The sequence below is a fragment of the Maricaulis sp. ABE4_448 genome (genome assembly GCF_056160825.1).
On sequence record NZ_JBSWXX010000001.1, the window covers coordinates 440,665 to 497,118 of the forward strand.

General features: G+C 66.3%; 50 protein-coding genes and 1 tRNA gene (2 of these 51 cut by a window edge). 31 read left to right on the forward strand and 20 right to left on the reverse strand.

Translation table 11 applies throughout. The annotated features are described in order from the left end of the window. Window positions 1-187: the beginning of a hypothetical protein gene (locus tag ACXAJV_RS02235; protein WP_475081437.1), read on the reverse strand. 206 nt of this gene lie to the left of the window's left edge; the window shows 187 of its 393 coding nt (coding positions 1-187); it begins with the start codon at window positions 185-187; its stop codon lies off the left edge, out of view. 108 nt (window positions 188-295) lie between these two features. On the opposite strand from ACXAJV_RS02235, the gene ACXAJV_RS02240 reads away from it, so the two are divergent. From ACXAJV_RS02240 to ACXAJV_RS02260, 5 genes are read left to right on the forward strand one after another with little or no spacing between them, the layout of a single operon-like run. Then, the gene (locus ACXAJV_RS02240; protein WP_475081438.1) at window positions 296-997 is read left to right on the forward strand and encodes a glutathione S-transferase family protein; all 702 of its coding nucleotides are present in this window, start codon (window positions 296-298) and stop codon (window positions 995-997) included. A 1-nt stretch (window position 998) separates the two neighbouring features. After that, window positions 999-2,642 (forward strand): sulfatase-like hydrolase/transferase, encoded by a 1,644-nt coding sequence (locus ACXAJV_RS02245; RefSeq protein ID WP_475081441.1) that lies wholly within the window; start codon window positions 999-1,001, stop codon window positions 2,640-2,642. Window positions 2,643-2,650: 8 nt separating this feature from the next. Continuing rightward, window positions 2,651-3,916 (forward strand): DsbA family protein, encoded by a 1,266-nt coding sequence (locus tag ACXAJV_RS02250; protein ID WP_475081443.1) that lies wholly within the window; start codon window positions 2,651-2,653, stop codon window positions 3,914-3,916. Beyond that, the gene (locus tag ACXAJV_RS02255; RefSeq protein WP_475081445.1) at window positions 3,913-5,001 is read left to right on the forward strand and encodes an MBL fold metallo-hydrolase; all 1,089 of its coding nucleotides are present in this window, start codon (window positions 3,913-3,915) and stop codon (window positions 4,999-5,001) included. The genes ACXAJV_RS02250 and ACXAJV_RS02255 overlap by 4 nt, the downstream gene beginning before the upstream one ends. Further along, window positions 4,998-5,945: a formylglycine-generating enzyme family protein gene (locus ACXAJV_RS02260; RefSeq protein WP_475083273.1), complete on the forward strand. Its 948-nt coding sequence runs from the start codon at window positions 4,998-5,000 to the stop codon at window positions 5,943-5,945. The genes ACXAJV_RS02255 and ACXAJV_RS02260 overlap by 4 nt, the downstream gene beginning before the upstream one ends. Here the strand turns inward: ACXAJV_RS02260 and ACXAJV_RS02265 are convergent. Both ACXAJV_RS02265 and ACXAJV_RS02270 read right to left on the reverse strand, forming a co-directional pair. After that, window positions 5,942-6,130, reverse strand: a complete 189-nt coding sequence (locus tag ACXAJV_RS02265; RefSeq protein WP_475081447.1) for a hypothetical protein — start codon at window positions 6,128-6,130, stop codon at window positions 5,942-5,944. The two genes, ACXAJV_RS02260 and ACXAJV_RS02265, sit on opposite strands and share 4 nt — an antisense overlap. A 17-nt stretch (window positions 6,131-6,147) precedes the next feature. Further along, window positions 6,148-7,281, reverse strand: a complete 1,134-nt coding sequence (locus ACXAJV_RS02270; protein ID WP_475081450.1) for a hypothetical protein — start codon at window positions 7,279-7,281, stop codon at window positions 6,148-6,150. Between the two features lie 138 nt (window positions 7,282-7,419). Between ACXAJV_RS02270 and ACXAJV_RS02275 the strand changes: the two genes are divergently transcribed. The 9 genes from ACXAJV_RS02275 to ACXAJV_RS02315 all read left to right on the forward strand — a co-directional run bounded on the left by ACXAJV_RS02275 (window position 7,420) and on the right by ACXAJV_RS02315 (window position 18,190). Then, entirely contained in the window at window positions 7,420-8,571 is a 1,152-nt protein-coding gene (locus tag ACXAJV_RS02275; RefSeq protein ID WP_475081452.1) for a helix-turn-helix domain-containing protein, read from the forward strand. A gap of 116 nt (window positions 8,572-8,687) precedes the next feature. After that, entirely contained in the window at window positions 8,688-9,197 is a 510-nt protein-coding gene (locus ACXAJV_RS02280; protein WP_475081454.1) for a hypothetical protein, read from the forward strand. A gap of 124 nt (window positions 9,198-9,321) precedes the next feature. Further along, complete coding sequence (locus ACXAJV_RS02285) at window positions 9,322-9,597, forward strand: hypothetical protein (RefSeq protein WP_475081457.1); 276 nt, start codon at window positions 9,322-9,324, stop codon at window positions 9,595-9,597. A 148-nt stretch (window positions 9,598-9,745) separates the two neighbouring features. Beyond that, entirely contained in the window at window positions 9,746-10,258 is a 513-nt protein-coding gene (locus ACXAJV_RS02290) for an RNA polymerase sigma factor (RefSeq protein WP_475081460.1), read from the forward strand. Beyond that, window positions 10,255-11,298: a FecR family protein gene (locus ACXAJV_RS02295; RefSeq protein ID WP_475081462.1), complete on the forward strand. Its 1,044-nt coding sequence runs from the start codon at window positions 10,255-10,257 to the stop codon at window positions 11,296-11,298. The genes ACXAJV_RS02290 and ACXAJV_RS02295 overlap by 4 nt, the downstream gene beginning before the upstream one ends. Window positions 11,299-11,436: 138 nt before the next feature. Beyond that, complete coding sequence (locus tag ACXAJV_RS02300; protein WP_475081463.1) at window positions 11,437-14,130, forward strand: TonB-dependent siderophore receptor; 2,694 nt, start codon at window positions 11,437-11,439, stop codon at window positions 14,128-14,130. A gap of 71 nt (window positions 14,131-14,201) precedes the next feature. Then, the gene (locus ACXAJV_RS02305) at window positions 14,202-15,914 is read left to right on the forward strand and encodes an alkaline phosphatase D family protein (protein ID WP_475081464.1); all 1,713 of its coding nucleotides are present in this window, start codon (window positions 14,202-14,204) and stop codon (window positions 15,912-15,914) included. A gap of 108 nt (window positions 15,915-16,022) precedes the next feature. Further along, a complete protein-coding gene (locus tag ACXAJV_RS02310; RefSeq protein ID WP_475081466.1) occupies window positions 16,023-17,738 on the forward strand; it encodes an aldehyde dehydrogenase family protein in 1,716 nt (571 codons plus the stop codon). Continuing rightward, window positions 17,735-18,190 carry a PaaI family thioesterase gene (locus ACXAJV_RS02315; protein WP_475081468.1) on the forward strand — a complete coding sequence of 152 codons (456 nt, stop codon included), beginning with the start codon at window positions 17,735-17,737 and terminating at the stop codon, window positions 18,188-18,190. The genes ACXAJV_RS02310 and ACXAJV_RS02315 overlap by 4 nt, the downstream gene beginning before the upstream one ends. On the opposite strand, the gene ACXAJV_RS02320 is transcribed toward ACXAJV_RS02315, so the two are convergent. The 3 genes from ACXAJV_RS02320 to ACXAJV_RS02330 are packed head-to-tail and all read right to left on the reverse strand — an operon-like array spanning window position 18,171 to window position 22,554. Beyond that, complete coding sequence (locus tag ACXAJV_RS02320; RefSeq protein WP_475081470.1) at window positions 18,171-19,643, reverse strand: class I adenylate-forming enzyme family protein; 1,473 nt, start codon at window positions 19,641-19,643, stop codon at window positions 18,171-18,173. The two genes, ACXAJV_RS02315 and ACXAJV_RS02320, sit on opposite strands and share 20 nt — an antisense overlap. After that, entirely contained in the window at window positions 19,640-20,884 is a 1,245-nt protein-coding gene (locus ACXAJV_RS02325) for a thiolase family protein (RefSeq protein WP_475081472.1), read from the reverse strand. The genes ACXAJV_RS02320 and ACXAJV_RS02325 overlap by 4 nt, the downstream gene beginning before the upstream one ends. Further along, window positions 20,881-22,554: a class I adenylate-forming enzyme family protein gene (locus ACXAJV_RS02330; protein ID WP_475081473.1), complete on the reverse strand. Its 1,674-nt coding sequence runs from the start codon at window positions 22,552-22,554 to the stop codon at window positions 20,881-20,883. Before ACXAJV_RS02330 ends, ACXAJV_RS02325 begins: the two co-directional genes overlap by 4 nt. Window positions 22,555-22,713: 159 nt before the next feature. On the opposite strand from ACXAJV_RS02330, the gene ACXAJV_RS02335 reads away from it, so the two are divergent. After that, window positions 22,714-23,691 carry a winged helix-turn-helix transcriptional regulator gene (locus ACXAJV_RS02335; RefSeq protein ID WP_475081476.1) on the forward strand — a complete coding sequence of 326 codons (978 nt, stop codon included), beginning with the start codon at window positions 22,714-22,716 and terminating at the stop codon, window positions 23,689-23,691. A gap of 15 nt (window positions 23,692-23,706) precedes the next feature. Here ACXAJV_RS02335 and ACXAJV_RS02340 read toward each other — a convergent pair whose 3' ends face one another. Then, window positions 23,707-25,158, reverse strand: a complete 1,452-nt coding sequence (locus ACXAJV_RS02340; protein ID WP_475081478.1) for a carotenoid oxygenase family protein — start codon at window positions 25,156-25,158, stop codon at window positions 23,707-23,709. 17 nt (window positions 25,159-25,175) lie between these two features. Continuing rightward, window positions 25,176-26,144 (reverse strand): NAD(P)H-dependent flavin oxidoreductase, encoded by a 969-nt coding sequence (locus ACXAJV_RS02345; RefSeq protein WP_475081480.1) that lies wholly within the window; start codon window positions 26,142-26,144, stop codon window positions 25,176-25,178. A gap of 143 nt (window positions 26,145-26,287) precedes the next feature. On the opposite strand from ACXAJV_RS02345, the gene ACXAJV_RS02350 reads away from it, so the two are divergent. From ACXAJV_RS02350 to rfbA, 3 genes are all read left to right on the forward strand, one after another. Continuing rightward, window positions 26,288-27,235, forward strand: coding sequence for a dihydrodipicolinate synthase family protein (locus tag ACXAJV_RS02350; protein ID WP_475081482.1), 948 nt, complete (start codon window positions 26,288-26,290; stop codon window positions 27,233-27,235). After that, complete coding sequence (locus ACXAJV_RS02355; protein ID WP_475081483.1) at window positions 27,214-28,179, forward strand: proline racemase family protein; 966 nt, start codon at window positions 27,214-27,216, stop codon at window positions 28,177-28,179. The genes ACXAJV_RS02350 and ACXAJV_RS02355 overlap by 22 nt, the downstream gene beginning before the upstream one ends. 100 nt (window positions 28,180-28,279) lie before the next feature. Beyond that, window positions 28,280-29,146, forward strand: a complete 867-nt coding sequence (rfbA, locus tag ACXAJV_RS02360) for a glucose-1-phosphate thymidylyltransferase RfbA (protein WP_475081484.1) — start codon at window positions 28,280-28,282, stop codon at window positions 29,144-29,146. Here rfbA and ACXAJV_RS02365 read toward each other — a convergent pair. The 3 genes from ACXAJV_RS02365 to cydD are packed head-to-tail and all read right to left on the reverse strand — an operon-like array spanning window position 29,143 to window position 32,951. Continuing rightward, window positions 29,143-29,589: an Rrf2 family transcriptional regulator gene (locus tag ACXAJV_RS02365; protein ID WP_475081485.1), complete on the reverse strand. Its 447-nt coding sequence runs from the start codon at window positions 29,587-29,589 to the stop codon at window positions 29,143-29,145. The genes rfbA and ACXAJV_RS02365 overlap by 4 nt on opposite strands. A 48-nt stretch (window positions 29,590-29,637) precedes the next feature. Continuing rightward, window positions 29,638-31,296 (reverse strand): amino acid ABC transporter ATP-binding/permease protein, encoded by a 1,659-nt coding sequence (locus ACXAJV_RS02370; protein ID WP_475081487.1) that lies wholly within the window; start codon window positions 31,294-31,296, stop codon window positions 29,638-29,640. Further along, window positions 31,293-32,951 carry a thiol reductant ABC exporter subunit CydD gene (gene cydD / locus ACXAJV_RS02375; RefSeq protein ID WP_475081488.1) on the reverse strand — a complete coding sequence of 553 codons (1,659 nt, stop codon included), beginning with the start codon at window positions 32,949-32,951 and terminating at the stop codon, window positions 31,293-31,295. The genes ACXAJV_RS02370 and cydD overlap by 4 nt, the downstream gene beginning before the upstream one ends. A 101-nt stretch (window positions 32,952-33,052) precedes the next feature. On the opposite strand from cydD, the gene ACXAJV_RS02380 reads away from it, so the two are divergent. The 3 genes from ACXAJV_RS02380 to cydX are packed head-to-tail and all read left to right on the forward strand — an operon-like array spanning window position 33,053 to window position 35,928. After that, window positions 33,053-34,642, forward strand: a complete 1,590-nt coding sequence (locus ACXAJV_RS02380; RefSeq protein WP_475081490.1) for a cytochrome ubiquinol oxidase subunit I — start codon at window positions 33,053-33,055, stop codon at window positions 34,640-34,642. Between the two features lie 12 nt (window positions 34,643-34,654). Beyond that, window positions 34,655-35,800 carry a cytochrome d ubiquinol oxidase subunit II gene (gene cydB, locus ACXAJV_RS02385; RefSeq protein WP_475081492.1) on the forward strand — a complete coding sequence of 382 codons (1,146 nt, stop codon included), beginning with the start codon at window positions 34,655-34,657 and terminating at the stop codon, window positions 35,798-35,800. 17 nt (window positions 35,801-35,817) lie between these two features. Then, window positions 35,818-35,928 carry a cytochrome bd-I oxidase subunit CydX gene (cydX, locus tag ACXAJV_RS02390; protein WP_475081493.1) on the forward strand — a complete coding sequence of 37 codons (111 nt, stop codon included), beginning with the start codon at window positions 35,818-35,820 and terminating at the stop codon, window positions 35,926-35,928. Between the two features lie 15 nt (window positions 35,929-35,943). Here cydX and ACXAJV_RS02395 read toward each other — a convergent pair whose 3' ends face one another. Next, on the reverse strand, window positions 35,944-36,747 hold the full coding sequence (locus ACXAJV_RS02395; protein WP_475081495.1) for a LytR/AlgR family response regulator transcription factor: 804 nt from the start codon (window positions 36,745-36,747) through the stop codon (window positions 35,944-35,946). A 385-nt stretch (window positions 36,748-37,132) separates the two neighbouring features. Between ACXAJV_RS02395 and ACXAJV_RS02400 the strand changes: the two genes are divergently transcribed. Continuing rightward, window positions 37,133-37,939, forward strand: a complete 807-nt coding sequence (locus ACXAJV_RS02400) for a LytR/AlgR family response regulator transcription factor (protein WP_475081497.1) — start codon at window positions 37,133-37,135, stop codon at window positions 37,937-37,939. Between the two features lie 245 nt (window positions 37,940-38,184). On the opposite strand, the gene ACXAJV_RS02405 is transcribed toward ACXAJV_RS02400, so the two are convergent. Next, window positions 38,185-38,261: transfer RNA gene (locus ACXAJV_RS02405), tRNA-Arg, on the reverse strand. A 367-nt stretch (window positions 38,262-38,628) separates the two neighbouring features. On the opposite strand from ACXAJV_RS02405, the gene ACXAJV_RS02410 reads away from it, so the two are divergent. From ACXAJV_RS02410 to ACXAJV_RS02425, 4 genes are all read left to right on the forward strand, one after another. Continuing rightward, entirely contained in the window at window positions 38,629-39,258 is a 630-nt protein-coding gene (locus ACXAJV_RS02410) for a bifunctional 4-hydroxy-2-oxoglutarate aldolase/2-dehydro-3-deoxy-phosphogluconate aldolase (RefSeq protein WP_475081499.1), read from the forward strand. Between the two features lie 157 nt (window positions 39,259-39,415). Then, a complete protein-coding gene (locus ACXAJV_RS02415) occupies window positions 39,416-40,528 on the forward strand; it encodes an efflux RND transporter periplasmic adaptor subunit (RefSeq protein ID WP_475081502.1) in 1,113 nt (370 codons plus the stop codon). Continuing rightward, window positions 40,525-43,635 carry an efflux RND transporter permease subunit gene (locus ACXAJV_RS02420; protein ID WP_475081504.1) on the forward strand — a complete coding sequence of 1,037 codons (3,111 nt, stop codon included), beginning with the start codon at window positions 40,525-40,527 and terminating at the stop codon, window positions 43,633-43,635. Before ACXAJV_RS02415 ends, ACXAJV_RS02420 begins: the two co-directional genes overlap by 4 nt. Window positions 43,636-43,637: 2 nt before the next feature. Continuing rightward, window positions 43,638-45,029 carry an efflux transporter outer membrane subunit gene (locus ACXAJV_RS02425; protein ID WP_475081506.1) on the forward strand — a complete coding sequence of 464 codons (1,392 nt, stop codon included), beginning with the start codon at window positions 43,638-43,640 and terminating at the stop codon, window positions 45,027-45,029. Here the strand turns inward: ACXAJV_RS02425 and modC are convergent. The 7 genes from modC to ACXAJV_RS02460 all read right to left on the reverse strand — a co-directional run bounded on the left by modC (window position 45,026) and on the right by ACXAJV_RS02460 (window position 53,246). Then, on the reverse strand, window positions 45,026-46,117 hold the full coding sequence (modC, locus tag ACXAJV_RS02430) for a molybdenum ABC transporter ATP-binding protein (protein ID WP_475081507.1): 1,092 nt from the start codon (window positions 46,115-46,117) through the stop codon (window positions 45,026-45,028). The two genes, ACXAJV_RS02425 and modC, sit on opposite strands and share 4 nt — an antisense overlap. Beyond that, window positions 46,107-46,781 carry a molybdate ABC transporter permease subunit gene (gene modB / locus ACXAJV_RS02435; RefSeq protein WP_475081509.1) on the reverse strand — a complete coding sequence of 225 codons (675 nt, stop codon included), beginning with the start codon at window positions 46,779-46,781 and terminating at the stop codon, window positions 46,107-46,109. Before modB ends, modC begins: the two co-directional genes overlap by 11 nt. After that, window positions 46,778-47,557 carry a molybdate ABC transporter substrate-binding protein gene (gene modA, locus ACXAJV_RS02440; protein WP_475081511.1) on the reverse strand — a complete coding sequence of 260 codons (780 nt, stop codon included), beginning with the start codon at window positions 47,555-47,557 and terminating at the stop codon, window positions 46,778-46,780. Before modA ends, modB begins: the two co-directional genes overlap by 4 nt. Before the next feature lie 75 nt (window positions 47,558-47,632). Then, window positions 47,633-49,771 carry a putative bifunctional diguanylate cyclase/phosphodiesterase gene (locus ACXAJV_RS02445; RefSeq protein ID WP_475081513.1) on the reverse strand — a complete coding sequence of 713 codons (2,139 nt, stop codon included), beginning with the start codon at window positions 49,769-49,771 and terminating at the stop codon, window positions 47,633-47,635. Between the two features lie 126 nt (window positions 49,772-49,897). Then, a complete protein-coding gene (locus tag ACXAJV_RS02450; protein WP_475081516.1) occupies window positions 49,898-51,127 on the reverse strand; it encodes a class I SAM-dependent methyltransferase in 1,230 nt (409 codons plus the stop codon). After that, the gene (locus tag ACXAJV_RS02455; protein ID WP_475081519.1) at window positions 51,127-51,897 is read right to left on the reverse strand and encodes a DUF1365 domain-containing protein; all 771 of its coding nucleotides are present in this window, start codon (window positions 51,895-51,897) and stop codon (window positions 51,127-51,129) included. The genes ACXAJV_RS02450 and ACXAJV_RS02455 overlap by 1 nt, the downstream gene beginning before the upstream one ends. Continuing rightward, a complete protein-coding gene (locus tag ACXAJV_RS02460; RefSeq protein WP_475081522.1) occupies window positions 51,894-53,246 on the reverse strand; it encodes an NAD(P)/FAD-dependent oxidoreductase in 1,353 nt (450 codons plus the stop codon). Before ACXAJV_RS02460 ends, ACXAJV_RS02455 begins: the two co-directional genes overlap by 4 nt. Before the next feature lie 201 nt (window positions 53,247-53,447). Here ACXAJV_RS02460 and ACXAJV_RS02465 point away from each other — a divergent pair, with 201 nt between their 5' ends. From ACXAJV_RS02465 to ACXAJV_RS02485, 5 genes are all read left to right on the forward strand, one after another. After that, on the forward strand, window positions 53,448-54,032 hold the full coding sequence (locus tag ACXAJV_RS02465) for a sigma-70 family RNA polymerase sigma factor (protein WP_475081525.1): 585 nt from the start codon (window positions 53,448-53,450) through the stop codon (window positions 54,030-54,032). Further along, complete coding sequence (locus ACXAJV_RS02470) at window positions 54,029-54,703, forward strand: ChrR family anti-sigma-E factor (protein WP_475081527.1); 675 nt, start codon at window positions 54,029-54,031, stop codon at window positions 54,701-54,703. The genes ACXAJV_RS02465 and ACXAJV_RS02470 overlap by 4 nt, the downstream gene beginning before the upstream one ends. 156 nt (window positions 54,704-54,859) lie before the next feature. Next, on the forward strand, window positions 54,860-55,189 hold the full coding sequence (locus tag ACXAJV_RS02475; RefSeq protein ID WP_475081530.1) for an Hpt domain-containing protein: 330 nt from the start codon (window positions 54,860-54,862) through the stop codon (window positions 55,187-55,189). Between the two features lie 36 nt (window positions 55,190-55,225). Beyond that, window positions 55,226-55,528, forward strand: a complete 303-nt coding sequence (locus tag ACXAJV_RS02480; RefSeq protein ID WP_475081531.1) for an STAS domain-containing protein — start codon at window positions 55,226-55,228, stop codon at window positions 55,526-55,528. Between the two features lie 7 nt (window positions 55,529-55,535). Continuing rightward, window positions 55,536-56,454, forward strand: the 5' portion of a protein-coding gene (locus ACXAJV_RS02485; RefSeq protein ID WP_475081533.1) for a PP2C family protein-serine/threonine phosphatase. The gene runs 266 nt beyond the window's last position; 919 of the gene's 1,185 nt are visible here — the first part of the coding sequence; it begins with the start codon at window positions 55,536-55,538; its stop codon lies beyond the right edge, outside the window.

The following is a 56,454-nucleotide window of genomic DNA, read 5'->3' on the forward strand; positions in this document are numbered from 1 at the left end:
CGAGAAGCCCGATCAGGCCCAGCGAGGCGGCGACATCGCCGCGCATGAAGTTGAGGCCCAGCGCCTCAGGGCTTTCCAGCCCGACATGGGGCATCAGCCGCATCGGCACCAGCAGGGCCAGAAGGCCGAGAAAAACAAGACTGGCGCCGGCCAGGCCGGCCGTCGCACGAAGGATGGGTTGCAGCATGCCAGGCGTCTCCCGCTCGAACGCAAACAATTGACACGCACAATGCCACAATCTAGCGTCACGTCAAATCGCCTGCGAGAGCAGGGCGAAACTCCGGGGAGGGCCGCAATGATCGATCTCTACACAGCGCCGACGCCGAATGGCTGGAAAGTGTCGGTCATGCTCGAGGAGACGGGCCTGCCCTATGAGGTACACCCGGTCGATCTGATGAAGGGCCAGCAGAAGACCCCCGAATTCCTCGCCCTCAATCCGAACGGCCGCATCCCGGTCATCGTCGATCGCGAGGCCGATCTGACGATCTTCGAGTCCGGCGCCATCCTGATCTATCTGGCCGAAAAATCCGGCCGCTTCATGCCGCCGGACACGAAACAGCGCATGGCCGTGCTGCAATGGCTGATGTTCCAGATGGGCGGGCTGGGCCCGATGATGGGCCAGGCGAATGTCTTCTACCGTTACATGCCCGAGAAGATCGAAGCGGCCATCCAGCGCTATCAGGCCGAGACGGCGCGCCTGTTCGGTGTGCTCGACGGTCAGCTGGCGCAGAATGAATATCTGGCCGGGGATTATTCCATCGCCGATATCGCCAACTGGTGCTGGGCGCGCACGGCCTTCTGGTCCGGTGTCGACCGCGAGCCCTTTCCCCATCTCAATCGCTGGATCGCCCAGATCGAGGACCGGCCCGCCGCGCAGGCGGGTATCAAGGTGCCGGCCGATATTTCCGAACTGCTGGGCGGCAGCGAGGCGAAAAACAAGGCCGAGACCTTCGTGCGCGGTGCGCGCACCATCGTGACAACGGGCAAGGACGACTGAGATGCGCTGGCTTTTCATCCTCGGCGGCATTGTCGTTCTTCTGGCTGGCGCGCTGGCGCTGGCCTGGCCCCACCGGATCGCGCTGCCCGGCATAATCGACCGCTGGCGCGACCCGATCGGCGAGACGCAACAGGTGGTCTGGGGCCAGGGGCCGCAGACGGCCGATACCGCTCCGGGCGAGCGGTCGCCGAATGTGATCGTCATCCTGGTCGACGATCTGGGCATCAATGACATCGCCACATTCGGCGGCGGGCTGGCCGCCGGCGATGTGCCGACCCCGAATATCGACGCCATCGCCGCCAATGGTGCGGTCTTCGTCAACGGCTATGCCGGCAATGCCACCTGTGCGCCCTCGCGCGCGGCGATCATGACCGGGCGCTATGCCACGCGGTTCGGCTTTGAATTCACACCGGCGCCGGTTGCCTTCCATCGCCTGGTCGGCTCGTTCGACTATGGCCCGCGCGAGGCGATCTTCCATGATGACCGCGTCGCCGAAGCGATCCCGACCGACCAGCAGGGCCTGCCGCCGGACGAGATCACCATGGCGGAAATCCTGCGCGACAGCGGCTACCGCACCCTGTTCATCGGCAAATGGCATCTGGGGGCCGCAGAACCCTTCCAGCCGCACAACCAGGGTTTTGACGAATGGGTCGGCTTCTATCCCGGAGCGGCGCTTTTCCTGCCGCCGGATCATCCCGACGCGGTCAATCTGCGCCAGGATTTCGACCCGATCGATCCTTTCCTGTGGGCCAATCTGAATTACGCCGTGCGCTGGAACGGCTCGCAGCGCTTTGCGCCGGACGGCTACATGACCGACTATTTCGCCGATCAGGCGGTCAGCGCCATCCAGGCCAATCGCAACCGGCCCTTCTTCCTCTATCTCGCCCTCAACGCCCCGCACACGCCGCTGCAGGCGTTGCGCTCGGACGTCGAGGCGCTGGGCCATATCGAGGATGAGCGGCTGCGCATCTATGCGGCGATGATCCGGGCGGTCGACCGGGCCGTGGGCCGCGTGCGCGAGACCCTGGCGGAAGAGGGGCTGGCGGAGAATACGATCATCGTCTTCTCCTCTGATAATGGCGCACCGGGCTATATCGGCTTTCCCGATCTCAACGCCCCCTATCGCGGCTGGAAGGCGACCTTCTTCGAGGGCGGTATCCGCGTGCCCATGCTGGTGGAATGGCCGGCGCGGGTGATGCCGGGCACCGTCATCGAGGCGCCTGCGGCCCATGTCGATCTCTTCACCACGGCGGCGCGCGCCGCCGGGGCCGATCTGCCGGGCGACCGGACCATTGACGGTATCGACCTGATCGATGTCGCCACCGGTGGTCCGGTGCCGGAGCGTGCCCTGTTCTGGCGGTCCGGCCATTATCGCGTGCTGCTGCACGAGGGCTGGAAGCTGCAGGTCTCCGAACATCCGCAACGCATCTGGTTGTTCAACCTGGCCGAGGACCCGACCGAGCAGACCGATCTGGCCGCCGCTGAGCCGGCGCGCCTGGCGGCGATGATGACGCGGCTGGACGAGCTGGATGCCGAACAGGCCCGGCCGATCTGGCCCAGCCTGGTCGAGCCGCCCGTCTTTATCGACCGGCATCTGCTGGAGCCGCTTTCTGAGGAAGACGACTATGTTCACTGGCCCAATTGAGGACCGGCATGCGTAACTGGATCAAACGTCGCGTCTATCGCCGGATCACCAGCCTGAAGCGGCGCGATGCGGCCCGCCTGTTGGCCCAGCGCAAACGGCAGGCCCGGGGGGCGCGGCGGCAATTCCTCTACTTCCACCGCTTCGGCGATCCGGCCAGCGTGCTGATGCCGGGCCTCGTGCGCGCGCTCGCCGAGCGTTTCGATGCCGACATTATCTGCCATCTCGTCGGCCTGCCCGAAGCCGCTGTGGCGCCGGAGCCGGACCAGCTCGACGCCTTCGCCCTCGCCGACAGCGCCCGGCTGGCGCAGCGTCTGGGCCTGGATGTGCCAGACCTCACCAACCCACCGTCTGCAGACCGGATCGCGGCGGCCGAAGCGGCCGCGGCCGAAAGCCTGGGGGGGCCGGATGCGCTGGGGCGGATTGCGGTCATTGATGCGGCCCTGTGGAGCGGCGGTGATCTGCCGCCGGGCGGGATCAGGGCCGCGGCGGCCCGCCAGGCGGGCGAGGCCCTGCGTGACCGGCTGGGGCATTTCCAGTCGGCGACGCTCTGGTATGAGGGCGAATGGTATTGGGCGGCCGACCGGCTGCACCATCTCGAGGCGCGGCTGATCGGCGAGAGTGGCGGTGCGGGCCTCACGCCGCAAATTCCCGTGCTGCACGAGAGCAGCCGGACGGGCGATTGCGGTGGTGCGCGGCTGACTTTCTACCCCTCCCTGCGCAGCCCCTACACCTATCTTGCGGCCGAACGCGTGTTTGCATTGGCGCGGCGCTGGAATGTCGAGGTCGATATCCATTTCGTCCTGCCCATGGTGATGCGCAGCCTGCCGGTGCCGCGCCGCAAGGGCGTCTATTTCCTCAAGGATTGCGCCCGCGAGGCACAGCGGCTCGGCCTGCCCTTCGGCGATATCTCCGATCCGCTGGGCCGGCCGACCGAGCGCGGCCTGGCCGTACTGCATCGCGCGATCGGACAGGGCAAGGGCGAGGCTTTCCTGCTGAGCTTCCTGCGCGGGGCCTGGTCGGAAGGGCTCGATGGCGGCAGCGATCGCGGCCTGCGGATCATGGCCGAACGCGCCGGGCTGGACCGCGCCGATGTCGATGCCGCCCTGGCGAACGAGAGCTGGCGGGCGGTCGCGGAACGGCATCGCAGCGAACTGGCCGGGCTCGGCCTGTGGGGCGTGCCCAGCTACCGGGCCGGCGATTGTGCCGTCTGGGGTCAGGACCGGCTCTGGGTGGTCGAGGACGCCCTTCAACACATGGCAGAGCCGGGCACATGAAACGTCTGATCATGATCGCGGCGGTGGTTCTGGGTGTGCTGGCGCTGCTGGCCGTGTCGGCGAAGGTCTTTCTGCCCGGCCTGGGCGAGCGCGCCTTTGCCCAGCAGGTCTCCCAGCGCGTGGGCCGCGATCGGCTGGGCGGCTTGCCCGACGGGCTGCATGTGATGTTCTGCGGCACCGGCTCGCCGCTGCCCGATCCGACGCGGGCGCAGGCCTGTGTCGCGGTGATCGCGGGCGAGCGGATCTTCGTGGTCGACAGCGGGTCGGGATCGGTGGCGAACCTGCTCCTGTCCGGCCTGCCGGCCGGCGCGATCGAGGCGGTCTTTCTCACCCATTTCCACTCCGACCATCTCAGCGATCTGGGCGATCTGGGCCTGCAGCGCTGGATCGGCCGTGCCGCCGAAGCGCCGCTGCCGGTATACGGCCCGCCGGGCGTCGAGGCCGTGGTCGACGGGTTCAACGCCGCCTATGCGCTCGACAGCACCTATCGCACCGGCCATCACGGCGCCGCCATCGCCCCGCCCGCCGGGCGCGGACTGACGGCCGCGGTCTTCGAGCCGGGCGACGGCTCGGTACCTGTCACGGTTTATGAAGACGCCGGTCTGGTCGTGCGCGCCGTGCGGGTCGATCATGCGCCGGCCGATCCGGCCGTGGCCTACCGGTTCGACCATGCCGGCCGCTCGCTGGTGATCAGCGGCGATCTGCATGCCGGGCGCTCGCCGGGCTTTGCGGTCTTGGCTGAAGGCGCCGATGTGCTGATCGTCGAGGCGCTGGAGCCGCGCATGGTGGCACCGATCACGCAGGCCGCATCCGATCGCGGTCTGGACAATCTGGCGACGATCACGGTGGATATTCTCGATTATCACACCACGCCGGCCGGCGCCGCCGAGGCCGCGACCGCCAGCGGCACGCGCGCCCTCGTGCTGACCCATGTCGTACCGCCGGTGCCGTCGCGGCTGATGGAGCCGGCCTTCCTGCGCGAGGCGCGGGCGCGGTTCGACGGGCCGGTGCGCCTCGCCCGCGATGGCGATGTGATCCGGCTGCCGGCCGGGTCGGATGCGGTGGAGTTTGCGCATTGGCGATGATCTTCCGCCTGCCGCCAGTCCCGGGTTTGGCCGGAGTTCTGGCCTTTGTGATGGCGGGGTGCGGCGCGGGTGGCGGCGGCTCCGCGCCCGCGCCGCACGCCGAAGCCTGCCGTCCGGTGACGCCGGGCGAACGCGTCGCCATTCCGGCCGGCGAGTACCTGATCGGCGGGCCTGTGCGCAATCGCGAGGAACGGCCTGAACGAACCGTCTCCACGCCCGGCTTCGGTATCGACGCGCACGAGGTCACCAATGCCCAGTTCGCGGCCTTCGTGGCGGCAACGGGCTATGTCACGATTGCCGAGCGCCAGCCCAACCCGGCCGACTATCCCGATATCGATCCGGGCCTGCTGGAACCGGGTTCGGCCGTGTTCGGCGTCGATGCCGGGACGGGATACTGGTGGCGCTTCGTGCCGGGCGCGAGCTGGCGTCATCCGGAGGGGCCCGGCAGCGATATCGAGGGCCGTGCGGGCTATCCGGTGGTCCATGTCGCCTATGCCGATGCGCGCGCCTATGCCGGTTGGGCCGGGGCCGATCTGCCGGACGAGGATGAATGGGAGATCGCGGCGCGCGGCGGCGGTCACGGCACCGATTATGCCTGGGGCGAGGAATTCCGGCCCGGCGGGCAATGGCGGGCCAACACCTGGCAGGGCGTCTTCCCGGTCATCGATCGCGGCGATGACGGGTTTGCCGGCCTGTCACCGGTCGCCTGCTATGAGGCCAATCCCTTCGGTGCCTTCGACATGATCGGCAATGTCTGGGAGTGGACGGCGAGCCCGTTCGATGCGGGGGGAGCGGCAGGCACGATCCGCGGCGGTTCCTATCTGTGCGCCTCGGATTTCTGCGCCCGCTTCCGCCCGGCCGCGCGTCAGCCCCAGGAATGGGACTTCTCGGCCAGCCATATCGGCTTCCGCACGGTCACGCGCGAGCCCGCCCCCGCCGGTTAGCGCGCCGCGCCCGTGTCCGGCGCTTCCACGCTGTCGCCGTGGGCGAGGTGACGCTGGCGGTAGTCGGCCCACAGGCTGGCCCCGTAGTCGACCGGTGCCGGGGCAGCCGGAACCGGTTCGGGGACAGGCCTGTAGACCTCCAGTGCCGCCGCCAGCAGAATGGACGCGCTTAACACCGCCATCATGGGGACTTCCGGCCGCATCATCCTGGCTCCGCCGGCGTGAAGGGCGTCATGTCGGCATTGAAAGCCTGACGCGAGACGCCGCCCTCCTGGTCACGCTCGAAACGCAGCATGGCCGCACCGCCCAGCGCGCGGTGCGCGACCGGCTCGCCCTCCGGCGTCAGCGACCGGATGGCGGTGACACGGGTGCCATCCTCCGACCAGGTCCACTCGAGGCGGATGGTTTCGTTCCAGTCCGGGCCGTAATTCCATATCCCGACGCGATTGCCGCGTTCGTCATAGCGCACGCGGTTGAGCACCGTGCCCCAGGAGAAGGTCTGGACATTGCCGTGCCGGTCAAAGCCGCGCATGCCGATCTTGTTGCCGTTTGCGTCATAGAGATGCTCGCCCAGATGCACGCCGGGGGTATTGCCCTCGACCGCATTGCCAGCATGGTCATAGACCTGCCAGCGGATGAAGTTTCCGTCGAGGTCATAGGTGATGCGGTCGATACCGGCACCGGTGGGATTGTTGGTTGGCTCGCCATTGCGGCCATAATTGCGCATGAAGGCCAGGCGCCCGTCGCGATCGTATTCCAGCTTGATCTCGTAGAATTCCAGCTCGGGCCGCATCGCCACCATCTCGCCGGCCAGATCGTAGCGATTTTCGAAGATGTGCCCGTCATCGGAGGGGCGCCAGCTATAGCGGTGAACGCCCCAGGCGTTCTGGGAGGGCGCGCCGCTTTCGTCGAAGAATTCCAGCGCCGTGCGGGCGCCGGTCTCGTCGAGCGTATAGACCGCCCGGTAAACATCGCCATGGGCCGAGATCTGCTCGCCGCCGCGGCCGTAGTAGGTGTGGACCTCGCGGCCGTCCTCCCAGGCAATCCGCACTTCCGGTGCGAACCAGATGAAGGTGTCGAAGACGCCGTTATCGCCGATCGGCGTGTCGCCGATCTGGTAGGCGATACGGGTCACCCGCCCCTGCGCATCGTAGGAGAAATCATAGTGCGCCACCGTCTCGGCCTGTTCCGGGTCAATCGGATGGATGCCGCGATAGGGAGCGTAGGGCGTTTCGCGGAACATCAGATGCCGGTAGTCGGCATTGTCCTGGGCGAAGGCGGGCATCGAGGCGGCCAAGGACAGAACGGCGCCGGTCAGCAGGCGGGTCTTGAACATGATGGGTCTCGCTGGGGCAGGAGCGTCAGGGATGTCACCTGTGCCCGGCGGGCGATGCGCGCGGGATAAGCTGGATTGAATTTAACGACGCGCGCGGCAATGAGCTGATAATCTCGGTGGGTGTTATCGGCTGCCGGCATGGCGCTCCTAGAGAGGGGGCAGGCTGGCCGCTATTCTCGCGCGCGCCGGTCCGGTGCTGCAGCCAACCGGGTGCCCATGTATCTGACGACGCTCGATATCGCCCAGCTGATCGCCGCCTATCACTGCGCGATCCTGGCCTGTCTTCTGCTGTCGCGGCCGCGCCTGCGCGGGCTGACCCTGTTGTGCGCCACCTTTTCCGTCCACATGGCCTTCAATCTGGGCGTCGGCTTGGGCGTGATCGGACCGGCCTTCGACATCACCAGCGCGTTCGGCCTGGTCTACGGTCCCGCCTTCTACCTGTTTGTCCGGGGCGTCGCGGCAGAGGCTTTCCGCTGGCAACCGGTCACGGCGCTTCACGCGCTGCCTGCGCTCGTCATCGCGATCTGGCAGCCTGAACCGCCCATCCCCTACCTGTTCGGCTTGCCCAGCCTGGTCATCTATATCGGCCTGGCGCTGCAGCAGCTCTACCGGCACGGGCGGCAAAGGGCAGAATGGCGCTCGGACGATCTGGCCATCTCGCTGGACTGGGTCCACGCGGCGCTGGTCGCCTTCATTGCGCTGGCGCTGATGGATATCGGCCGTGAAGTGATCGGTTTCACCTCGCAGGCCATCCCGGACGATCTGGCCCTGGCGGTGATCATTGCCGCGGTCGTCGCCCTGTTGACCCTGATGACGGGTGCCGCCCGATCGCATGATGACAGGCGGGGCGCGCTGCCCGACATCGCCCTGACGGCGCCGCGCGCGCCGGCCGACGAGGACGAGGCGCGCTATGCCGAGGCGTTTGCGCGGATCGGCCAGCTGATCGAGCGCGAGGCGGCCTGGCAGGAGCCGCGCCTGTCGCTGACCGATCTGGCGACCCGGCTCCGGCTGAGCCCGCGCGACGTCTCTCGGGCCATCAATCTGCGCGGCCGGGCCAGTTTCGCCCGCTTCATCAACGGCTACCGGGTCCGCGCCATCGATGCGCTGATGGCGGACCCGGACAATGCCGGCCGGACCATCATGGAGCTCGCCTACGAGGCCGGCTTCAATTCGAAATCCACCTTCAACCGGATCTATCGCGACGTGACCGGAAAAACCCCGACCGAGGCCTTCGAACTGGCGCGGGCCGGGCGAAGCGGGAGCAACGAAAAAGAGCCACGGAGCAACTAATCGGTCCCGAAACAGGTTTCGGGACGACCGGGATCGCGCAATGGGACGACAGGAGGGGCAGGCCGGCCCGAAAACCGCCGGCGTGTTCAAACGCGATCCTCGCGAAAGGAAAATCCATGCGTCCTCAAAACCTCCTCAGCCTTGCCGCCCTGTCCCTGGCCTTCTTCAGCGCGGGCTGTGCCACGGCCCATGCCGAAGGCGCCGCTCTGCCCGCCGATGTCAGCTTCGGCGCCGGCCTCGAGGCGATGTCGCCGGTCTTCGACCGGCTGTGCGACGACTATGACGTCCGCACGCTCGATCCGGCCGACCTGCCAGTCGCCGAAACCAGCCATGTCCAGGTCGATTGCCGCGGCTTCGATCACGCCGGCGCCGGGCGTCTGGCCGAATTCGTCTTTGCCGATGACAGCCTGGTCTTCATCTGGGTGCTGACCGATGCGGCCGAAGAAGCCACGCACCTGGCCGCCCTGCATGCCGCACACGGCACGCCGACACACGACACGCCGGTCTTCGTGGCCTTTGCCGACGACAATGTCGCCCTGCGCCGCGATGAGCCGGAATTCCTCTACTACGGCGATGCCGTGGCGCCGATGTACCGCGCCTGGTTCGACCAGATGGCCTCGCAATAGACCGCGAGGACATAAGCGGCGGGCCGGCCACGGTATCCCCACTCTCGGGCCGGCCCGTCGCACCGCTTTTCTGATGCCACTGAAGAAGGAAACGGCGTGATCTCCACGCCCGGCCCGTCGCAGCATGAGCGCGATCGCCGAGATCCGCTACGCTCCCGGGCCCGACTACGGCGAGCAGCGGGCCGATTTCATCGATGCCGACGGGTCGCCGCAGGCTACCCGCTGGGGCTCTCATACGGTCGAGTGGCGCTTCAGTGATGCGGCCGGCCGTTCCGTCGATCATGCGGTCTGGGGCTTTGCCGAGGTCCGCTACAGTCATGACGGCCGGGAGCTGACCGGCGTGGCCTATCGCAATGCAGCCGGCGAAACGGTGCAACCTGCGTGGAACCCGGCACATTGATGCGCACCACGCCGGGCCGGCGCGGCTGAAATATGGCCGTCGAAGACTGACATCAGGGGGTTGCACGCCGGTGCGATACCCCTGACGCCGCCATTGCGGGCGGTGCGGCGGCTTGATATGGGCAGCGCGACCGGCGGGAGCCCTGTCCATGAAGGCCGCACTGGAACGTCTCTACGCACAGCACAGCGCCGCGCTTGGCCAGGCGTTGCGCTGGCGTTTCGGAGACGGCCCGCCCGATCCTGATGACGCGATCCAGATCGCTTTCGAAAAATATATCGAGCTGGGCGCAGCGGCGCGTGTCGAACGGCCGCGGGCCTTCCTGTTTGCCATGGCGCGCAACTGGATGATCGACGAACTGCGCAAGATGGGCGTGCGCCAGCGCCATGCCGAACGGCAAAAAACCGATCCGCTTCTTCCCCGGGTGGAAGAAAGGACGGCTGAAAACGTCTTATCTTCCAAGGAGCGGTTTTCGCGTCTCAACGTGGCGATCCGGGCTTTGCCCGAGCGTCAGCGCACACTGATCGTGATGAGCCGCATTGAGGAGTTGAGCTACCGGCAGATTGCGGAAGAGACCGGTCTGTCGCAAGCGGGTATCAGCCGCGAGATCGCCAGGGCCCTGACGGCCCTGCAGGCCGCGCTCGCGACGGATGGGGAAGAATGAACGCAGCCGACGACACCCTGATCGCCTCACAGGCGCGCGACTGGCATGTCCGTCTGCTCGACGGGCTGACCCCGGCCGAGGCCAAAGCGTTGCGCGACTGGCTCGATGCGTCGGCGGCGCACGCCGAAGCTTTTTCGCAGGTCGGCGCGCTGTGGTCGGATCTGGGCTGGGACGAGACACTCAATGCGAAGGCGCTGGACCGTGCCGCCGCGCGCGAGCGGCGGACGGAGTACGGGATCACTGGCACGCGCTTGCGGTCCTGGCTGCAGACGGTTCTGCGTCCCCGGGGCCTGTTGGCTGCGGGCGGGGCAGGCCTGCTGGCTGCGGCGCTGGCGCTGGCGGTGCTGTTCACCCTGCCGGGCGATCCGCGTGTGGCAGGGCCGGGCGCCGGGCGGATGGAGGTCTATCAGACCGCCATTGGCGAAATCCGCGAGGTCGAACTGGCCGATGGCAGCCGGGTCACGCTGGGCGGGCGTACGGCGATCCGGGTCGATTTCGGCCGCGATGCGCGGGCGGTGCGCCTGGTGTCGGGCGGCGATGCGCTGTTCGACGTCGCGCGCGATGAAAGCCGGCCCTTCACGGTGCAGGCCGGTACCCTGTCGGCGACGGTGCTGGGCACGGTGTTCGAGGTCAATCGCTCCTCCGGCACGACTGCAGTGGGGGTTGTGGAAGGCCGGGTGAGGGTGCAGGGGCAAGGCGGCGCCGATGCCGTTCTGCAGGCTGGCGACCGGATCGTGGCCGAGGCCGGCACGCCCTGGCAGCGCGAGGAGATGCAGCCGGATCAGGCGGCCCGCTGGGTGCAGACAAGGCTCGCCTATCGCGACACGCCGCTCTCCGACATCGTCGCTGACGTGAATCGCTATCACGCTGGCGGTGTGCGTCTGGGCAGTGCCGATCTCGGCGCTCTGCGCGTGACCTCCTCCTTCCGCATCGACCAGCTCGAGGCGGCCCTGTCCGGCATTGCGCTGAGCCATGGTCTGGAGCTTGTCAGGACGGGGGATGGGAGCTTTGTCCTGCGGCGCCGGGATGCTGTTGAATAAGAAGTTTTTGCGAAACTTCTCTCCAGCGTGAAAAGAGCTGACACAGCTCGCCGTCAAAAGGAGGCGGACCGGATGGCAAGGCCGGTCCGCCTGGTTTCGATCAAGCCCGCCGGGCTTCCTTTTGAGAGGGGTTTCACCATGAGTAACGGACACACGGGACGGCGCGTCCGGCTTCTTTCCACCGCGCTGGCGGCAGCCCTGCTGGCTGCAACCAGTGCCGCCGCGCAGGATGCGCCGGCGGCCAATAGCGAGATCCGCATCGCGGCACAGCCGCTGGACAGCGCCATCGATGCGCTGGCCTCGCAGACCGGCCTCGTCATCGTCGCGCCGGGACCGCTGCTGGACGGGCTGCGCTCGGCCTCCGTATCGGGGGTTTCCGAGCCGTTTGCAGCGCTGGGCATCCTGCTGCGCGGCACCAATCTGGGCTATCGGGTCACCGCTGATGGCGCCGTGGTGATCGAGCCGCTGACGGTCCAGCCCACGCGCGAGACCCGCGCCGGCGAAGTCGAGACCATCCAGGTCACCGGCACCCGCGTCGATCCGCTCAACCAGCTGCAGACCGAGGCCACCGACTCGCTCACCGGCCTGTCGCGCTCGCTGCTGGAAACGCCGCGCTCGGCGAGCCGCGTCAGCGAGATCACCATCGACCGTTTCGGCATGGAAGACGTCGACGATCTGCTGGCCGCCGTGCCGGGCACGTTCACGGCCAGCTTCTTCGGCGTTCCGGGCAATCTGAATGTGCGCGGCACCCTGGCTGATACCTATTTCCAGGGCTTCAAGCGCATCGAGAACCGCGGCAATTTCTCGTCCAACCTCAGCGCGGCGGCCTATGTGGAAGTGCTGCGTGGTCCGTCCTCCCCGATCTATGGTCCGGGCAAGGTGGGCGGCCTGCTCAACTTCATTCCGCGCACCGCGCGTGACGGCGTCGACGGCCGCTATGTCGATGCCGTGACCGGTTCGGTGACCGTCTCGGGTGGGTCCCATGACCGCCGTGTGGTGTCGGGTGAAGTGGCGATCCCGGCCGGCCAGGGTGGCTTCCACCTGTTCGGCGAGTTCGAGGATTCCGGCTCCTACTACAATTTCATCGAGCCGGAACACACCAATATCCAGGGTACCTATGTGTCGGATCTGGGCGGTAACTGGACCGTCGAGCTCAACGCGATGTATTTCGATGAGTCCGGCCAGATCCAGACGCCGGGCTGGAACCGCGTCACCCAGGCGCTGATCGACAACGGCACCTATATCACCGGCCGGGATACAGACCTGCAGGATCTCGATGGCAATGGCTCGCTGAGCTATTCGGAGATCGACGCGGCCATCGGCGCCAGCTGGGGCCTGTCAAACCTGCGCCAGATCAAGGAATTCGGCGGCGCAAACCGTCCGGAGTTCGCGCTCGATACCGGTGTCGGCACGACGACGCTCGACGGCAGCAATATTTTCGCCGATCCGGGCGATTACAATGACAGCGAAACCCTGACCGGCTACGCCTCGCTTGCGCATGAGGCCGAGAACGGCAACCGTTTCGCCGTCGAGATCTTCCGCGATCACATCGAAAACCAGCGCTATAACAGCTTCGGCTTTGGCGCGGACTACGAAGCGACGGCTGTCGAGCTGCGCGGCAGCTACAGCTTCCACTCCGAGATGGGCGAAAACCTGCGCGCCGACAGCGTGGTGGGAGCCGCCTATCGCACGCATGAAGCCCAGCAGTATGAGAGCTTCCTGTCGGGCTATATCGCCCTGGACCGCCGCGATCTCTCGCAAGGCCCGACGGCAACCGACCGGATCGCACTGCCGCGCGATGCCAGCGGCGAGATCATCTGGGACTCGCGCCATGACATGGAGTGGAATTCGCAGGCGGTCTTTGCCGTCTCCGACATCACCCTGTTCCAGCGTCTGAGCTTCCTGGCCGGTCTGCGCTACGACCATTTCGACGTCGAGGCGATCAATACCGGCGCCACGGTGTTCGGCACGGCCAACACGCTGGTCTCGGACAGTGATGGCGCGATGACCTGGTCGCTGTCGGTGCGTTACGAGACGCCCTTCGGCCTGACGCCCTACATCACCTATGCCGAGCCGCGTGCCCTGGAATCCACCCAGACCGGCGGTGTCAGCGTCGGGACGATCGAGGCCGGCCTCTACATCTCGCCGTCCGAACTGCGTGAAGTCGGCGTGAAGTTCTCGCTGCTGGACGGCAATCTCTTCGGTGGCCTGGCTTATTACGAGCAGCACCGCCGCCAGGCCGACATGTTCGGCAATATCGACGGTACGACGGCGGAAGGCTTCGAGGCCGAGGTCCACTGGCTGGCGACCGACAATCTGGCCTTCATCGGCTCGGCCACCCTCCAGCAGACGCGGGTCGATGCGCCCGGCGCCGGCAATGGTGAGTACCTGCAGGTGCGTCCGGACCTGTTCGGCGTCGATCCGGTGGCCGGTTATGGTGGCACTTTCGCCTTCAACAATGCCGGTTATTTTGCTGATCTCGCCGACGGCTACGAGCTGAACACCATCCCGGAAACCGTGCTCAGCGTGTTCGGGACCTACACCACCGACCCGTTCAGCTATGGTGGTCACGACATGCTCGCCGGCATCACGGCCGGTGCGACCTATGTGTCGGAAACCGGCGGTATCATGACCGGTGACATCGAGCTGCCGGCCTATACGCTGGCCCGCGTGTCGGGCTTCCTGGAAGTCGGCGCGTTCACGGTCTCGGCCAATATCGATAACCTCTTCGACGAGCGCTACTTCACGCCGTCGGCCGAGGTCTACAAGGAAGTGGCCGTGATGCCGGGACTGCCCCGCATCTTCCGCATCAATCTCAGCTACGACTTCTGATCCGGCCGGGCCGGGCGGTTCGCCGCCCGGCCCGCCTTTCCCTTTGCCTTTCACGACTTCCGGAGACTGCCATGACCGGCTCCCGTCCGACCTCTCCTGCCCTCCTGTCTGCCACACGCCGCGGCGTGCTGGGTGTTCTCGGCGGCGGCTTTGCCGTGCTTGGCGGCGGACTGCCCTCACAGGCACGCGCTGACAGTCCCGCCCGTTTCGACTGGGGCGTGGCCAGCGGCGATCCGCGGTCCGACAGTGTCGTCCTGTGGACGCGGGCCGTGCCGGAAGACGATGTCCGTTCGCTGACTGTCGGGTTCGAAGTGGCCGAGGATGAGGGCTTCGCCCGCATCGTGCGCCAAGGCGCCGCGGAAACCTCTGCCGCCCGCGACTTCACCGTGAAGCTGGACGTGCGCGGCCTGGCTGCGGGCCGCACCTATTTCTACCGTTTCCATGCCGGCGGGACCGTCTCGCCCACCGGCCGCACGCGGACCCTGCCGGCTGGCGGGGATGCGCCGGTCCGCCTCGCGCTGGCTTCGTGTGCCAATTATGTCTCCGGTTTCTACAATGCCTATCGCGAGATCGCCGAAGCCGGCGAGCTGGATGCCGTGATCCATGTCGGCGACTATATCTACGAGTACGGGCAGGACGGGTATGACGGCGCTACCGGGCGCGAGCTCGGCCGCTTGCTGGAGCCGCAGCACGAGATCGTCACGCTGGACGATTACCGCGCGCGCTTTGCGCTCTATCGCCGCGATCCGGACCTGCAGGCCGCCCATGCCGCCGCGCCCTTCATCACCATCTGGGACGATCATGAGACGGCCAATAACAGCTGGGTCGACGGTGCCGGCAATCACGATCCGGAAACCGAGGGCCGCTGGCTGGCGCGCCGCGATGCGGCGCTGACCGCCTATTTCGAATGGATGCCGATGCGCGACCCCGAGGCTGGCCAGGCGGCCGAGCGCCTCAACCGGGTCTATGATTTCGGCCAGGTCGGCACGGTGCTGGTGATCGAGAGCCGGCTGACCGGCCGCGACGAGCAGCTCAGCTATAGCCGCGACATGCCCATGCTCGACGGCGAGCCCGATATCGCCCGCTTCGAGCGCGACGTGCTCGCCGATCCGTCACGCAGCATGCTGGGCGCGCCGCAGGAAGCCTGGCTGGCCGCACAGATGCAGGCATCGCGCGAGCGCGGTATCAGCTGGCAGATCCTGGCCAACCAGACCGTGATGGCCCAGATGCGTTCGCCGGACTATATGCGCCACTTCCCCGAGGATGTGGTGACCGCGACGCTGCAGGCCGGTGGCTATGCCGCGGCCTGGCTGGAGCGTTCGCGGCTTGGCCTGCCGATCGGCCTGGACAGCTGGGACGGGTATCCGGCCGCGCGCACCCGCCTCTACGATGCAGCCCGGGCTGCGAATGCCAATCTCGTCGTCCTGTCCGGCGACAGCCATATGTTCTGGGCCAATGAACTGCACCACCCGGCGGATGGCGAACGGGTGGGGATCGAGTTCGGCACGACCGGCATCACCTCGCCGACCGGCTACAGCTATATCAATGGTGACAAGGACACGATCTACGCCATTGCCCAGCGCGCACTGGTGGAGACCAATCGCGATATCCGCTTCACCAATGTGCGCGATCGCGGCTTCATCCTGATCACCGCCCGCCGCGACGAGATCGAGGCCGACTATGTCGGCGTCAGCACGGTGCGCGAACGCGACTACACGGCTGCCCGCCTGCTGACCGCCCGCTCCCGCATCGGCACCGCCGGCCTGGATCTGGAGACGCCCTAGCCAGGCATCCGACTCTTGCGGAGGGGCAGTTCGCCCGTATATGTTGCTTGCAAAACCATACTTACTTGGGCGACGGAGTTCCGGCGTCCGGCTGCAAGGACATGAATGATGGCGTCTCCCTCCGCACGGGCACTTTACGAACAGCACAAGGCACATCTTGAAGCCGGGCTGGCTGCGTGTGCCAGCCGGGCATATTGGAGCCCCTTTGTCGAATCGCCGAGCGGCAAGCTGCATGCGCCGGGCCGCGCCGAGGAAGGGCTGGCCCGCTTCCAGGCCCTGCTGGGCAAGCCCTATGATCTCGACCAGCCGGGCGAGACGGGGCGGATCGGACACGAAGTCTCGCCCTATACCGGTCAGCCGCTGGGGATCGACTATCCCGACTGCGATCCTGATGCGCTGTTCGCCGCGGCGCGCCGGGCGATGAAGGCCTGGCAGGCGCTGGACGCGGAAGAGCGGGCCGGGATCTGTCTGGAGATGGCCTTTGCGCTGGAAGAACAGGCCTTCGCCAATGCTCACGCCACCATGCATACGGCGGGGCAGGCCTATCTGATGGCGTTTTCCGGCAGCGGTGCCAATGCGCTTGACCGGGGCGTCGAGGCCCTGGTCTATGCCTACAAGGCGCTGCGGGATGTGCCGGCCAGCGCGGGCTGGAGCAAGTCCTTCGGCCGGAGCGGCGTGGTGTCGCTGGACAAGGCCTACCGCACGCGCGGCCGCGGCGTTGCGGTCGTGGTGTGCTGCGCCACCTTCCCGCTCTGGAACGCCTATCCGGCCGTGTTCGCCAATCTGATGACGGGCAATCCCGTCATCCTGAAGCCGCACCCGAACGGCATCCTGCCGGTCGCCATGGCGGTGACGCGGATGCGCGAGACGCTCGTCAGGGCCGGTCTCGACCCCGACATGGTGCTGATGGCGGCCGACGAACGCGAAGCGCCGGTCACTATCGCCCTGTTGGAGCATCCCGACTGCGCCATCATCGACTATACCGGCAGCCAGCGTTTCGGACTGTGGATCGAGCAGAATTGCCGCGACCGGCTGGTCTATACCGAGACCGCCGGCTGCAATGGCGTCGTGGTCGAGTCACTCGCCGATCCTGACGGCATGATCGGGGGGCTGGCGAACGGGTTCTGCGGCTTCTCGGCGCAGATGTGCACCAGCCCGCAAAACGTCCATATTCCCGCCGACGGCGTCGGATTGCCGGACGGCAGTTCGATGAGTTTCGAAGCTTTCGGGCAGGCGCTGGCCGACACGATTGCGGCGCGGACCGCGGATCCGGCGCGGGCCGCTGCCCTGTGCGGTGCGGTCCAGGCGCAGCAATCGCTCGACATCCTGGCGGATATCCGCAGCCGCGTTCTCGCGGCGGGCGGCAAAGTGGTGCTGGAAAGCCGCGCCTATGCCCATCCGGACTTCCCGGATGCGCGCACGGCGACACCGCTGGTCGTTGAGGTCGAGGCCTCGCAGGCCGAGCTGTTCGGTGAGGAGCTGTTTGCGCCGGTCTGTTTCCTGATCCGCGAGCCGGATCGTGATGCGGCACTGGCCCATGCTGCCGAGCTGGCGCGCACACGCGGCGCCATCTCCTCCTATCTCTACTCGTCCGACCGCGACTTCATCGAGCGCGCGCAGGACGCGTTCACCGATGCCGGTGCGTCGCTGTGGATCAATATGGACCAGCGCATGCCGATCAATTTCGCGGCAGCCTATTCGGATTATCACGTCACGGGGCTCAACCCGGCCGGCAATGCCTGCCTCGCCGACCTCGCCTTCGTCGCCCAGCGTTTCCGGATCGTGCAATTCCGCGAGCCGCGCCCGGCGGAGGCGGCTCAATGAGCCTCGATCTGGCCGTGCGCAATGGTCTGGACGGTGCGGAGATCCTGCGTCGCTGGATCGATGAGGGGCTGGCGCCGGGGTTTGCCGGCCTGCTGGGCTTCCAGGTGGTCGAATTCGGTGAAGGGACTGTGCGCCTGGAATGTCCGGTGTCTGCCCGTCATGCAAACCTGATGGCGGGCGTGCATGGCGGTGTCATGGCGGGCCTGGCGGACGCCGCGACCGGTTGTGCGCTCCTGTCACTCGTCGGGTCCGACGAGCAGTTTGCGACCACCGACTTGCAGATCCGCTATCTGCGGGCCGCGCCGCTGGATGCGGGACCGCTGACCGTCGAGGCGCGCATTGTCCACAAGGGGCGGCGCATGGCCGTGGCCGAGTGCGAGATGATGACGGGTGAAGGCCGGGTGCATGCGCGCGCCTCGGCGAGCATGATGATCACGCCGCGGCCGCGCTGAACCGTTCCGCGACCTCGCGCCGCACGATCTTGCCGACCGCATTGCGGGGTAGGGCATCGGTGCGGTGCCAGGCCTTCGGCACGGCAACGGCGCCAATGGCGGCGCGCACGGCATCACCGAGGGCTGCATCGCTGACATGCGGATCGGCGACGATGGCCGCCTCGATCCGCTCGCCCCAATACGCGTCGGTCACGCCGAAAACACAGACGTCCTGAACACCGTCAAGACCGGCGAGGATGCGTTCGACTTCAACCGGATAGATGTTGAACCCGCCCGTGATGATCATCTCGCGGCTGCGGCCGCGAATGTGCAGGAAGCCCTCATCGTCCAGGAAGCCGCGATCGCCCGTGTCCAGCCAGCCCTCGTCGAGGGGGAAGTTTTCGCCGGTCAGATAGCGGGTGGCGACCAGCGGGCCGCGCGCCTGGATCGCGCCCGTTCCGTCCGGGCCGGGATCCTTGATGCGGACCTGTGTCGAGGGGCAGGGGCGGCCGGCGCTTTGCAGCCGCAGGCCGGCTTGCATGTCCAAGGCCGTCATGGCGGTGATCGCCATCGGCGCCTCGACCTGACCGTAGAGCGCTGCGATGCGCGGGCCGAAGGCGGCCTGTGCCGCCTCGATCTGCGCCGGCGGCATCGGTGCGGCACTGTAGATCAGCTGGCGCAGGGCCGGGAAGCGGTCCGGGCGGGCCTCACCACTGGCGGCCAGCTTGTTGATCAGGGTGGGCGGCATGAAGGCGATGCTGACCGCCTCGCGCGCCATCGTGTCGAGCACGGTGCTCGTGTCAGCGGTGGACAGGATGACCTGCCGTCCGCCGGTCGTCAGCAGGGGGAACAGGAGATGGAAGGCGCCGTGCGAGAGCGGGGCGACGGCCAGATTGGTGTCGGCCGGGCCAAGTGTGAAGACGGAAACCAGATCGGCAACGACCGTGGCGATCATTTCCTGTGTCTGGGCCACGGCCTTGGGGGTGCCGGTGGTGCCGCCGGTCAGCTTCACGCTCATCACATGGTCCGGCGCAAGGGCCGGCTGGCGCCAATTGTCGGCGTCTGCCGAGAGCGCGTTGAGACCGTCCGGCGATCCGGCCTCGAACCAGAGCGTCGAGGCATCGGTCGTCACACAGTCGGCGCAGGCCGTGTCGCAGATCAGGAGGGCCGGGCTGAGGCGTTTGCACACACCATCATTGAGCGGCCGGGCGCTGCGCGGGTTGAGCGGCAGCCAGGTATGGCCGGACAGGAAGACCCCGGTCAGCGCGACCAGGTGTTCGACATGGTTTTTCGCCGCGATGGCGACGATGCGGCCGTTGTCCGGGTCCAGCCTGGACTGCAGCCCGGCGGCGAGTGCGCAGCCCCGGCGGGCCAGTGAGGCATAGGTCTCTGTCGCGCCCGTGTCGTCGGACGCCGCAACCGCATCCGGTGTGCGGCGGGCCTGATCCAGAAAGGCGAGGATGACCGGGGTCACGCCGCGCCCTCCAGTACCGACACAACGGTCGCGCCTTCCTCGACATCGAGAAAGCCGCCGCCATTCTCTGCGACCGCGATGCGGGCGCCCTCGACCTGGCGTGTCCCGGCCTCGCCGCGCAATTGCGTGACGAGTTCATGGACCTGCGCCAGGCCGGTGGCACCGACGGGATGGCCCTTGGACACGAGCCCGCCCGAGGGATTGACGGGTGTGCGTCCACCGAGGCGCGTATGGCCGGCCTCGGCATGGGGTCCGCCCTCGCCGATCGGGCAGAGACCGAGATTTTCCACCTGCTGGATCTCGGCATAGGACGTGGCGTCGTGAACCTCCGCGACGTCGACATCGGCTGGCGAAACCCCGGCCTGCTCATAGGCCGCTTTTGCGGTGCGGGCGCCGATATGATTGGCAAAGTCCGCCGCTTCGCGCGTGGTCGCGCTCAGGAGCGCCTGGCCGCGCAGGGTGACGGCGCGGGCGCGTGCCTCTGTGGGCAGAGCGCTTTCGGCCATCAGGACCACCGCCGCGGCGCCGTCACTGATCGGGGCACACATGGCGCGGGTCAGGGGCCAGACGACCAGCGGATCGGCCAGCACGGCTTCGACGCTCATCGGCGTGCGGTACTGGGCGAGGGGGTTGTGGGCGGAATGATCGTGGTTCTTGGCCGCAACGGCGGCGAGCTGCGCCTGGGTGGTGCCGAAGGTCTGCATGTGCAGCCGGGCCAGCGCGGCATAGCTGTCCATGAAGAAGCTGCGGCCCGCCGTGCCGGCACCCCGAAGCTCTTTCGGAACAAGATCGGCGGCCAGGTTCGAGACGGCGGCATGGATATCGTCGATCCGGTGGATGTCCGTGCCGCCCATGAAGGCCGCGGCGACCGCATCGGGCCGGTCCGGGAAGAACATTTTCTCGGCCCCGACCACCAGCACGGTCTCGAACAAGCCGGCGCGGATGGCTGTCGCGGCCTGCCACAGCGCCGTCGACCCGCTGGCGCAGGCATTCTCGACATTGCTGACCGGAATACCCTCAATCCCCGCAGCCCGCAGGGCGATCTGGCCGCGGATCGTGTTCTGGCCCTCCAGCATGGGCTGGCGGGTATTGGAAAACCAGGCGGCTTCAACCCGCCCGGCATCGATACCGGCATCGGCGAGGGCCGCCGAAACCGCTTCGGCTGTAAGCGACTTGACGCTTGCGGCGGGCTGTTTGCCCATCGCTGTCATCGCGGTGCCGGCAATGCAGATCCGCGTCATGCCGGTTCCAGCTGATCACGCAGTTCCGACCGCACCACCTTGTTCAGCGGATTGCGGGGCAGGGCATCGACCAGAACCAGCTTCTCCGGCCATTTGAACTTGGCCACGCCTTCAGCCTCCAGGAAGTCGGTGACGTCCTTCAGGGTCAGGTTCTCGCCCGGCTTTGGCACGGCGAAGAGGCAGACCTTCTCGCCCATCACCGGATCGGGATAGCCGCAGACGGCGGCTTCCTGGATTTTCGGATGGGCGCTGATGAGGCCGTCCAGCTCTTCCGGCGAGATATTCATGCCGCCGCGGATGATCAGCTCCTTGCGGCGGCCCTTGAAGCGGTAATAGCGCGCCAGATCGCCCTCGCCGGCGATCTCGAACAGATCGCCCGTGCGGAAATAGCCGTCGGCGTCGAAGACATCCTGGCCGGCATCGTTGAGATAGCCGTCGAAGACATTGGGGCCGCGGATCAGCATTTCGCCGGGCACGCCGGGTTCGAGGATTTCGCGGTCATTGTCGTTCCAGTCGACGAGCTTGGTCTCGAAGCGCTGGCCGAAACGGTTGTCCCAGTCGATGCCCTCGCGTCCGAAGCGCGGGAAGAGCGTGGCGCGCTGTTCCGGATCCGGCACTTCGGCCGGGCCGCCGCACAGGCCGATCCCCTCGTTGGAACCGAAGAAATTGATGATCTCGATCCCGAACTTGTCGCGGAACCCCTTCACCATCCACGGGTCCAGCGGCGCGCTGCCGGAGGCGATGTATTTCACCGCCGACAGGTCGAACTTGTCGTGCAGGTCGGTGTTCTGCAGGAAGAGGTTCAGCACGGCCGGCGGTGCGATCGTGTAGGCGACCTTCTCGGTGGTCAGCTGGGTCAGGAAGACCGGCAGGTCGAACGGGTGGTGCAGCACCAGCGTTGCCTGGATACGCGGCCAGTAGAAGAAAAAGCCGGACAAGGCTGCCATATTGGTCATCGGGAAGGGGTTCAGCATCGCCGAGCCCGGCTCCAGCGGCACCGTGTCCTCGATCGCGATGACCTGGGAGAACCAGTGATTATGCGTGCGCGGCACACCCTTCGGCGTGCCCGTGGTGCCCGATGTCCAGCACACGGTGAAGATATCGTCCGCTTCGCCGGCCGAGGGCATCAGCATGCGCGGCTCGGACGTGTCGATCTCGAGCACATCCGTGCCGTCGTGCGAAGCGCCGAACGTCAGGACGGGCACCGTCTCCGGCAGCGCGGCGCTCATGCGCGCGGCAGCAGTCTCGCCCTTGAAGCTTTCAACACCGACAAAACCCTTCGCGTTCAGCTCGCGGGACATGTGGCCGATCTCGTGCCGGCCATACTGCATGGGAACCGGGCTGATGATGGCACCCAGGCGCGACAGGGCGAGATAGAGCACCGAAAGCTCGACCGTATTGGGCAGCTGCACGAGCACGGCGTCGCCGCGGCCAATTCGCTTCTGTGCAAGCTGCGCCGCAAGATTGTGCGAGGCGTAGAATATCTCCTGATAGCTCAGCCGTTGCGGATCCCGGCCGATCAGTGTCCGGCAGTCCGGCGGATCGACAATGGCAATATGGCCCGGGGCTGTTGCGACAGCTTTGTCGAAGGCGGTGTGGAGCGTCTCGTCTCCCCACCAGCCCTTGTCACGGTACTGGCGATGGCGCGCCTCACGCGTTGTGGCCGTCATTGCGGCTCCTCCCGTCTCGGTTTGTTCTTGTCACTTGCTTAATCAAACCAATTCCCGCGCCGTCTGCCAAGTGCATTCTTCCGCGCGGCCGGCAAACTGTCGCACAGACCCAATGTTACGCCCAAGTGAGTTTGACTATATAAGTGACGGATGACCCACATGATGACCCGTCCGCCCGCTGATCTGAAGCTCGTCCGATGCTGTTCGATCTGGCGTGCGCTCGAGGATATCGGCGATGTGCCGACCATGCTGATCCTCGAGGCTTTCTGGCTTGGGGAACGGCGCTTTGACGGCTTTCAGAAGCGCACCGGCCTGCTCAAGGCGCTGCTCAGCCAGCGGCTGAAACAGATGGTGGCGGCGGGCCTGTTTGAAAAGCGTCTCTATTGCGAGCGGCCGCCCCGCTATGAGTACATCATGACGGAGAAGGGGCGCGATCTCTACTGGGTCGCCCTCGCCATGCTGCGCTGGGAGCAGAAATGGGGCGCTGCCAAGGCCAAGTTCAAGGTGCGTCTGACGCATCGGTCATGCGGTGGCGACCATATCGATCCCGTACCCTTCAGCCTGTCGGCCGGCCGCGAATTCAATGCTCGTGAAGTCAGCTGGAAGCACGGCCCGGGCATGGGCTGGGTGACGCCGCGGCACAGCCGCCGGCGCAAGCCGCGCGGCGAGGAGCAGGGCGCGGACAATAATCTGCTCGATGTCATCCTGCGGGTGCTCGGCGACCGCTGGGCGTCGCTGATCCTGCGCTCCATTTTCACCGGTTTCCGCCGCTATGACGAAATCCAGAAGGATGCGGCGATCGCGACCAATATCCTGGCCGACCGGTTGCAATGGCTGATCGACATGGGCCTGATCCACAAGCGCGCCTATTCCGACGCGCCGCCGCGCTACGAGTATCGGCTCACCGAAGCGGGGATCGACTACTATCCCGTCCTGGTCATGCTGATGGTGTGGGGCGACCGCTGGTATCTGACACCGGAAGGCCCGCCGCTCCTGCTCTTCCACCGCGACAGCGGCGAGCCGCTCAAGCCCGTCATGGCCTGTTCGAACTGCCACAAGCCGCTCGATCCCACCGAGGTGGAGTTCACGATCGAACCGCTCGACGGCGAGGGTCAGCAGGTGTTCTCCACACGCTGACCGCGCCGTTTCCGGTCAGGAGGCCGCGGCGATCTGCTCGCCCGGCGCCCAGGTGCCGTGGAAACCGGCCGGCACACGCTGGGGCAGTTTCACACGCGCCAGCGGCTCGCCGCCGAAATCGCGCGCATCGAGGATCAGGGCTTCGGACCGGCCGGTCGCGCTGTCTGTCAGGAAGGTGATGACATAGCCATCATCTTCCTCCGTCGCGCCGACGCGCGGTGCGAAGGCCGGCTCGGCGCCGTAAACGCCGTCGGCGAAGCGGTGTTCGATGCCGTTTCCGCTTTCCAGATCATACTTCACCAGCCCGTCGAACACCTGGGTGTGCGTGTTGGGAATGGTGACGTGATAGGCATACTTCGTCTTGTGCCCCATCAGGTCGAGATTGACGACGGGGAATTCGGTGCGGCGATCGTCGAGATGCTCGACGGTGGTCTGGCCGGTCTTCATGTCGAAGGTCCAGCGGTGCAGCTCGGCCTGTAGCGCAAGAACGGCGGCCATGGGCGCATAGGGGCCGAATTCCGGGTTTGGCGGCAGGCCGTTATCGACCATCTTGCAGGCATGGAAGACGATCTTGTCGCCTTCCTCCCAGGCATTGCAGCCGTGATAGATGTAGCACGGCTCGGTCTCGAACCATTTGACATCGCCGGTGCCGTCGCGACGCACCACGCCGAAACGGGCAGCCTGGTCCTTGGGCTGGTGGATCTGCCACATGCCATTGCTCAGCCCGGCCTCGGTGAAGACGACCGGCAGGTCCATCAGGATCATGTAGTTCTTCGTGATCATCATGTCGTGCGGCAGGCGCGGGCCGGGCAGTTCAACCTCGCGGAACCATTTCAGCTCATTGTCTGCAGAGACGACGCCGGCCGACATCACCGGATTGTAGAGATCATAGTCGAAGAACAGGAATTCGCCGGTCTGCGCATCGACCTTGGAATGCGCCGACACATTCTTGGGGAGGCGGCCCGCAAAGGTCTCTGCCTGGATGGTCTCCAGCGTGCGCGGGTCCATCCGAACCGGCTGGCCGGAAATATACCAGAGCGCCATCGCCGTGCCGTTATGGATGAGGATGTCGGTGTTCGCCGTGTCCTTGTAGGTGGTCAGCGCGCTGCGTTCGCGGCGGATGGGTTCCAGAATGCCGCCGGCATCCAGCGTGCCGGCCCGTTCGGCTTCATGATCGTGGGTGCGGACATAGCGGTTGCGATATTCCGCCTTGCCGTTCTCGAAGAAGATGCCATGCACCATGCCGTCGCCGTCGAACCAGTGGTGCATACCCTCCGGCGCGTTCAGCGGGTTCGGTCCGTTGCGCAGATACGCCCCGTAGAGATCGCGCGGAATTTCACCTTCAACCTCGAGGTCAAGCGCGGTCACTTCTTTGCGGACCGGCGCGTAGATGCCCTTGAGATAGGGGTTGAACCGATTGAGTTCGGTCAGCTCGTCGCGCTCGAATTCGGTCTGGATCATGGTCATGGGGTGTCTCCTCCCGGTCAGCCTGCCAGGGCCGCTGCTGTCGTCTTGGTGTTCGTGTCGTGAACCGGCGTGGTGCAAGCGGCGGCGTATTCCGCCGCAAGTTCGTCCACGATCTCCGCGACCGGCTGGGTGCGCTTCACCGAACCGACGCCATGCCCGGCTGACCAGACATCGCGCCAAGCCTTCACCTGGTTCTCGCTGTCGGCGAAGTCCGGGCCGCTGCCGCGTGAACCGTCTGCTCCGATACCCATCTTTTCCAGGCTCGCGCGCAGATAATGGGCCGGTGCGCCGGTCAGCTTGTCGGACAGGACAAGGTCCTCGAACTCGGCCGCGATCAGCATGTCGCGGTATTCAGCGTCGGCCAGGCTCTCGCTCGCCGCAATGAAACGGGTGCCCATATAGGCGAAATCGGCGCCGAGAACTTCGGCAGCGCGGACCGCGCGGCCATTGCTTATGGCGCCGCCCAGCATGATCGGGCCATTGAAGAACTCGCGCACGGCGGTGACGAAGGCGAAGCTGGACATGGCGCCGGTATGGCCGCCCGCGCCTGCGGCGACGAGAACGAGACCGTCAGCGCCCTGCTCGATCGCCTTGCGGGCGAATTTGACATTGTTGACGTCGGCAAAGACCAGGCCGTCATAGTCGTGGACTGCGTCCACCACACGCCCCGGCCCGCCCAGGGCCGTGATCACCACATCGGGCCGGTACTGCTTTACCAGGTCCAGCTCGGCGTCGAACCGGCCATAGGTCGAATGCGTTACCATGTTCGCGGCAAAGGGCGCGCGCGCCGTGTCGGCGTGGGTCGCGACCAGCCATTCCTCCAGCACATCAATGGTGCGGGCGTTCGGGAAGGGGAAGGAAGCCATCAGCCCGGCCGCCCGCGTGGCGGCGACCAGCTGCGGGCCGGACACCAGGAACATGGGGGCAACGACGGCGGGAAGGCGCATCCGGGCTTTCAGGCGGGCAGCGATCTCGGACTGTGACACGCGGGCTCTCCAACTAAACTTTCATAACCATACTCGCTGATGTCCGGCAGGACAAGCGCTTCTGCCGGCGCCGGTCAAAACTCGTATTCGCACAGGAAATTCCGGGCTAGGCTCGCCGCTTCAAGGCTTGGAGGGAGGGCCGTATGAACGTCGACAAGCAGATCTTTTCCGGCTGCATGCCAGCCCTGATGACACCGTGCAGTGCGGACGGGATTCCGGACTGGGATGCGCTTGTTGGAACGGGCCGCGATCTTGTCGATGCCGGCATGGATGCTGTCGTCTATTGCGGCTCGATGGGCGATTGGCCGCTTTTGACCGACGAACAGCGATGCGAAGGCGTGGCGCGTCTGTGTGCGGCAGGCCTGCCCGTTGTCGTCGGCACCGGCGCACAGAATACCCGGCGTGCGGTCGAAATCACACGGCATGCGGTTGAAGCCGGGGCGGCCGGCCTGATGGTCATACCCCGCGTCCTGTCGCGTGGAAGTTCACCGGCGGCCCAGCACGCACACTTCTCGGCCATCCTCGAAGCGGCCGACCGGCTGCCTGCGGTGATCTATAACAGCCCCTATTACGGCTTCGAGACACGGGCCGACCTCTTCTTCCAGCTGCACGGCCGCTATCCCAATCTCGTCGGCTTCAAGGAGTTCGGCGGGGCCGGCGCGCTGAGCTATGCCGCGGAGACCATCACCGCCGGCAATGACGCGCTGACGCTGATGGTCGGCGTCGATACCCAGGTCTTCCACGGTTATGTCAATTGCGGTGCGACGGGCGCCATCACCGGCGTCGGCAATGCCCTGCCGGCCGAAGTGCTGCGCCTGGTCGAGCTCAGTCGCCGGGCGGCGGATGGCGATCCGGAGAGCCGGCGTCTGGCCTGGGAATTGTCGGAGGCGCTGGACGTTCTGGCGCGGTTCGATGAAGGGCCGGATCTCGTTCTCTACTACAAGCGGCTGATGGTTCTGGAAGGGCACGCGGCCTACAAGCATCAGCTCTATACGCACGACAGGCTGAGCGCGTCGCAGACGGCCTTCATCGACAATGCCTGGCGGCAGTTCCGCGCCTGGTGGGCCGAGTGGCCCGGCGCCGCTGGCTGAACGAGGCAGCGATGCGGGTCATCGACTCCCATACGGGTGGCCAGCCCACGCGGGTGATCGTCGAGGGCGGCCCGGACCTGGGCGCCGGATCTCTACAGGACCGGCTGGAGCGATTCCGGACCCGCTTCGATCACTACCGCACAATGGCGGTGCTGGAGCCGCGCTGTTCGGACGCCATGGTCGGTGCATTGTTGTGCGAACCGGACGCTCCGGACTGTACGGCGGGGGTCATCTTCTTCAACACGTCAGGCTATCTGGGCATGTGCGGTCACGGCATGATCGGGCTCGCTGCCACGCTCGCCTGGATGGGCCGGATGGCGCCCGGTCTTCACCGCATCGACACGCCCGTCGGTGTGGTCGAGCTCAGGCTCATCGATACCAACACCGTGCAGTTCGAGAATGTTGAAAGCCGGTGCATGGCCCAAGACGTCGAACTGGATGTGCCGGGCCTCGGCCGGGTGCGCGGCGACATCGCCTGGGGCGGCAACTGGTTCTTCCTCACCGAAGACGCCCCGCTGCCTCTGGTGCCCGCCAACATTCCCGAACTGACGCGCGCAGCATGGTCGGTGCGCCGGGCGCTGGCGGCCGACGGGCTGACCGGCCTGGGCGGTGCCGAGATCGACCATATCGAGTTCTTTTCGAAGGCAGACGCCGGGCCCGGGGCCGACAGCCGCAATTTCGTGCTCTGCCCGGGCGGTGCCTATGACCGCTCGCCCTGCGGGACCGGAACGAGTGCCAAACTGGCCTGCCTGGCGCGACGCAATCGCCTTGCACCGGACGAGACCTGGGTGCAGGAGAGCATTATCGGCAGCCGGTTCTCGGGTTATTACCGCCCGGGGCCGGCCGGCGGGATCGTTCCGGTCATTACCGGAACCGCACATGTGTTCGCCGACACGCGGCTGGTCGATGACGCCGCAGACCCTTTCCGTCCGGGCATTCTGTGACGACGGGGCGGACGAATGGTTGCGGAAGACGGGCGTCCGGGGCTAGACAACCGTGCTGCCGGAACTGGTCGCGGTGGCAAAGGCAAGCGGGAGACGTGTGGTGAAAGGTATTGTGCTGGCCGGGGGTTCGGGAACGCGCCTGTATCCGGTGACCCGGGGCGTTTCGAAACAACTCCTGCCGGTCTATGACAAACCGCTGATCTACTATCCGATCAGCGCGCTGATGCTGGCGGGTATGCGCGACATCCTGATCATCACGACACCGGAAGATCAGGCCTCCTTCCAGCGCTTGCTGGGTGATGGCTCCGATCTCGGCGTGAACTTTTCCTATGCCGTGCAACCGCGCCCGGAAGGTCTGGCCCAGGCCTTCATTATCGGCGAGGACTTCATCGGCGGCGAGCCATGTGCCCTCGTTCTGGGCGACAATATCTTCTTCGGCCACGGGCTGCAGGGGTTGCTGAAGGACGCATCCAGCCTGACGCGCGGCGCTGAGGTCTTCACCTACCAGGTCGCCGATCCGGAGCGCTATGGCGTGGCCGAGTTCGACGACAGCCAGACCATCATCTCGATCGAGGAAAAGCCGCTGAAGCCGAAGTCAAACTTCGCTGTGACGGGGCTCTACTTCTACGACAACACGGTCTGTGACCGGGCGCGCGAGGTCCGGCCCTCGGCACGCGGCGAGCTGGAAATCACCACGCTCAACGAGATGTACATGCATGACGGCCTGCTGAAGGGGCATCTGATGGGCCGGGGCTATGCCTGGCTCGACACCGGAACCCACCAGTCGCTACTGGCGGCGGCCCAGTTCGTGGAGACGATCGAGACCCGCCAGGGCCTGAAAGTCGCCTGTCTGGAAGAGATCGCCTGGCGCCAGGGCTTCATCGATGACGAGCAGGTGCAACGTCTGGCAGAGCCGATGCTGAAAACCGAATACGGCGCCTATCTGAAGCGGTTGATCGGCGGCTAGCCACCGTCCGCATCAAGCGCGAGCCGTTGTGTCAGTTCACCGCGATTGCCGGCGATGTCGGCAATGGTCACACCGTCGAGCACATCCAGAAAGGCATCCAGTGCCTTGCGCCAGGTCTTCGACAGCCGGCACACGCCGATCAGCGGGCATGTGTTGGAGTCGTCATTGAAGCATTCGGCCAGTTCCAGGGGCGCCTCGGTCAGCCGCACGATTTCGCCGACGGTGATTGTGTCGGCAGGCTTGGCCAGGCGCACACCGCCGCTGCGGCCGCGTATCGTCTCCAGATAGCCCTCGCGGCCCAGCAGGTTGGCGACCTTGACCATGTGGTGAACCGAGACCTGGTGGATCATCGCGATGTCCGTCACCCGGCTGATGCGCTCGCCACGCAAGGCTGCGTATTGCAGCGTCCGCAGGGCATAATTGGTGAAACTGGTGAGCCGCATATCCTGCCCCTGAAATACCGGTAAAAACTATACCGCAATTCGCGGGCGTCAGCCACTCGTGTGACGCTCCGGTGACGGCGCCAGGGGGACTTGCCGGTAGGTGAGGCCCGGCCAGAGAGCCGCGTCGGGGATATGGGTGGCCAGCACGATCGCGGCGCCATGACTGCGCGCCCAGTCGCCGAGGTTCGCGGCCAGTGTCTCGCGCATGGGCGCATCCAGGCCCGCGAAGGGTTCGTCCAGCAAGACAAGATCCGGCCCGCGAAGAATGGCCCGGGCGATGGCGAGGCGCCGCAACTCGCCGCCGGACAGATTGCTGCCGCCCTCCTCGAGCGATTGATGCAACCCCTCCGGCGAGCGCGTCACCACCGGCAAGAAGAGCGCGGTCCGGCAGGCTTCCAGCAGGCGCGCATCATCGGCGTCGGGCTGGGCCAGCCGCAGTGCATCGGCGAGCGTCCCGCGCATCGTGTCGGGCATTTGCGGGGCAAAGCCCGTGTGCTGCCGGACCGCAGCCGCGCGCAGGCTTGAAGCCTTGATGCCGGCATAGTCCAGCCTTCCGTCCAGGGGCGGGCGGAGGCGGGCGAGTGTTTCCAGAAGCGTGGTCTTGCCGCAGCCGGACGGGCCGGTGATCTCGGTGACGCTGCCGGCCGCCAGATCAAGATCCGGCACCTCGCACAGCGGCGCTGCCCCCGGAAAACCGATCTGCAGCTGACCGGTTCTGGCCGGCAGGATCGTGCCGGGCTCCGGTTCGGGATCGGCCGGCTCGGCGATGGCTGGCTGTGCAGCCATGCGCGTGTTCAGCCGCGACAGGGCCAGTTCAGTGGCTGGATAGGCCGTCAGCGCGCCCAGTGCGATGGCCAGGCTTTGGTGAGCGGCGAGGACAGACAGCGCCGTGCCGGCGAGAAGCGGCACTGTGGCTCCGCTGCCCAGCATGACGGCAAGTGTCGCCGACAGGCCGCCAAGGATGGCGATGAAGGCCCCCGCCAGCCGTGAGCGCCGGCCGGCGGAGAGGGCTTGGGCCGCCGTTTCAGCGGACAGGGAGCCCAGCGCCCCGGCCGCATCGCCGAACCGGCTGAGCGCTTCGAGCTCCACCCGGTTCTCCACCAGGCTGGCCGCCTCGCGGCGGTAGCGGTCGTTCAGTGTCTGCAGGCGGGCATCGATCCGGCGTTGCTCGGCGATGCCGAACCGGCCTGTTGCCAGCGCAAGCGCCAATCCGCCGGCGACGACTGCGAGCGGCACCCAGCCGGCAAGACCGGCAAATGCCAGCGCGATCAGGGAGGCCGCGGTGGCACTCGCGGCCGGCAGCCACAAGCGGAGCAGGGCGCCCTCGGCGAGGCGGACATCATCCAGGAAAACGGCCAGACTGTCCGAGGCGGGCCTTGTCAGACCGGCGCGTGCGCGCGCCTCGGCCTCGAACAGGTGCCGCCGCAGCCGCGCCGACAGGCGCAGCGTGGCATCGTGCCCGGCCAGCTGTTCGCCATAGCGTGCCAGGATGCGACCCATCGCAGTGCCGCGTACCGTGGCGCTGGGATAAAGATGGTTGAAGGCATAGGCACTGCCCGCGGCGCCCGCGATCGCGCTGGCGGTGAGGAACCAGCCCGATATGCCCAGCAGCAGCGCGGCCATCGCGCCGCCAGCCGTGGCCAGCACAAAGGCCAGCGCGATCCGGCCGCGGAATGGCCGGCCCAGCCGTGTCCACAGCGCGATCATGAGCGGCGCTCCATCGCAATGACGGCGTCGGCGATGGCGCGCGCGGCAGGGTCGTGGCTGGCCATGATCACCGTCCGTCCGGAGGCGAGCTGGCGAAGGGTTGCAAGCAGCGCATCCTGGCGTTCGGCATCGAGATGGGCGGTGGGCTCGTCCAGCAGCAGGACAGGCGCGTCTGCGAGCACGGCCCGGGCAAGGGCAAGCCGCTGCAGTTCGCCGCCGGACAGGCCGCTGCCGCCGGGGCCGATCCGCATGTCGAGCCCTTCTGGCCGGTCCGCAATGAAGTCGCACCCGGCTGTGTTGAGCGCGGCGCGGCAAGCCGCATCGTCCGCGCCCGGAACGGTGAGCTGGAGATTGTCGCGGATCGTGCCTTCCAGCGCCCAGGGTTTCTGTCCGATCCAGGCGATGGAGCTGGCCAGCGAGTGGCCGGCCGGCAGGATCTCGCCGTCGACACGGATTTGCCCGCCAACCGGCTCGGCCAGGGCCAGCAGCGACATCAGGACCGAAGTCTTGCCGCAGCCGGACGGCCCCCAGAGCAGGGTGATCCGGCCCGGTTCGGCGAGGGCGTCGAAACCCGCGAGCACGATCTGCCCGCTGCGGGCCAGGTCGACGGATTGCCAGGCGATCCGCGGTGCCTGCCCGCGCGCGCCGAGCCGGACGATGGGCGTCGCATCCCCGGTCCCGGCAAGTTCGGCCAGGGACTCCGCCCCGGCGCGGGCATCGCTGCGCGCATGGTGAAGCGCGGAGAGCTGGCGCACGGGCGCAAAGAATTCCGGCGCCAGAACCAGGGCGGCCAGCCCCTCCCGCAAGGTCAGCGCCTCGAACGTCTCGAACGGGAAGACGCCCAGCAGTTTGAAACCGACATAGACCGCCACCAGCGCGATCGAGATCGAGGCGAAAAACTCCAGCACGGCGGTCGAGAGGAAGGCCACCCGCAAGATTGCCATGGTGCGGCGGGCCAGCTCGTCGGCGGCCGCTTCGATGACACCGGCTTCGCGCGTCACGCCGTTGAAAGCGCGGATCGACCCCGCCATCCGCACACGGCTCTCGAAGGTCCCGGCAAGCGTATCGAGCGCGCCCTGCTGAGCGCGGGCCAGTGCGGCGGTTTCCGACGCGGTCAGCCAGATGAAGACCGGCAGCATCACGGTCGAGGCCAGGATCAGCGCGCCTGCCAGCCAGCTCTGGGTGAAGATGGCGATGACGATGAGGACGGGGGTAATGACGGCGGCAGTCCGGCCCGGCAGCCAGTGAGCGGTATGACCGGAAAGGATGGCGGTGCGGTCGACCAGCTGTGCCGTGCGTTCGCCGCCGGGCGCACCGTCAAACAGGGCCGGGCCGGCCTTTGCCGCCAGACCTGCCATGTCCTGCCGTGCGGCCGCGACCAGTCCCTGTCCGGCGCGCTCGGAAGCCTGCGAACGCAGCCAGTTGAAACCGCCGCGGCCGATGAGTGCCGCGCCCGCGACAAGGAGGGCGGGGAGGGCGTTGCGTCCATCCACGAGGGCCGAGATCGCCGTGGCAAAACCGAGCGCGAAGGCGATAGCCGCAAGCGTGTCCAGAAGGATCGCCAGTTCGGCCAGCCGGACATCGCGGCGCGCAGCGCCCGTCCAGCCTTTCAGGCGGGCAGTGGCCGTCATTTCGGTATCGGTCTTTGCGGTCATGCAGCCTGTGCGGGTCCGGTGTGCGACGTTTCGCCCGTTGCGCCTGTCGGTAAAACTTGTATTTCAGGTGCAAGTTAACGCGTCGGAACCGGAGTTCAACCATGGAACACTTACTGGTCGCGGACCTTTCGCGATGGCAGTTCGCGCTGACGGCGATGTACCACTTCCTGTTCGTGCCCCTGACCCTCGGCCTGTCGATGATCCTGGTGATCATGGAAGGCGCCTATGTCCTGACCGGCAAGCAGGTGTGGAAGGACATCACCAAATTCTGGATGAACCTGTTCGGGATCAACTTCGTGCTCGGGGTTGCGACCGGGATCACCATGGAGTTCCAGTTCGGCACGAACTGGTCCTACTACTCACACTATGTCGGCGACATTTTCGGCGCCCCGCTCGCGATCGAGGGCCTGATGGCCTTCTTCCTGGAAGCGACTTTTGTCGGCCTGATGTTCTTTGGCTGGGACAAGCTGTCGCGGCCGGTCCACTGGATGGTTACAGGCCTGGTCGCACTGGGCTCCAACCTCTCGGCCCTGTGGATCCTGATCGCAAACGGCTGGATGCAGGCGCCCGTCGGGTCGGAATTCAATCCGGACACGATGCGCATGGAGATCACCAACTTCATGGAGGTGCTCTTCAACCCGGTCGCCCAGGCCAAATTCGTGCACACGGTGTCGGCCGGCTATGTGACGGCCTCGGTGTTCGTTCTCGGCATCTCCGCCTTTTACCTCTTGAAGGGCCGCCATCGCGGACTGGCCAAACGGTCGGTCGCGGTTGCCGCGTCCTTCGGCCTGGCCTCGGCCCTGTCTGTCGTCGTCCTGGGCGATGAAAGCGGCTATACGCTGACCGATCACCAGCGCATGAAACTCGCGGCCTTGGAAGCCATGTGGCACACCGAGGAGGCGCCGGCTCCGCTCACGCTGGTCGGCCTGCCCGACCAGGAGGCGCGGGAAACGCATTTCGAGATCCAGGTGCCCTGGCTTCTCGGCCTGATTGCCACCCGCAGCATTGACGGTGACGTACAGGGCATCCTGCCGCTCGTCGCCATCGCACAGGACCGGATCGAGAACGGGATATCGGCCTATGATGCGGTCCAGCGGCTCAATGCCGATCCGGAGAATGTGGCGGCGCGCGAGCAGTTCGAGCTGACCAAGCAGGATCTGGGCTATGCCCTTTTGCTGATGCGCTATGTCGACGATCCGCGAGAGGCAACGCCGGACCAGATCCAGCAGGCCGCCTGGGATACGGTTCCCAACGTCGCCATGGCCTTCTGGTCCTTCCGCATCATGGCGGGCCTCGGCTTCTTCTTCATCGCGGTCTTTGCCCTGGCCTTCTATCTGGTGAGCCTGCGCCGGCCCTTCCCGCGCTGGTTCCTGCGGCTGGCCGTGGCGATCATTCCCCTGCCCTGGATTGCTGCGGAGCTAGGCTGGGTGCTGGCCGAGACCGGCCGTCAGCCCTGGGTGATCGATGGCGTGCTGCCGACCTTCATGGGCGTGTCCAGCCTGTCGGCCAGCCAGGTGATCCTGACGATGGTCGGCTTCACCCTTCTGTACGGCACGCTCGCCGTGATCGAGGTGACGCTGATGGTCCGGGCGATCCGCAAGGGCCCGACGGCAGAAACACCGGTCGCGACACACCAGCCTGCATCCGGCGGTTTCCCCGAAGCCGTGCCGGCGCCGCTCTACGACCGATAGGAGACGCATATCATGGAACTGCCTCTCGACTATCCGACGCTCCGCGTCATCTGGTGGGGCCTTCTGGGCGTCCTCCTGATCGGCTTCGCCCTGACCGATGGCTATGACCTCGGCGTTGCGACCCTGCTGCCCTTCGTCGCAAAGACCGATGCCGAACGCCGGCTCGTGATCAACACGATCGGGCCGATGTGGGAGGGCCACCAGGTCTGGCTCATCCTGGGCGGCGGCGCGATCTTTGCGGCCTGGCCCTATGTCTATGCCGTCAGCTTCTCCGGCTTCTATCTCGCCATGTTCGTGGTGCTGTCGGCGCTGATCCTGCGGCCGGTCGGTTTCAAATACCGCTCCAAGCGCGACAGTGCGGTCTGGCGCTACAGCTGGGACTGGGCGCTCTTCATCGGTGGCTTCGTGCCGGCACTGATCTTCGGGGTCGCCGTGGGCAATGTGCTGCGCGGCGTCCCGTTCGATTTCGACAGCATGCTGCGGGCGACCTATGAGGGCGGCCTGTTCGGTCTGCTCAATCCCTTCGCCCTGCTTGCCGGTCTGGTCTCGGTCGCCATGCTGGTCATGCACGGCGCATCCTGGATCGTGGTGAAGGCCGAGAAAGGGCCGGTGCGTGACCGGGCGGCCCGCTTCGGATCGATCGCGGCCATGCTGACGATCGGACTGTTCGTCATTGCCGGTGTCTGGGCCGCCACGATCCTGCCGGGCTACACGATCACATCGGACGTTCTGCTCGACGGTCCGTCCAATCCGATGCGCAAGGCTGTCAGCGTCGAGGCCGGCGCCTGGGTCCACAATTTCGTGCGCTATCCCTGGATGGTGCTGGCGCCGCTGATGGCGGTGGCGGGGGCTTTGCTGGCTGCTGTCAGCCTGGGCAGGAAGCAGAATGCGGCGAGCCTCGCCGGATCGGCCATGTCGGTCTTCGGTGTTGTCGCAACCGCCGGGGTGTCGATGTTCCCCTTCATCCTGCCCAGCTCGCTCAATCCCGACGCCAGCCTGACCGTGTGGGACAGCTCGTCCAGCCACGGCACGCTCTTCTTCATGCTGATCATGACGGCGATCTTCGTGCCGCTGATCGTTTTCTACACCAGCTGGGTGTTCAAGGTGCTCTGGGGGCGTGTCACGTCCGATCAGGCCACCTCGCCCGGCTCCTACTGACCGGAGGTCTTGGAACCATGTGGTATTTTACCTGGGTACTTGGTCTTGCCGCCGCCCTCGGCTTTGGAATTCTCAACGCGCTCTGGCTGGAGTTCACCTCGGATGCGGAGGATGGCGGGCTGGATTGATGTTGTGCTGTCGCGTCAGGCGGCCACGTCCTGACGCGGCGGTACCCGTCCGCTCGCCATGAACTCGGCCAGTTGCAGGCGGTATTTGCGCCCCACACGCACCATCTCCCCATTGGCCAGCTCGACCGAATGCGTGCCATGGCGGTCGGCATGGGTGCGCTCGATCTGATGCACATTGACGATCGCCGAGCGGTGAATGCGCAGGAAGTCCGCCGGATCAAGCCGTTCCTCCAGTTCACGCAGCGAGATCCGGTGCAGAAGCTGCCGGTTGCGCAGGTTGAAATGGACATAGCTGCGCGCCGCCTCGATCCACACGATCTGTGACTGGGGCACCCGCACGGTTTCATGGCGGCAGCGGATCCAGAAATCCCGGTAAACCGGTGCACCCGCTTCGGAGGCGTGGCCCTGGCGAATGCCGGCCAATGTCTCGCTGAGCACGGCAACGCGTGCGAGGTCCCGCCGGTGCTGCAACTCGATGCGCACACGTCGCAGGCATTCCTCCAGTCGTGCCGCTTCCACCGGCCGCAGCAGGAAGTCGGTCACCTGCAGCTCGAATGCAGTAAGGGCGTGGATCGGCAAGTCGCCCATCATCACAATGACCGGGCCATCGTCTCCGGTGCCTGCCGGGCGCGAGAGAAGGCGTTCGAGCCGCGGCTGGTCACTGCCGAGAAACACCACATCCGGCGCCGTGCCATGCCAGGGATCATCCTGACCGGCCGACGGACGGGCGCCGGCGCATATCGTGTCTGCGAACCGGTCGAGTTGCCGCTGCAATTGGGTCCGGGCCAGTTCACGGCTTTCAAGAATGAGGCAGCGCATGGCATTCCTCCACATAACGCACTGAATAACGTGATGGATTGGCTACCTCGGCGCTTCGGGCATGCCTATATGCCGGGCCCGGGCGAGTGACGGGTTTCGGGGTGCCCGGGTTCGTCACAGGCGCTGGCGGGTTAAACCCGGATGCCGTCGTTCGTCGTTTTCCTGCGCCGTTCGCAACAGGCGGCCCCGTTTCGTCGCAATTCCGGGCGGTCCGGCGCCTCTCGTGCGACGTGCGGGGCGTGTGAGGTGACAGAAATGTAAGCCCTTCGCGTGATCGCCGTCATGCTCCGGATGACAGGTTGGACGGGGTGTTCAAGCGGTTCGGGGCGTGGGGAGGCTCGGCGTGACGACGCAGTTTCCAGATTTACATGGCAGGGGAGTCCCGATGCGCTGGGCGCTCCGGGTCGTCGGTGGCGGCTGCATCGTCTGGGCGCTTCTCGTTCTCGTCTTCGTCGCCGTGCAGTACCGGGAAGCCGTGTCCGACGGGGCGCCGCCCAGCTTCGCACTCGGCGTCCGGCATCAATCCGTGTTTTCCGCGACTGCCCTGCCTGCGATCATCGCAGGCGCCCTGGTCGGACTGCGCCACGCGCTCACCGGAAGCCCGGCCTGGCGCCGCTGTGTGGAGGCGTCCGGCGTTATCGTCGTATTCGCGATGGCCGACTATTTCTGGACGGTGCTGGTTCTGTCTGCCTATACCGGCGTACCGGCCCAGACGCTGGTGGCATCCACACCCTCCCTGTTCTGGCTGATGCTGCCGACCTTTACGGGCATGGCCTATCTTTCCGGGGCCCAACTGAAGGGCCTTGTTCTGCGCAGCGGCGACGCGGCGTGGGGCGGGCGAACGGCGCGTCTGGCGGTACGGTCGGCCGGACGCACTGATTATGTGGCGCTGGATGACATCGTTATAGTGTCAGCACAGGGCAATTATGTTGCACTTGTGGACCGGTCGGGACGCGAAGTGCTGCACCGTGCGACCATGATCGAGATGGCGCAGATGCTCGACGGACAGGGTTTCGTCCAGGTGCACCGGTCGCATTTCGTACGTCCCTCGGACGTCGTTTCCACCGAACAGCGCCGTGAACGGATCGCATCGGTCCGGCTTCGCAGCGGCCAGGTTCTTCCCGTCAGCGCGACCGGAAGCGCGGCGCTGATGGCGGCTCTGAAGAGCACGGCGGCCGCATCAACGGCCTGACCCGATGTCCCTGCGCTTGTCAGGACGCAACCAAGCACCCTGGGCTCGAAAAAGTGGTGCGCCACATTGGAAGATGTCCGGCAGCCCCAAGAATGGGGTGCAGCGTTCGACCGGTGTGGGAATGCCGCGCCTTGCGAGACCAGGTTCAAACCCTGCAGCCCTGAGCGCGTTCCATGTGAGCACCGACCCCGTCACCGAATGCAGTGACAGGCTCGGGTCGAGCGGAGCGGGAACAAGAGGAAAAATGGCGCACCCAAGAGGATTCGAACCTCTGACCTCTGCCTTCGGAGGGCAGCGCTCTATCCAGCTGAGCTATGGGTGCGCGAGACGGCGAGGCTTAGCCGATACGCGGGGCAAGTGCAATTGGCTTGCTCCCCATATTGCGCGCCGATTTCAGCGCGGCCCCGGTCAGGACAAGACCCGAACAGCGGGGGCTTTCATGAACAGGCGTGACGAGATCACGCGTTCCGCGCAGCCGATAATGCCGCCGGCGAGGTTTCACGCTTTCTCCCGCCGGAACGCCAGGACGGCGCCGTCACGAGGTGGCAGCGCGCGAGGGTCGGGCCGTCTGCATTTTTGCGCGGTCCGGTCGTGTCGTGAAGGACGCTGTTGAGCCCCGATTCTCTGTCTGGCCTCGGCGTGATGTTGGGGGCAGGATTGCGGGCCATCGCCGCACAGCGGAACACGTCATGTCTCTTACGCCGAACGCCCTTGCCGATCTTGCCTCTGTCATTCCGGTTCTCACCGTCAGCGACGTGGCCGATGCTGCACCGCTGGCCCGTGCCCTGGAGGCCGGAGGGCTCAAAGTAATCGAGATCACCTGGCGCACCACTGTGGCTCTGGATGCATTGCAAGCCATGAAGATTGCAACGCCGGGCCTCATCGTGGGCATGGGCACCATCCGAAGTCCCGAGCAGGTCGCCCGGAGCGTGTCGGCCGGCGCCGACTTTCTTGTCTCGCCCGGGCTGACGCCCCGGCTTGCGCCGGTCTTGCACGATGCGGGCGTGCCGGTCTTGCCCGGTGTGGCGACCGCAAGCGAGGCAATGACGGCGGCGGAGGCCGGGTTCGAGCTGCTCAAGTTTTTCCCGGCAGAACAGGCTGGCGGGATCGACTATCTGCGATCCTTGCAGGGGCCGCTTCCGGACATCCGCTTCTGTCCGACGGGCTCGATCACCCGGGAGCAGGCGCCCGAATATCTCGCGCTCGGGAATGTCGCCTGTGTCGGCGGTTCATGGGTTGCCGCCGCAAGCCAGGTCAAGGCTCGCGACTGGGCGGGGATCGAAGCGAATGCGCGCGCAGCGGCGGCAATGCGCACCTGACCGGCAACCCCGCTTCACTCCGTATGCGAGTGAAGTATTTCGATGCCTTTCCTGATAATGAACCCCGGACTGGACCGACGGAATTCCTGTCCTACTTCGTTCAACACCATTATGGGTTAGCAGAGCGCTAGCGCTTGCAATCTGCTGGGAGGCCCGATTGACGGCTGGATTTACGGTTCGCGGGGCCGTGCTTTGCACGGCGCTCGCCTTTTTGATGGCGGCATGTGGCGGCCAGCCTACGGCTGGCGGGCCGCCTGCAGGCGGTGGCCGTGCGGACGAGGCGATCCGTGTTGTCACCCAGCCCGTCCGGTTCGCGCGCGAGCGTACGGACATCGAAGCGGTCGGCACGGCCCGGGCGCGTTCCACGGCGACAATCTATCCCGAGGCCGGCGGCATCGTGACCGATGTTCCCTTTGTCACCGACAGTCATGTCGAAGCGGGTGCCGTCCTGCTGCGGCTGGACGATCGTGAGGAACAGCTCGCCGTCAACCTCGCCCGGGTATCCGTGCAGGAGGCCGAGCAATTGCTGGCCCGTTATCGCCGGATCGAAGACACCGGCGCCATTTCCGCCAGCCAGATCGACGAAGCCCGCACCACGCTGGACGCGGCGCGTATCGAACTGCAGCAGGCGGAGATTGCGCTGGGCGAGCGCACCGTGCGGGCGCCGTTTGCCGGACATGTTGGCCTGACGAACATCGATCCGGGTTCACGCATCACGCCGACGACGGTCATCGCCCAGCTGGACGATCGCAGCGTGCTCTTTGTCGACTTCTCGCCGGCCGAGCAGGTGTTCGGCCGGCTGCGCGAGGGTGACACGGTCACGGCCACGCCATTCGCCGATCCCGATCTTGCCGTCGAGGCCGACATTATCGCCGTCGACAGCCGGATCGATCCGACGCGCCGCACCTTCACCGTGCGGGCCAGTATCGACAATGAGGCCGATGTGCTGCGGCCGGGTATGAGCTTCCGCGTCGCCTTCACCATTGAAGGCCAGTCCTATCCGCGCCTGCCCGAAGCGGCGATCATCTGGGGTGGCAGCGGTTCCTATGTCTGGGGTGTCGATGGCGATACGGCATTCCGCGTGCCGGTCGATATCGTGGCGCGCAATGAAGGCCATGTCCTGGTGCGCGGCGATCTGCAGGCCGGCGCCCGCATTATCACCGAAGGCGTCCAGAAAGTCCGTGAAGGCAGCCGCATTGTCGATGTCGGCGAGCGGGAGACCGGGCTCGCGGTCGGCGGTTCGCCCATTGTCTCGGATGAAACCCGATGAGCCTGCAGCGCAACGATCTCCCCGCACTGGCCGTCAAACGTCCGGTCCTCGTCGCGGTGCTCAACCTGCTGATCATTATTGGCGGGCTGGCGGCCCTGTTCGGCGTTGAGGTTCGCGAACTGCCCGATGTCGACCGGCCGGTCGTCTCGGTCACGGCAAATTTCCCCGGCGCGGCGCCGGAAACCGTCGATGCCGAGGTCACCAGCATTCTCGAGGGTGCCGTGGCGCGCGTCTCCGGCGTGCGGGAAATCGATGCCCAGAGCGAGGAAAACGGCTCGCGCATCCGGGTCGAGTTCAACCCCGGTGTCGATCTGGACTCTGCTGCAGCGGACATCCGCGAGGCGACGTCGCGCGTGGCGCGTCAGCTGCCCGACCGGGTCGAGCAGATCCGCGTGGTGAAGGCCGACGACAATGCCGATCCCATTGTCCAGATGGCGGTGCTCTCCGATGCCCATGACGAAGAGACGCTGACGGCCATCGTCGAAAACGACATCGTGCCGGAATTTCTCTCCATCGAAGGCGTGGCCAGCGTGAACATGTTCGGTGATCGCCAGCGCCTTCTGCGCGTGGTGATCGATCCGCTGCGCCTCAGCCGTTTCGGTCTCACAGTCGGCGATGTTGCCGATGCGCTCAGCCAGGCACCCTTCGATGTGCCGGTCGGCAGCTTCCGCTCCGAAGACCAGCAATTGCTGGTGCGGGCCGAGGCGACGGCGGCAACGCCGGAACGGGTCAAGGATGTCATCATCGACGGCAATACGCGTGTCGGCGATGTGGCCGAAGCCTTCTTTGCGCCGGCCGATGCGACCAATTTCGTGCGTCTCGACGGCCGGCCGATCATCGGGCTCGGCGTGGTGCGTCAGGCCCAGTCCAACACGATCTCGATTTCCGACGGGGTGCGCGAGACGGTCGAGCGTCTGAATGGCCGTTTCGACGATCTGGAAGTGCGCATCACCTCCGACGACGCCGTCTTCATCCGCGGTTCCGTGCGCGAGGTCCTCACCAGCCTGGCGATCACGGTGGTGATCGTCATTGCGACCATCTGGCTGTTCTTCGCCCGGTTCCGCGCCTCGCTGATCCCGTCCACCGCCATTCCCGCGGCCCTGGTCGGGGCTCTGGCCGGCATCTGGCTCTTGGGCTTCTCGGTCAATCTCCTGACCCTCCTGGCCCTGGTTCTGGCGACCGGGCTCATCGTCGACGACGCCATCGTCGTGGTCGAGAATATCCAGCGCCTGCAGAAAAAAGGGCTGGGCCGGCGGGCCGCGGCCGTGCTGGGCACGCGCCAGGTCTTCTTTGCCGTCGTCGCGACCACGGCTGTCCTGGTCTCCGTCTTCATCCCGATCTCCTTCCTGCCTTCGACGGCAGGACGTCTGTTCCGCGAATTCGGCTTTGTGCTGGCGTTGGCGGTGGTGATCTCGTCCTTTGTGGCGCTGTCCATCGTGCCGGCACTGGCCGCGCGTCTCTGGCTGCGTTCGGAAAACCGCCAGCAGGGACCGCTCGAGCGGATCGGCGGTCGCGTCTCGGATGGTTATGCCAAACTTTTGCGGCTCGCCCTGAACCGTCCCTGGATCACCGCCGGCATCATGATGGTGACGGCGCTGGGGGCCGTTATCGCCTTCACCTCGCTCGAACAGGAGCTGGTGCCGCAGGAGGATCGCGGGCGCATTTATATCTTCGCGACCGGACCGGACGGGGTCGGGCTCGATTTCATGGAGCGCCAGGCCGACCAGGTCGACGCGATCGTCCAGCCCTATCTGGAGAGCGGTGAGGTGACGTCGGTCTTCTCCATCGTCGGCCGCTGGGATCCCAACCGTATCTTCATGACCGCAACCCTGGCGGACTGGGAAGACCGCGATCGCAGCCAGCAGGAGATCATGGCCGAGATGCGCCGTCCGCTGTCGCAGATCCCGGGCCTGCGCGCCTCTGTCTTCGGACGCGGCAGCCTCGACATGCGCGGTTCCAGCCGCGGCGGTATCCAGGTCGCCCTGACCGGCCGGGAGTATGCCGAGATCTATGAGGGTGCCCTCGCGCTTGAACGGGCCATCGATACGGAAAGCCGGATCCTGTCCAATCCGGAAATCTCCTACCAGCCGACCCAGCCGCAATTGTCGATCCGCATCGACCGGCGCCGCGCGGCCGATCTCGGCGTGCCGCTCAACGAGCTGTCCGTGACCCTGCGCGCCATGGTCGGCGGTGACGAGCTGGTCGACCTGAATGTCGGCGACCAGGCGATCCCGATCTTCCTTGAGTCCGCCAATGGCACCATCGACGACCCGACCGATCTGCAGAACCTCTATGTGCGCTCCAATGCCGGCGAACTTATCCCGCTCTCGGCCCTGACCACGCTGGTCGAGGAAGGTGTGGCCGCCGAGCTGAACCGGACCGAGCAGCGCCGCTCGATCGATGTCGAGGCCGATGTCGCGGCGGATGTCGCCCTGTCCGACGCTGTCGCCGAGATCGAGCGTCTGGCCGAAACGGCCCTGCCGCCGGGCATCGAGATGATCATGATGGGCGATGCGCGAACGCTGAACGAGACCTCGCGCGACATGGCGATAACCTATCTGTTCGCCTTCATCATCGTCTTCCTGGTCCTGGCGGCACAGTTCGAGAGCCTGACGAGCCCCATCGTCGTCATTCTGACAGTGCCCTTCGGCCTGGCCGCTGCAGTCTATGCGCTGGTGCTGACGGGCACATCCCTCAACATCTTCTCGCAGATCGGCCTGGTCATGCTGATCGGCCTGATGGCGAAGAACGGGATTCTCGTGGTCGAATTCGCCGACCAGCTGCGTGCGGAGGGCAAGAGTGTCCGCGAGGCGATCGAGGAGGCGGCGACGATCCGTCTTCGCCCGATCGCCATGACGCTGATCTCGACGGTGCTGGGTGCCCTGCCGCTGATCCTGTCGACGGGGGCCGGTGCCGAGGCCCGCACCTCTATCGGCTGGACCGTGTTCGGCGGGCTGGGCCTGTCGGGCCTGTTCACCCTCTTCCTGACCCCGGTGATCTATCTGGGCGTCGCCCGGTTCGGCAAACCGCGCTCGGTCAATCTTGTCGAACTGGAAGAAGAACTGGCCCGCGTCGAGAACGACCCCGACACCCAACCGGCAGAATGATCATGCGTTACGTCCCGAGTATTGCCCTTGCCGCGCTCGCGGCCTGCCTGGCCGGTTGCACGGTCGGGCCCGACTATAACGCGCCGGCGCCGGGCGTGCCGGACACCTGGTCGGAAACGGTGCCGGGCGGTGAAACGGCTCCGGAAAACGCCTGGTGGCGGGGCTTCAACGATGCCCAGCTGGAAACGCTGATCACCACGGCGCTCGATCAGAATATCGACGTGCAGATTGCGGTCGCACGACTGGCCGAGGCTGAAGCCCGGACCAATGTCGAGCGCGCCGCGAACTGGCCGTCTGTCGATGCGAGCGCCGATGCATCGGCCACGGGCGACATCTCCGGCGATGCCTCGTCTTCGACAGGTGCCGGTCTCGGCGCGGCGCTGGCTTTCGTGCCGGACGTGTTCGGCGGGCGCCGCCGACAGATCGAACAGGTTGAGGCCACAGCCGCCGCCCGGCGTTTCGACATCGAGGACGTCAAACGCGTCACAGCCGCCTCGATTGGCGAACGCTATATCGAGCTGCGCCGCAGCCGGGCCCGGCTCGACCTGCTGACGACTTCGCTGGAGCTGCAACAGCAGACGCTGGACATCGTGCGCCAGCGCGCCGAGGCGGGCCTGTCGGCCGATCTCGATGTGCAGCGGGCCGCCTCCGATCTTGCCCGCACACGCGCCCAGCGCGGCAGCCTCGACATTGCCGAGGCGCGGGCGCTGCACGATCTCGCGATCCTGACGGGGGCTGTCCCCGGCACGCTCGGCCTGGAGCCGGCCGCGGAAACCACCATCCCGGACTATTCCGATCCGCTTGCCCCGGGTGTACCAGCCGATCTCCTGCGCCGCCGGGCCGATCTGCAGGCGGCCGAGCGTGATCTGGCCGCGGCCAGCGCCGCCATCGGCGTCGCCACGGCCGAGCTTTACCCGGCCTTCTCCATTCCCGGCAGCATCACTACCGATCTGGGATCGGCCGACCGGCTGGTCGGAGACACGGTCGCGCGGATCGGTGCTGCGGTTGACGTTCCGGTCTTCGATGCGGGCCGCCGCCGTGCAGGCGTGGACATCGCCGAGGCCCGGGCCGAACAGGCATTGCTGGCCTACCGGCAGACGCTGCTGGAAGCCGTCGGCGAAGTTGAGGACGCCCTTGTTTCGATCCGCGCCGTCGAAGCGCGAACGGCAGAGCTCGAGCGCGCTGTCACCGCGTCGGAGCAAGCCTTCGACCAGCTCGACGCGCTCTACCGGGAAGGGCTGGCCAGCTTTATCGACATTCTCGATGCCCAGCGCACCCTGATCGACAGCCGCGAGTCGCTGCTGGACAGTCAGGCCGATCATGCGCTTGCCGTGATCGCGCTGCACCGGGCGCTGGGCGCGCCGGTCGATCCCGCTCTGGCTTCCGGCGCTTAATCCGGGCGGGGCGCCAGACTCGCGCTCTTGATCAATGCGACAACCGTATTGCCCGGTTTCAGCGCGAGCGCCTCGGCGGCGGCACGGGTGATCCGGGCGCACAGGCGCTGCGTCGCAACCTCCAGCTCGACATCGCACCAGGCCGTGTCTGGCCGGTCGGTGATCGTCGTTACTGTCCCGGGCAGTCTGTTCTGTACCGAGAGCCCGTCGACGGCATCAACGGCCAGGGTGACATCACGGGCGGGCACGTAGAGGCGCGCCTCGCGGCCGATGGCGAGCCCCGTCAGCCCCGGCAGGGCGATCCGGTGCGCGCCGATATGCAGGTCTGTCAGGTGAAGACGCGCATCATGGCCGGTGATCCGGCCGGTCAGAACGGCGCCGGGCGCGTCTGCCGCCTCGCTGCCGCCTTCGGAACCGGCAAGCCATGCGTCCCGTTCGCAGAGCGCGCCGATCTGTCCGTTTTCGACAGGCAGGACATGGTCGGCCATGACGGCCATCTCCCGGGCGGAGTGGCTGACCATCAGCGCCGGCAATTGCCAGTGCGCCAGCCTATCGCGCAGCGCTGGCAGAAGGGTCTGGCGGAAGCTGGCATCGAGGGCCGAAAAGGCTTCGTCGAGCAGGAGCAACCGCGGCCGGGCCGAAAGCGCCCGGGCCAGCGCGACGCGCTGGCGTTCTCCGCCAGACAGGTCCGCGGTGCGGCGCGTCATCAGGGGCGCCAGCTGCAGCAGGTCGACCAGCTCTGACCGATCAGGGCCGTGACCGCCCGGGGGCGCACGCCGGCTGGCATAGTCCAGATTGCCCGTCACGCAGAGGTGGGGGAAGAGCCGGGAATCCTGGAAGACCAGCACGGCCCGGCGCCGGTACGCCGGGAGGAATGAACGGCCGGCCTGCCATGTTTCGTTGTCGAAACGGATCGTACTGCCGCGCGCCCGGTCCAGTCCTGCGACCGCGCGCAGCAGGCTGGTCTTGCCGGCGCCGTTGGGGCCGGCAATGCCCGTCACGCCGGTCAGGGGCAGAGCCGCTGTGCCTGTCAGGCTGAACCCGCCGCGGCGGTGGTCGAGGTCGAGGTCGAGCCTTCTATCCGGCATGGACGGGATACCGGCGATTGATCAGGAAGACGGCGACCAGCACGCTCAGCGAGGCGGCGACAAGGCCCAGCGCCAGCGTGTGGGCGGCGGCATAGTCCAGCGTTTCGACATGGTCATAAAGCGCGATGGAGACGACGCGGGTGCGTCCGGGGATATTCCCGCCCACCATCAGCACCACACCGAATTCGCCCACGGTGTGGATGAAGCTGAGCACCCCCGCCGTGATGAAGCCGCGCAGGCTGAGCGGCACGACGACCGAGATAAAAGCGTCCAGGGGTGACGCCCCCAGGTTGGCGGCGGCGTCCAGCGGCCCGCGGCCAACCCGTTCAAAGGCGGTCTGCAGCGGCTGGACCATGAAGGGCAGGGAGTAGATCACCGACGCGATCACCAGTCCGGAGAAAGAAAAGGCGAGTGTGTCGCCGGTCAGACGCACCCACAGACCGCCGATTGCCGAGCCGGGATTGAACAGGATCAGCAGGTAGAAGCCGATGACCGTCGGCGGCAGGACGAGGGGAAGTGCTGTGACGGCTTCGATTATGGGTTTGACCCGTGTCCGTGTGGTCGCCAGCCACCAGGCCAGCGGCGTACCGATCACGAACAGGATCAGCGTGGTGACCAGCGCCAGCTGTACCGTCAGGAGGATTGCCGGCAGGCTCTCGCTCACTCTGGTGCCTCATAGCCATGGGCGGCGATAATGGCGCGAGCTTCCGGCGAGGCGAGAAAATCCATGAACGCGCGGGCGGCCTCATTGTCACGGCTCCGCTCAAGAAGAACCGCGTCCTGGCGGATCGGATCGTGCCAGTCGGCCGGGACGAGATCATGACGGCCGGCCGGCGCGCTGCCGGGGTGCCGGATCTGCGACAGCGCGACGAAGCCCAGATCGGCATTTCCTGTGGCGACGAAGGCGTAGGTCTGCCCGATATTCTCGCCGAAGACCTGGCGAGGAGCCGAGGCGGTCTGAAGATCCAGATGGGCCAGAACCTGGTGCGCCGCGGCGCCATAGGGCGCGAGGTCGGGATTGGCGAGGGCGAGGCGCCGGTAGTCGCCGGACTGCAGGCGCTGCAGCGGTGACGGGGTGCCGGCCGTGGCGCCCCCCGGTTCCGTGAGGGCCAGCCGGCCGATCGCATAGGTTTGTACGCTGTCGGCGACCGCCAGGCCGTTTTCGACCAGGCGCGCCGGGCGGGTCGTGTCGGCGGCTAGGAATATGTCGACTGCCGCGCCATTGACGATCTGGGCATAGAGGCGGCCCGTCGAGGCGTTCGCGACCAGAAGCGTGTGTCCTGTGCTGGCGGAAAACGCTCCGGCAAGGGCCAGCATCGGTTCGTCAAAATTCGAAGCAACGGCCAGCCACACGATGTCGGCGCGGGCCTGACCGCCCAGGGCGGCGGTCGTGGCAGCCAGCAACGCGACTGCAAGTCGAAGGAGGAGAGACCGGGGCATGTGCGGCAGATTGCTCGCTATGGCCGGTCCGGTTCAAGCGCAAAGTGTGGCTGTTCACGCGCTCGTCAGCGCGTGTCAGGCGGCGCTGTCCATCCGCTCTGCAAGGGCCTGGGCTGTCATCGGGGCGCCGAAATGCCAGCCCTGCAGGTAATTGAAGCCCAGCAGGCGCAGCATGGCGGCCTGGCTTTCGGTCTCCACGCCTTCCGCGACCATGTCCAGATGGAGCGCATCGCCCAGCAGCGCCAGCGCCTGCAGCATCTTGTTCGGTCCGTCGCCCTTGCCGATGGCGTCGATGAAACTCTTGTCCACCTTGATCTTCGAGAATGGCAGCATGTGCAGATAGCCCATCGAGGCAAAGCCCGTACCGAAATCGTCGAGATTGACGCGGAAACCGGCGGCATTGAACTCGTGCAGACGCTGTCTGGCCTGTTCGAAATCGTCGACCAGCACGGTCTCGGTCAGTTCCAGTTCGATCTGGCTTGAAGTCAGTCCGGCTGCGCCGAACTTCTCCAGATAGCGCGCGCACAGATCCGGGTCCTTGAGCTGGGTCGGGGACAGGTTGATCGACACGGTGAAGCCGGCCTGCTTCGGGATTTCGCGGCAGACGCAGTCGACAACAAAGTCGCCCAGCCGGCGGATCAGGCGCGAGCGCTCCGCCACACCGATGAAGACGTCAGGTGGCACTGCACCGCGGGTCGGATGATCCCAGCGCAGGAGAGCTTCCACCGACACAATCTTGCCGTCGCCGGCATGCGCGATCGGCTGATAGACGACGCGGAACTCATTGCGCTCCAGGCCCGCCGCTATATCTGTCTCCAGCGAGCTGCGCGCTTCTTTCTCGAGACCGAGACTGGCATCGAAACACAGGGGCTGTTCCAGCTGGTCGGCCTTGGCGCGATACATCGCCAGGTCGGCATCATTTACCAGCTGGGCGAACGTCTTGGGAGCATCCGGCCGTGACCAGGCGACACCGATGGCCGCACCGATATCGAAATGGCGGCCGCCTATCCCCAACGGGTCGCGCAGGCTGGCGGACAGGGCGCGGGCAATCGGCAGCGCCTGGCTGGCACTGGCTTCGCCTGTGAGGGCGCAGGCGAATTCGTCGCCGCCGACGCGGGCGATGTGTACGCCGTCCGGCAGGGTCTCGCGGAACTTGTCCGACACGATCCGGATGACCTCGTCACCGGCCTGGTGTCCCGCCTTGTCATTGACGGCCTTGAAGCCGTTGAGGTCGATATAGATGACGGCCGCCTCGCCGCAGCCCGCGGCCCGCATTGCGGTCTCGCCTTCGATGAAGCGGTTGAAGCCCAGACGGTTGGGCAGCCCGCTCAGCGTGTCCGTCGTAGCGGCGCGCAGGGCACGGCGTTCATTGCGTTCCGCCCTGCGGCCCAGCTTGCGGGCACGGTGAACGAGTATCTGCGCCCCGGCGAGAAAGACGATGATATAGGCCAGAAGGGGCAGGAAGCTGTAGCGCAGTGTCTCATTGCCCGGACGCGAGGGTGTCCAGGACAATTGCGCCACAGCATGCCCGGACTCGTCCGCGACCGGCAGGCGGCTGCCCTGCGGCGGCGTTGTGTCCATCGGGATTAGCGAGACATCCTCGACGAGGAAACGGGTCTGCATCTCGTTGACAAAGCTCTCGTCGAGCGCGGTGCCGATCACCAGAACCGGCCCGGTCAGCGGGTCGGTGGCGGCGCGGTCCTCATACTCGCCGACCAGGGTGACCGAGGCGAGATAGGGCTGGCCGCGAACGGTGAGCATGTGCGAGCCGATGAAGCTTCCCTCGGTGTAGGCACGCGCAAGATCGCTGCGCAGATTGTCGAGATCGTCCGGGGTGAGCAGGTGGTCCAGAGGCGTCTGGCCGCTGTCGCGGTGCCAGGAATAGGTGTCTGTGTCGCGTGCGCGCGACATCACCACAAAGTCGAAACCGAGATGGTCGGAGAAGGACGACGCCATGCTGTCGCTGAGCACATCGACATCGCCGGCTTCCAGACGCTCGAGCGCGACCGACCACCAGCCATAGTCGGCGACCCAGGTTTCGTTGTGGTGGATGGTGGTCTGTATGCCCGCCGTCAGCAATTGCCGGTCGGTCTCTGCGGCGCCTCGATTGAGCGCGCCGACAAAGAAGTAGATCACCAGCACAGACGCAATCAGGCTGACCAACGCCGCGACGTTGATATAGCGCCCCAATTGACTGTCGAGTGACCGATCCATCCCTGTCCGCCGGCTTTTGATCCGTTACCGGACAAGCCTTGCACGGCAATTGTAAACGCTGGGTCGACACGGCTCCGGCCAGGTGTCCCGGTCCGGTATTATCTTATAAGCCGCGATTCTGCCGGCTTAGCCGGGCTTTCGGTAGGCGAACTGGCCGACATCGATCCGGCCGGTCGTGAAACCGGCTTCGCAATAGGCCAGGTAGAAGCGCCAGATGCGGTCGAACCGGGCATCGAAACCCTGGCCGGCGATATCCGGCCAGGCATCGCGATAGGCGTCATGCCATTCGGCCAGCGTGCGCGCATAGCTCGAACCGAACATGCAGGTATCGATCGGCATCAGGCCGGCACGATCAGCCTCGTCGCCCAGCCGTGAAGGCGGCGGAAGGACGCCGCCGGGGAAGACGTATTTCTGAATGAAGTCGACGGATTTGCTGTACTGGGCAAACAGGTCTTCGCGGATCGTGATGATCTGAAGCGCGGCCCGGCCGCCCGGTTTCAGGCAGGCGGCGACCTGGTCGAAATAGACCGGCCAGTTTTCCTCGCCGACCGCCTCGAACATCTCGATCGAGGCAATGGCATCGAACTCTTCCGAGACGTCGCGATAATCCTGCAGCCGGATATCTGCCTTGTGGGCGAGGCCGGCTTGTTCGAGGCGGTCGACCGCATAATCATGCTGCTCGCGCGACAGGGTCAGGCCGGTAACATGACAGCCGAAATCGCGGATCGCGACTTCTGCGAACCCGCCCCAGCCGCAGCCGATCTCCAGCACACGGTCGCCCGGCTTCAGGCCCAGCGTCTCGCAGATGCGGCGGTATTTGCGGGCCTGCGCCTCGGCCAGCGTGTCGCCGGCTGTGCCGAAAATGCCCGAGGAGTAAGTCATGCTCCCGTCGAGCCAGCGTTCGTAGAAACTGTTGCCGAGATCGTAGTGGAAGGAGATGTTCCGCCGGCTGCCGCTGCGCGTATTGGCGTTCATCCAGTGCTGGATCTTGCCGATGATCCGGCTGGGGCCCTTGCCGGCGCGGGCTGCGTCGATGCCGTCGAGCTCGCCGGCCAGCGCCCGGAGCAGGCCCTGCAGGTCGGAGGTTTCCCACTCACCGTGGATATAGCCTTCGGAGAAACCCAGCGCGCCGGACCCGGCAATGCGCAGGAGCGCGTTCCACTTGCGGATCGACCAGTCGGCCCGGTGAGCGGCATCGGCCGGCCCGCATTCGAAACGGTAGCCGCCGGGCAGCTCAATGCGCAGGCGGCTGTCCGTCAGGTCCGAGAGGGCTTGGCGCATCTTTTCCCGGGCATAGCGCTGCAGGCGGCTGGCCCGGCTTTCCAGCGTGTCGGCGGATTGCGTCGTATAGTCCATCACAGTCCCCTAGGCAGTGTGTCTGTACTCCCCCGGCGCGGTGCGTAGGTACGCAGTCCCTTCAGGCGCAACTTTAGCGCCTCGAACAGGATTCCGCCAACCGTGGTGAGGGTATTCAGCGGCTGGGCAAGCTGGGCTCTCCAGAGAGAACGCGTTGTCAGCGCCTGCCGTTCCGCCTGCAGGACCGCGCCCATGATGCACGCGCCGTCACGATAGTGCCGGATGCCCAGCCGCAATGTGTCTTCGTCGCGGTCGAGCCTGAACCGGTATTCGCCCTCCACCGGGTTGAAGGGCGAGACGAAAAAGGTCTTCTCGCAGGCAAAGCGCAGCGGCGTCGCGGTGTCGTCGGGCACGTCGAAGGCATAGACCTGACGGCCGCCGTGAAAATTCGCGACCTCGAACAGGACCGCGCCCAGCCGGTCGTCGGCCCTGTGGCAGAAATAGACCGAGACGGGATTGAACACGATGCCCAGCACGCGCGGTGCGGCGAGCAGCTGGATGCGTCCGGGCTCGAAGCTGATCCCGTTCTGCCGCAGGCGGCTGCGCACCCAGTCGCGCAGGGCGCCATGGCCGCGGCCATGATCGGCCGCATGCTGGCTGACCGGCGCAAACCGGTCGAAGGCGAAGCCGGCGATGCCCGTGTCGGTGCGGGCCGCGCCATCGATATCCGTCAGCAGCGACACCATGCGATAGCGCAGGCTGTGGCGGCGCGGATGGTGCCGCACATGCCCGACATCGCCGGTGTAGAGAGAGGCGGGAAGCGGTTTCATTCCGCAGCAACGGCCAGGTCAGGCTGAACCGGAGCAGGCGCTTGCGTCCAGGGGATGCGGGTATCGCCGTCGGTGCAGGCCCAGGGACGCCCCGGCGCACCGAGCGCTTCGGCGACGGCGAGGCCGGATTGCAGCCCGTCCTCGTGGAAGCCCGCGCCCAGCCAGGCGCCGCAATACCAGGTGCGCCGATGCCCCTGCAGCGCACCGAACTGTGCTTGCGCCGCGATCGCGGCCGCGTCGAAGACCGGGTGATCATACTGGTCCGTGTGCAGGACATGGGCGGGATCGGGCGCGACGTCCGGATTGAGCGTGACCAGGACCGGGGTCTGCGTCTGCAAAGGCTGCAGTGCATTCATCCAGTAGGTCAGGCTGATCTTTGCCGCGCTCTCGTTGGTGCGCGCGGATTCGAGATAATTCCAGCTGGCCCAGGCCGAGCGGCGGCGGGGCAGGAGGCGGGTATCGGTGTGAAGGATTGCGGTATTGGGCCGGTAGCGGATCGCGCCCAGCAATTGCCGCTCCACCGGGTCCGGCGCGTCGATCAGGGCGAGGGCCTGGTCGCTGTGACAGGCCAGGACGATCTGGTCGAACCGGCTTTCATCGTTCTCGGTGCGGACAGTGACCTGGCCTGCGGAACGGTCGATGCTGCGCACCGGCGCGGACAGGCGCACGCGGCCCTTGATGGCACCGGCCAGCCGCTCGACATAGCGATGGCTGCCGCCGGTGACGGTGCGCCATTGCGGCCGGTCGGACAGCTGCAGAAGACCGTGATTGGTAAAGAATTCGAAGAAGGCACGCGCCGGGTAGGCCCGCATCTGGTCGACGGGCGAGGACCAGATCGCGGCGCACATCGGCAGGATGTGATCCTCGCGGAACGTGCTGGAATAGCCTTCGGTCCGCAGGAAATCGTCGAGCGAGCGAGCCTCTCCGGCGTGGTCGCCGCGCCGGGCGTGATCGTGCAGGCGCAGGATATCGCGGATCATGCGCCACATGCGCGGCCGGACCAGATTACGCTTCTGGGCGAACAGCCCGTCCGGATTGGACGAGTACTCGAACCGCCCGCCGTCCAGCGAGGCGGCAAAGGACATGCTGCTCAGGGCCGTGTCGACATCGAAATAGTCCAGCAGCGGTGTGAAATTCGGGTAGTTGCGCGGATTGAAGACGATGAAGCCGGTGTCCACATCGACGCGCTCGCCGCCGATCTGAGCGCGAACGGTATTCGCGTGGCCGCCGAGCCGGGGCGCCGCTTCATACAGGGTGACGTCATGGACCAGCGACAGGCGCCAGGCGGCGGCCAGCCCGGCAATGCCGGATCCGATGACGGCGATTTTCTGTCCGCGCAAGAGAGTCATGAAAACCCCTGTCCTTCGTCGGCCGGACGTTCGGCCATATTCTGCGTTTACGCGGCGGGCGCTGCAGCGGATCACTGACATGCGGGCAGGCGGTCAGTGATCCGCCAGGGCGGTGCAATCGTAGTCCGAAGCATGTACGCTGCCCTTCACACCCCGCCCGCAAGGGCCAGATACGAAACGGTCGAGACCGGGAAGGCACGCATGACGCAGGATACCGACCGCCGTCGGTCCATCTCCGACGCGGCTCGGCTGGCCGGCCTGCTGGAACAGGTCGGATCAAAGCGTGATGCGCAGGCCTTCCGGGCACTGTTCGACCACTTCGCGCCGCGCATTCGCAGCTTCCTGATGAAACGGCGGGTTTCTTCGGCTCTTGCCGACGATCTGACCCAGGATGTGATGCTGGCAATCTGGCGGCGTGCATCGAGCTTCGACGCGGCGAAGGCTTCGGCGGCGACCTGGATCTACACGATCGCGCGGAATGCGCACATTGATCACTATCGCAAGGCGGTTCGTGCCCGGAAAATCGACGAGCATGATCCGCACTTCCAGCCGCCGGACCAGCCCTTGCCCGACGATTTGTTCGAGCGGGCCGAGGCCGGACAAAGCGTTACCGGTGCCCTGTCGGGCCTGCCGGACGACCAGCGCCTTGTGCTGGAACTGGCCTTCACCGAGGGCCTCTCGCACAGCGAGATTGCCGAGCGGCTGGACCTGCCCCTGGGAACCGTGAAGTCCCGCGTCAGACTGGCCATGAACAAAATGAGACAAGGTCTTGGAGAATGGAAATGACCCAGCGCGGTCATGTGTTGGATGACAGCTGGTATCTCGACTACGCCGCGGGGACGCTTGGAACCGAGGCGCAGGACGTGATGATGGCATCGCATGTGGAATTGTCGGACGAGGCCCGTGGCCGCGTTGCTGCGCTTGAAACGCTCGGCGGCGCCGTGCTCGACGCTTCGGACGGGGCAGACGTGCCGCTCGGTTTCAGCGTCGAGGATATCCTGCGGCGTGCCGGAAGTGAGGCGGAAGACGTGACGGCGGCACCGGCGACAGCGGCGCCGGCCGCAGATGACAGCCTGTGCCTGCCGCAGGCGCTGCAGGACTATCTGACCCGAACGGGCACGCCGGTGCGCTGGGGTTTCCTTGGCCCCGGCATGCGCAAGGCGATCCTGTGGCGCGGCGAGCATGGCGAGCGGCTGTGGCTGCTGCGCGCCCAGCCCGGCGTTGCGATCCCGCATCACGGTCATAACGGTTCCGAGCTCACCCTCGTCCTCAAGGGCAGTTTCTGGGACGGTGAACAGGAGTACCGCCCCGGCGATGTCGAGGAGGCGCACCCCGGCGTCGAGCACGATATCCGTATCGATGAGGGTGGCGAGTGCGTCTGTCTCGCGCTGACCGAGGGCAAGCTCCGGTTTGACAGTCCCGTTCTGCGAGCCTTCCAGGTTTTTACCGGCTTGTGACGCAGGTGCGGGCGCACCTCTGAGAGCCGAGGTCGCAGCCCTGGCTTTGGCGAAACCGCTCTGCCGGACAGTGTCGCAGGTTCTGGCCGCTTGCCCGCATGCTGGAGTGGTGACTAAAGTCGCGCCCCTTGCGGGGATTCCATCGCGGAGCGAACCATGTCCGACTGGCGCAACAAGCCGGAAATCGATAGCGCAGCCGTCCAGGCCCTGGTCAGCGCGGTCGGCGATTCGGTGTTTCGTGACATGAGCGTGCAATTTGCCGCAGACCTGCGGCGGCTGGTGGACACCTACTGGCTCGCGATGGACCGCGGCGAGCGGCCGGATGCCCACGCCACCGCTCATGCCCTGAAGGGCGCGGCCGCCAATATCGGGCTCACCCGGCTGGCAGCAGTGGCCGGCGCGCTCGAACAGGACGACAATGCCGCCCGCGACGCGCTCAATGCCGAGCTGGAGGTGGCCCTGACCCGCCTGACCGAAGCGGTCTGACGAGTGCCCGCCGCTGGGGCGGGCCGGGGAGTGACGATGGAATACAGAACCGAATTCACCGGTAATCCGGTCCTGGTGGCGATCGAAGGTGTACTCACCTTTGATGATCACGAACGCTTCCGCGAACTCGTCAGCAGGCTCGCCGATCAGGTGCCCGGCCCTGTGGTCTTCGACCTGTCGGGTCTGACCATGATCGACTCGGCCGGTATCGGCATGCTGATCATGGCCAATGACCGCATCGTCAAGCGCGGTGGCGGTTTGCGCCTGCGCGGTGTTTCCGGGCAGGTGGCCAAGGTTGTCGAGCTTTCCAGGATCGAGCAGCTGATCCCGATCGGCTGAGGCGCGGATGGACCTCGCACACTTCCAGTCCGAGCATGGCGGCCCGGCGCGCGACCGGGTCCTCATTGTCGATGACCAGGCGTCGTCGCGACTTCTGATCGGGTCGGTGCTGGAAGCGGCGGGTTATACCTGTCTCGCCTATGCCGGTGACGGGGTCGAGGCGATCGAATGGCTCGCAGCCAACCCGGCTGACATCGTCATCCTGGATATCCGCATGCCCCGCATGGACGGGTTCGAGGTGTGCCGCCAGATCCGCGGCCGGATGGCACTCGATCTTCCCATCCTGGTGCAGACCGGCATCCAGGAGGCGGACTGCCGGGTCGACGCCTTCAAGGTCGGCGCGTCCGACATCGTCTCCAAACCGCTCAATCCCGGCGAACTGGTCTCCCGTGTGCGGCTGCATCTGGAGCGCCGCCGCATGATCGGCCGGCTGCAGCGCTATCAGAACCGGATGGAAGACGAGTTGCGCGCGGCCCAGTCGATGCAGCTGGCGCTTCTGCCCGGACCAGAGGATGTCGCCGCAATCCTGCGTCCGCGCGGTGCCGCGATGACCGCCTTCTACCGGGCTTCGCACATGCTGGGCGGCGATCTCTGGCAGGTCTTTCCGGTCGACGAAACCCGGTTCGGTGTCTTCATGGTCGATCTGTCCGGACATGGGGTGGCGGCCGCCATCAACGCGTTCCGGGTCAACATGATCACGGCCGGACTGGTTCGCGAGCGGGCCGATCCGGACCGGTGGCTGAGCGCGCTCAACAGGGCACTCGTGCCGATCCTGCCGGTCGAGCACTTCGCGACCGCCTTCTACGCCGTCATGGACCTGGCCGCGGGCGAGATGCGCTATGCCGTGGCCGGAGCCCCGCCGCCCCTGATCCTGCGTAGCGATGGCCGCTGGGATGAATTGTCCGGGCGGGGGCTGATCCTGGGCT

Bases quoted from the DNA above. Each gene is read 5' to 3' on its own strand.
- ACXAJV_RS02240 (WP_475081438.1), top strand. From the start codon at position 296: ATGATCGATCTCTACACAGCGCCGACGCCGAATGGCTGGAAAGTGTCG.
- ACXAJV_RS02245 (WP_475081441.1), top strand. From the start codon at position 999: ATGCGCTGGCTTTTCATCCTCGGCGGCATTGTCGTTCTTCTGGCTGGC.
- ACXAJV_RS02250 (WP_475081443.1), top strand. From the start codon at position 2,651: ATGCGTAACTGGATCAAACGTCGCGTCTATCGCCGGATCACCAGCCTG.
- ACXAJV_RS02255 (WP_475081445.1), top strand. From the start codon at position 3,913: ATGAAACGTCTGATCATGATCGCGGCGGTGGTTCTGGGTGTGCTGGCG.
- ACXAJV_RS02260 (WP_475083273.1), top strand. From the start codon at position 4,998: ATGATCTTCCGCCTGCCGCCAGTCCCGGGTTTGGCCGGAGTTCTGGCC.
- ACXAJV_RS02265 (WP_475081447.1), bottom strand. From the start codon at position 6,130: ATGATGGCGGTGTTAAGCGCGTCCATTCTGCTGGCGGCGGCACTGGAG.
- ACXAJV_RS02270 (WP_475081450.1), bottom strand. From the start codon at position 7,281: ATGTTCAAGACCCGCCTGCTGACCGGCGCCGTTCTGTCCTTGGCCGCC.
- ACXAJV_RS02275 (WP_475081452.1), top strand. From the start codon at position 7,420: ATGGCGCTCCTAGAGAGGGGGCAGGCTGGCCGCTATTCTCGCGCGCGC.
- ACXAJV_RS02280 (WP_475081454.1), top strand. From the start codon at position 8,688: ATGCGTCCTCAAAACCTCCTCAGCCTTGCCGCCCTGTCCCTGGCCTTC.
- ACXAJV_RS02285 (WP_475081457.1), top strand. From the start codon at position 9,322: ATGAGCGCGATCGCCGAGATCCGCTACGCTCCCGGGCCCGACTACGGC.
- ACXAJV_RS02290 (WP_475081460.1), top strand. From the start codon at position 9,746: ATGAAGGCCGCACTGGAACGTCTCTACGCACAGCACAGCGCCGCGCTT.
- ACXAJV_RS02295 (WP_475081462.1), top strand. From the start codon at position 10,255: ATGAACGCAGCCGACGACACCCTGATCGCCTCACAGGCGCGCGACTGG.
- ACXAJV_RS02300 (WP_475081463.1), top strand. From the start codon at position 11,437: ATGAGTAACGGACACACGGGACGGCGCGTCCGGCTTCTTTCCACCGCG.
- ACXAJV_RS02305 (WP_475081464.1), top strand. From the start codon at position 14,202: ATGACCGGCTCCCGTCCGACCTCTCCTGCCCTCCTGTCTGCCACACGC.
- ACXAJV_RS02310 (WP_475081466.1), top strand. From the start codon at position 16,023: ATGGCGTCTCCCTCCGCACGGGCACTTTACGAACAGCACAAGGCACAT.
- ACXAJV_RS02315 (WP_475081468.1), top strand. From the start codon at position 17,735: ATGAGCCTCGATCTGGCCGTGCGCAATGGTCTGGACGGTGCGGAGATC.
- ACXAJV_RS02325 (WP_475081472.1), bottom strand. From the start codon at position 20,884: ATGACGCGGATCTGCATTGCCGGCACCGCGATGACAGCGATGGGCAAA.
- ACXAJV_RS02330 (WP_475081473.1), bottom strand. From the start codon at position 22,554: ATGACGGCCACAACGCGTGAGGCGCGCCATCGCCAGTACCGTGACAAG.
- ACXAJV_RS02335 (WP_475081476.1), top strand. From the start codon at position 22,714: ATGATGACCCGTCCGCCCGCTGATCTGAAGCTCGTCCGATGCTGTTCG.
- ACXAJV_RS02340 (WP_475081478.1), bottom strand. From the start codon at position 25,158: ATGACCATGATCCAGACCGAATTCGAGCGCGACGAGCTGACCGAACTC.
- ACXAJV_RS02350 (WP_475081482.1), top strand. From the start codon at position 26,288: ATGAACGTCGACAAGCAGATCTTTTCCGGCTGCATGCCAGCCCTGATG.
- ACXAJV_RS02365 (WP_475081485.1), bottom strand. From the start codon at position 29,589: ATGCGGCTCACCAGTTTCACCAATTATGCCCTGCGGACGCTGCAATAC.
- ACXAJV_RS02370 (WP_475081487.1), bottom strand. From the start codon at position 31,296: ATGATCGCGCTGTGGACACGGCTGGGCCGGCCATTCCGCGGCCGGATC.
- cydD (WP_475081488.1), bottom strand. From the start codon at position 32,951: ATGACCGCAAAGACCGATACCGAAATGACGGCCACTGCCCGCCTGAAA.
- ACXAJV_RS02380 (WP_475081490.1), top strand. From the start codon at position 33,053: ATGGAACACTTACTGGTCGCGGACCTTTCGCGATGGCAGTTCGCGCTG.
- cydB (WP_475081492.1), top strand. From the start codon at position 34,655: ATGGAACTGCCTCTCGACTATCCGACGCTCCGCGTCATCTGGTGGGGC.
- cydX (WP_475081493.1), top strand. From the start codon at position 35,818: ATGTGGTATTTTACCTGGGTACTTGGTCTTGCCGCCGCCCTCGGCTTT.
- ACXAJV_RS02395 (WP_475081495.1), bottom strand. From the start codon at position 36,747: ATGCGCTGCCTCATTCTTGAAAGCCGTGAACTGGCCCGGACCCAATTG.
- ACXAJV_RS02400 (WP_475081497.1), top strand. From the start codon at position 37,133: ATGCGCTGGGCGCTCCGGGTCGTCGGTGGCGGCTGCATCGTCTGGGCG.
- ACXAJV_RS02410 (WP_475081499.1), top strand. From the start codon at position 38,629: ATGTCTCTTACGCCGAACGCCCTTGCCGATCTTGCCTCTGTCATTCCG.
- ACXAJV_RS02420 (WP_475081504.1), top strand. From the start codon at position 40,525: ATGAGCCTGCAGCGCAACGATCTCCCCGCACTGGCCGTCAAACGTCCG.
- ACXAJV_RS02425 (WP_475081506.1), top strand. From the start codon at position 43,638: ATGCGTTACGTCCCGAGTATTGCCCTTGCCGCGCTCGCGGCCTGCCTG.
- modC (WP_475081507.1), bottom strand. From the start codon at position 46,117: ATGCCGGATAGAAGGCTCGACCTCGACCTCGACCACCGCCGCGGCGGG.
- modA (WP_475081511.1), bottom strand. From the start codon at position 47,557: ATGCCCCGGTCTCTCCTCCTTCGACTTGCAGTCGCGTTGCTGGCTGCC.
- ACXAJV_RS02445 (WP_475081513.1), bottom strand. From the start codon at position 49,771: ATGGATCGGTCACTCGACAGTCAATTGGGGCGCTATATCAACGTCGCG.
- ACXAJV_RS02450 (WP_475081516.1), bottom strand. From the start codon at position 51,127: ATGGACTATACGACGCAATCCGCCGACACGCTGGAAAGCCGGGCCAGC.
- ACXAJV_RS02455 (WP_475081519.1), bottom strand. From the start codon at position 51,897: ATGAAACCGCTTCCCGCCTCTCTCTACACCGGCGATGTCGGGCATGTG.
- ACXAJV_RS02460 (WP_475081522.1), bottom strand. From the start codon at position 53,246: ATGACTCTCTTGCGCGGACAGAAAATCGCCGTCATCGGATCCGGCATT.
- ACXAJV_RS02465 (WP_475081525.1), top strand. From the start codon at position 53,448: ATGACGCAGGATACCGACCGCCGTCGGTCCATCTCCGACGCGGCTCGG.
- ACXAJV_RS02470 (WP_475081527.1), top strand. From the start codon at position 54,029: ATGACCCAGCGCGGTCATGTGTTGGATGACAGCTGGTATCTCGACTAC.
- ACXAJV_RS02475 (WP_475081530.1), top strand. From the start codon at position 54,860: ATGTCCGACTGGCGCAACAAGCCGGAAATCGATAGCGCAGCCGTCCAG.
- ACXAJV_RS02480 (WP_475081531.1), top strand. From the start codon at position 55,226: ATGGAATACAGAACCGAATTCACCGGTAATCCGGTCCTGGTGGCGATC.